Genomic DNA, 47,032 nt, shown 5'->3' with positions numbered 1-47,032 from the left:
AGCGTTGCTCCATACCAGTTCTCCTGCATCGTCAAAGTCTTTATCGTTGTTGTAGTCAATCCAAACCGCATAGCCTTCAGGGTAAACAGATCCCGTCCATGTTGGCGTTACTGTAATCGTTGTTGAAGTACCTTTGGTAAGATTTGTGGAAATTGATGTGAAATCAGTATACCCTGTACCTCCTGTAGAAGCATTGTTGATGGTTCCGATTTGTACTCTTCCGATAGATTCATCTGCCACACTGTTTCCTTGTGATGTACAATAAACAGCTGTTGCAGCCAATGTAGTTATGTTCACCGTATTACTTGCAGCAGAAACGTTTCCGGCCGCATCTTTTGCTTTTACAGAGAATGTATACGCTGTTGCTGCCGTTAAACCTGTCACGGCATAGGAAGTGGTTGTAACGGTTGCTTTTAATGTTGCTCCCTGATAAACATCGTATCCGGCAACACCAATATTATCCGTTGAAGCTGTCCACGATAAATTTGTTGTAGTTTGCGTAGTTCCGGAAGCCGTTAAATTTGACGGAGCAGACGGAGCAACAGTGTCACCGGAGTCCAAAGTAAGAGAAGTTCTCCAAACACCTCTTCCGTAGGTAGCCGCCGTAATATTATTATCGACATAATTTATCTCCAAATCCGTTACCGGTACATTGGGCAAATTGGTGTCGAAAGGCTCCCAGGCCGACATGCTATCGTCTTTGTAATACATACCCAAATACGTTCCCAAGTATAATGGGTTTAAGGCATTTTGCCCCTGATGAACAATTACATTTTTAGCAATTGCAGGCAATCCGTTATTTATGCTTGTGAAAGTTGCTCCGGCATCTGTTGAGCGGTATACCAGTCCGGCTGTCCCGGAAGTAACGGCATAAATAATATTACTGTTTGTGGAATGTACGCGGATATCTTTTACCGTTGTTGGGAAAGTATATGCTAAAACGAAGTTCACGCCTTTGTCGGTACTCTTGTACAATTTTGCGCCATCTGACGCATACATTTTGTTGTCGTTAGACGGGTCAATCACAAGATTTTCCACGTCGGTGGCAAATGATGTTGTACTCGCTACCCAAGAAGTCCCGTTTAACCGGTAAACTTTCGCATAACCACCAAATACCTCGCCTAATGAATTAATCGCTAAAGGTGTTACCCAATTGCCGGTTTCGGGTCCGGTAATTGTACTGGATAAGTTATCACCGGCCGTAGTACTTACATAGAGATTAGTTCCTTCCTGAATGAATCCGTAAAATTTATTTTGGTTAGTCGGATCCACTCCCGTGTCCATACCGTCAGCACCATAGTAGTTTTTCCATTGACTGTTGCTGTATGCATGACCTCCATTGTCCTGAAGTCCGCCTACCATTTTACTTGAAGTTTGCTTCGAAACCGATATCTTATAAAATTGGCTGATTTGCAATCCTGTCGTTAAGCTTGCAAAGGAAGTTCCCGCATTTGACGACACGTAGATTCCTCCATCGCTGCCACAATATAACTTATTGCCATAATAACGTAAAAAATGAATATCAGCGTGGGTGTAGGTAGCTGCTGCAGGTGAGCTCCAATTGTTTACTTTGGTGAAAGAAGTTCCTCCATTAGTACTTTTCCATATGTTCAAACATCCAGTAAAAACCACATTCGCATCTGTGGATGAAACCGCCAAAGCCAAATCATACCAGGCTTGGGTCGACTCAAATATATTTGTTGTACTTGCCGTTTTGGCAAAGGTGGTTCCGCTGTCAGTAGAACGGTACAGTCCCTGAAAGCCATTCGCCGTAGTAGAACTCAACACATATACATAGGCCGAATTGGCTGGGGTTACATCAATAACCAAACGTCCGGAAGACGCCGGTAATCCGCTGGTGACAGTCGTAAAAGTTGTTCCCCCATTGGTGGATTTATGGAATGAGCTTGGCTTTACTGCGTAAATTGTGTTGGGATCTCCCGGTTTCAACTTAATATCCTTAATATTTCCGGTTAACACATTGGTCCAACTAACACCGGCATTGGTAGTTTTATAAAGTCCTGCACTAGTGGCCACCCAAAGTGTGTTGGCATCTGTTGGGTGCATGTAAATATCCGAAGCCGTTGTAAAAGTATTGGTAAAAGACAGACCGGTGGTATTCCAGGTTAACCCGCCATCAGTGGATTTGAGAACTCCAACAGAATAAGTGTCAGTGGCATCCCTGTCTCCCGTGGCAATATAAATAACATTTGAGTTGTTGTGGGCTACCACAATTCCCGACACCCCAATCTGAGGTAAATTATCAGATAGAGGTGTCCAGTTCACCCCTGCATCTGTTGACTTCCAGATACCACCAGCCGGTGCGCCGACATAGATGGTATTAGCGTTGTTGGGATCCACATATACCACATTCACGCGTCCCTGACCCGAAGACCACGAACCGGTATTCGTATGGCTGAATGGACCAACCGGTAACCAATTACTGGTTTTCGCAACCGATGCGGAAGACTTTGATTTTGTTTTTCGGGCGTTAATTTTTGCCTGCCACGCTGACCAAAGTTCTCCGGGCGTTACCAGCACTCCATTTCGGTGTGTATTATTGCTCCATTGGTATTCCCAGCGTTTAAAAGGCTTATAACCGGAACCTTTTTTGCTTTTATCGTTTTGATCCCAATAGGCATTAAAGGACGTGACCATTTCCGCCATGGTTTGTGGCTGATCATTTGCGTTTTTTTGCGTTTTCTGCATCCATGGTGCATCTTCGTTAAATTGCGCAAACCCAGCAAATGAAAATAGCATAAAAAGAACCGCTAAAGCAATCTTTCGTTGTAGTTTGTTGTTCATTAGATAAAATTTTTTTGGTTGTTGTTTAATCAATCTGTTAAAACAGAGCAATATTAACAAAATAATAAATCCGCATTTAACAAAAAAGCAACCATAAGTTAACCTTAAAATCCTAAAAACAAAAAAGCAGCCCAAAAGGCTGCTTTTTGAATTATCTTACAATGTTTTGTCTAATCAATATTCATTTCCGGAATATCACCGTCAATAATTAATTCGGCTTCAGTGGCTTTAATAATCTCCTCCACAGAAACGCCCGGCGCTCTTTCCAGAAGTTTGAATCCTTTCGGTGTGATTTCCATAACCGCCAATTCGGTTACGACTTTCTTCACACAGCCCACACCGGTTAACGGAAGCGTGCATTTTTTAAGGATTTTCGATTCCCCTGCTTTGTTCACGTGCATCATCGCTACGATAATATTTTCTGCGGAAGCGACCAAATCCATGGCACCACCCATACCTTTTACCATTTTACCCGGAATTTTCCAGTTGGCAATATCACCGTTCTCCGAAACTTCCATCGCACCTAAAATCGTTAAATCGACTTTTTGCGCACGGATCATTCCGAAACTGAACGCCGAATCAAAAAAACTCGCGCCCGGTAAAGTGGTGATGGTTTGTTTTCCAGCGTTAATGATATCGGCATCTTCTTCCCCTTCAAAAGGAAAAGGCCCCATACCTAACACCCCGTTTTCACTCTGAAATTCCACTTCAATATCGTGACGAACATAATTGGCTACCAACGTTGGAATACCGATTCCTAAATTTACGAAATAACGGTCTTTCACTTCCTGTGCGATTCTTTTCGCTATCTGATTTTTATCTAAAGCCATGATTAGTCTCTTTTACGGGTTGTACGTTGCTCAATTCTCTTTTCGAATTTCTCGCCCTGGAAAATACGTTGTACCATAATTCCCGGAATGTGTATCTGATTCGGATCCAGTGTACCTGCTGGCACTAATTCCTCTACCTCAGCAATCGTGATTTTCGCTGCTCCGGCCATGCAGCCGTTAAAATTTCTTGCGGTCCCTTTGAAGATTAAGTTTCCGGCTTCATCGCCTTTCCATGCTTTTACTATGGAAAAATCGGCTTTGTAGGCCAATTCCATGACGTGCATTTTTCCGTTGAATTCACGTGTCTCTTTTCCTTCCGCCACTTCTGTCCCGTAGCCTGCCGGAGTAAAGAATGCAGGAATTCCGGCTTGCGCCGCACGGCATTTTTCGGCTAAAGTTCCCTGCGGGGTTAATTCCACATCCAATTCGCCGCTTAACATCTGACGCTCGAATTCGGCATTCTCACCTACATACGAAGAAATCATTTTTTTGATTTGACGTTTTTGTAACAACAATCCCAATCCGAAATCATCAACTCCGGCATTATTGGAAATACAGGTCAATTCTTTTACGTCTTTTTTTACCAGCTCGGCAATACTGTTTTCCGGGATGCCGCAAAGTCCGAAACCACCCAACATGATGGTTTGGCCGTCTTTTATATCGTGTAATGCTTCCTGAACATTACCAACTTTTTTGTTAATCATATGGTTGTTTGTGTTTGTTTAATTTTGGCCTAAAAGTATAAAAAAAACGCCTTTTTTGAAAGGCGTTTTGTATTTAGAAATCGAATTCTTCGGTTTGTGTGTCTTCTTCCACGGCCAGACTGTCAACCACCGCTTTTTTAGGAACCCAACAATCTACTTTAACCGAATAATTCTCGGGTTTTTCAAAAGGCTTCTGAGAAACATTCAGATTGTCATCTTCGTAACATTTTCGCATGAATATTCCCCAAATAGGCAACGCCATCGTGGCACCTTGTCCCATGTTGGTTTGTTCAAAATGCGCGGAGCGGTCTTCATTCCCTACCCAGATACCGGCAGCCAAATTGGGTACCATACCGATAAACCATCCGTCGGAATTGTTTTGAGACGTTCCTGTTTTCCCGGCTATCGGGTTTCTTAAATTATACGGAACTCCGGTAACTCTTGCGGATTCCGGTGCGCTGCCCCAACGTAAACGGGATCCCGTACCGTATTCGGTAACCCCTTCCATCAGTTTGATCATCGTGTAAGCCACGTCTTTACTCATAACGTCTCTCGATTCCGGAACCGGTTCGTATAAAAGCACCCCGTTTTTATCGACTATTTTTACGATTACCTGAGGTTTCATATAAACTCCCTGATTAGCGAACGTACTGAAAGCCGCTACCATTTGTTCCACCGTAATGTCTACTGCCCCTAAAGCGATGGAAGGCTGAACAGGAATCTCTGAACTAACACCCAGCTTTTTAGTCATATCCACCACCGCTTCAGGACCTACTTTATCAATCAGTTTTGCAGAAACCGTATTAATGGAATTCGCCAAGGCAGATTTCAGATTAACCATTCCGCGATAATTCCCGGTGGAGTTTTTGGGACTCCAATCGGCATCAATACCATAACGCCCTTTCGGCATGGTAAACGGGGAATCGTAGATGGAATCACACGGCGACATCTTTAACTGCTCTATTGCCGTCGCATACAAAAACGGTTTGAAAGTGGAACCCACCTGTCTCGCGCCTTGTCCTACGTGATCGTATTGGAAATGTTTGTAATTGATTCCGCCCACCCAAGCCTTCACATGACCGGTTTGTGGCTCCATGGCCATCATTCCGGTTTGCAGGAAATGCTTGTAATATAAAATGGAATCGCGCGGTGTCATCAGGGTATCTTTCTCTCCTTTCCAAGTGAAAATTTTCATTTTGGTCGGAACTTCGAATGATTTTACGATTTTATCCTCCTCAAATCCTTTCTCGTTCATGATACGCCAACGCTCGGAATTTTTCATGGAACGCTGCATAATCAATTTGGTTTCTGCAGGTGTAATGCCGATAAAAGGAGCATTTGGATTGTCTTTTTGTCTTTTGTTGAATTCGCCCTGCAGATTCGCCAAGTGTTCTGAAGCTGCTTCTTCAGCATATTGCTGCATTCGGGAATCGATAGTCGTGTAGATTTTCAATCCGTCACGGTAGATGTCGTATTCGCCGTCGCCGTCTTTTTTCGGATTTTCTTTCACCCACTTCTTCATGAAATCACGAAGGTATTCCCTGAAATAGGTCGCACTTCCTTCAATATGACTTTCCGGAGTGAACTTCAGAACAATTGGTTTGGCCTGGAAAAACTCTTTTCGTTCTTTGGTTAGGAACTTGTTTTTTTCCATTTGGTGTAACACCACATTACGTCGGTCGGTAACTTTTTGCAAACGGCGTACCGGATTGAAAAGCGAGGGGTTTTTAAGCATTCCGACAAACATCGCCGCTTCATCCACCGTTAAATCTTTCGGCTCTTTTCCGAAATATACTTTGGATGCCGAACGGATTCCCACGGCGGTATTTACGAAATCGACCGTATTTAAATAGTGGGCAATAATTTCTTTTTTGGTATACTGTCGTTCCAGTTTGGTGGCGATAATCCACTCTTTTGCTTTTTGGATGATACGGAACGGCAGGAATTTTGATCCTTCGCCGTGAAAAAGGTTTTTCGCCAACTGTTGGGTTAACGTACTTGCTCCTCCGCTGCTTCCCAGGCTTAATGCCGCACGCAACGTACCTTTGGTATCGATTCCGGAATGCTCGTAAAAACGTTCGTCTTCGGTAGCGACTAATGCCTTCACCAAATGATCGGGCAACTCGGCGAATTTCACCGGGGTTCTGTTTTCAAGGTAGAACTTACCAATGGTTACCCCATCGGAAGAAATGATTTCCGTAGCCACATTGGAATTCGGATTCTCCAATTCGTCAAACGACGGCATAGATCCGAAAAGCCCCCACGAGGCAAAAAGGAAAAATAAAATCACACCGCCAAAACAGTAAAAAAACAGTTTCCAGAATTTCTTTACGTAAGGAGAAAAATCTTCTTTTTTATTATTGATTTGCGCCATTTTAATTCGTTTTTTCTATTCTGAATCCTACTTCCGAAATTCCCTGCAGCTGTTCCACGCCCGGCACTTTTCCGCTTTCGCGAACAGCCTGTTGCACAGTTACTGTATATTTTCCTGCTTTTGGGAATTTTACGTTTTCCTTATACCAGAGCTTACTTTCTTTAACATCCGAAAACCCTTCACCCATAAGACTTCCGTCCGGATGGGCCATCTGATATTCCAAGGTATCCACTTTGGTAACACCGTCGGGCTGCAACATGGAAACAATCAAAAACAGATTGTTGTATGGATAATCGTTGTTATTCCGGATGTTTACAAACATATTATAATCCTGGATGGTATCGTTCTGTTCAAACGTGAAGGCCACCTTTTGCTTTTTGTGCCAGGAACCGTCAATTGCCTGATACTCATCAAAGACCCTTTGTTTGTCACATGACAAAAACAATAGTGACAAGACAAATCCAAAAATTAAAAATTTATTGTTTTGAATCATTTTTATCGTTCGATGGTTTGTTTCTATTTGGTTTCGGTCTTCGGTTGTTACGGTTTTGTCCTTCCGCAGCGGGTTTCTTCTGTCCGCCTTGTCCTTCCGGTGTAATTTTGTTTTGTCGTTCCGGAGCCGTTTTGTTTTGTCCGCCTTGTCCTTCCGGCGTAATTTTGTTTTGTCGTTCCGGAGCGCCGGCACCTCTTGGCCTTTCGGCATCCGCAGTCGGACGTTTTTTGTTCGGGCGTTTCTTTTTCTTCGGCTGATCGAATCGGGTTAAACTGTCTTGTCCAACGGCATTCTGGAAGTTTTTCTCTTCCTCTACAATGGTTTCGATGGCATAATCTTCGATTGCCGTAATGCGTTTCTTTTCTTTGTTCAACGCCACAATCTCTTTTACCTGATCTACCTTTAAAACGTGCCATTGAGCAAAATTATTGGTATAAGCAAACCACATCAGACCTTTGAAAATATCGATTTTCTGACAAACCGCATCCCCTTTTTCGGAATACAATTTGGTTTCCATATCCGGGAACCCTTTTAAAGCATCCAGATACGTATCCAATTCATAATTCAAACAACATTTCAGTTTACCACATTGTCCGGCCAGTTTTTGCGGGTTCAGCGACAATTGCTGGTAACGGGCTGCCGAAGTATTCACACTTCTGAAATCCGTAAGCCAGGTCGAACAGCACAATTCACGTCCGCAAGAACCAATGCCTCCCAAACGGGCCGCTTCCTGACGGAAACCAACCTGCTTCATCTCGATACGGGTACTGAATTCTTTCGCAAAATCCTTAATCAACTGACGGAAATCGACACGATCATTCGCCGTATAATAGAACGTGGCTTTGGAGCCGTCTCCTTGGAATTCAATATCTGAGATTTTCATTTCCAGTTTTAACGCAATCGCGATTTCACGCGCGCGCACTTTCATCGGATCTTCCTTGTCACGGGCATCACTCCAGATATCGATGTCTTTTTGAGACGCCTTTCTGTAAATTTTCGGCACTTCACCTTCGTGATTTACCGCTTTTTTCTTCATTTGCACTTTCACCAACTCTCCCGTTAAGGTAACAATCCCCACATCGTGACCCGGCGACGCTTCTGTCGCAACGATGTCTCCGATACTTAAGGTAAGTTTTTCGGTATTGCGGTAAAATTCTTTTCGTCCGTTTTTAAAACGTACCTCAACGCAGTCAAAAGGTTCCTGACCACCCGGAAGCGTCATGTTGGAAAGCCAATCGAATACGGTTAATTTGTTGCAGCTATCGGTGCCGCAAGTCCCATTATTTTTACACCCCTTTGGCGCACCGCCATCGGAAGTTGAACAACTGTTACAAGCCATAATATGAATATATATTGATCGTTCGCCTTAGCAAACTACTGTTTCTAAATTGATTTTGTGGGTAAAGATAGTATTTTTTAGTTGCAAAGCCACAATCCGAAAAGTTGTAATATTCCTAATTTTTCCAAAACAAAAAACCTACTGCTTATTTACAACGCAGTAGGTTTAACTTAAGTATCTTACTTTCAATTATTTTTGATGCCTCTAGGTTTCTTTTACCGAAATGATATTTACCGGACAGGCTTTTACCGCTTGTTCACAAGCTTCCATAATGCTGTAATCGTGTGATTTTAACGTATGAAATCCTTTGGTGTTTACCGATTTCAGCAGCACCGTTTTGCCGTCTTTTTTAGACATCTGAAATTGTGCCGGAGCCATTTCGACGCAATAATTACACCCGATGCATTTCTCCCGTTGTAACGTAACCACCACCATTAGGCTTCCACAATTTTATAGAGTTTGTCCGACAAACGGATTCGGAACGGTAATTTGAACGTACAACTGTCGCCTTTGGTGGCTTTCTCCGCTATTTTTTCGTTTACGTACATTTCGTCAATCACCATTTCCTGCGCGCCGGTACTTGGTCCTGTGATTAAAATTTTATCGCCTTGTTTGATATCGTAGGCTTCGATTTTGAATTCGCCTACGCTGGCTTTCTGAAAGAAATGAACACCTTTGCCCACATAGACTTTTTTCTGCGTGGCACTCGATCCCGGATTGTCGCTCCACTCTCCCAGTTTTTGCCCGAGATAGTACCCACTCCAAAATCCGCGATTGTAGACCGTAGCCAACGTTTCCATCCAAATATTGATTTTTTCTTTGGTAAACGTTCCTTCATAATATGCATCAATAGCTTCACGATACGTTTTAACCACCGTTGCTACATAATCAGCCGCTCTTCCACGTCCTTCGATTTTCAGCACTTTGATGCCCGAATCGATCACCTGATCCAGAAAATCGAGCGTACACAAATCTTTGGGAGACATCATGTATTCGTTGTCGATTTCGATTTCAAATCCGCTTTCCTGATCGATTACCGTATATTTTTTTCGGCAATTCTGTTTACAGGCGCCGCGATTGGCCGAAGAATTATGCGAGTGCAGACTCAGGTAGCATTTTCCCGAAACCGCCATACATAAAGCGCCGTGTCCGAAGATTTCGATTTCCACCAAATTCCCGCTTGGGCCTTTGATTTGCTCTTTCTCGATTTCATCGGTAATTTTCTTTACCTGACGCAAACTCAGTTCTCGGGACAATACGATAGTATCGGCAAACAGACTGTAGAATTTTACCGTTTCAATATTCGTCACATTCAATTGGGTGGAAATATGGACTTCGATTCCCATCGTTTTGGCTGTCATGATTACCGCCTGATCCGAAGCGATCACCGCCGTAATTCCGGCTTCTTTGGCTTTGGTTAGCAAGGTTTTCACCACCGACAAATCGTGGTCGTATATAATAGTGTTTAACGTTAAATACGTTCTGACATTTTTTTCGTTACAGCGGCGTACAATTTCCGGCAAATCGTCCATTACGAAATTTACTGTCGCACGCGCACGCATGTTCAATTGTTCCACGCCGAAATAAATCGAATCGCAACCGTTGTCCAAAGCCGCCTGCATGGATTCGAAATTCCCTGCCGGAGCCATAAGCTCAATTCTTCCTGAAGTGGTCATTAGCAGATAATTTTAAATAATTTATCGGATAATCGCACGCGGAACGGCACAGCAAAAGTGACTTTATCGCCCGGTTTTGCCTGAGTTCCTTCCGTACCGTTGACGAACATTTTTTCCAAAATCAGTTCTTCATTCCCGGTTGTCGGTCCAGAAATCAGAATCTTATCGCCAAGATGTAATTCCTGATTTTCGATGATGAAAAGTCCGACCTGAGCTTTCACATAATAATGTTCGGCTTTGCCCAACAACACCTTTTTGATTTTTATTTTCTGACGGATGGTTTTCGGTTTGTCGGCTACCGCCAAAGGAATATCTGTTAATGCTCCCGATCTTTTAAACAACAACGATTCGGATTTCCCTTTTCGGAAGACTTTGTTTCCAACCTGAGCTCCTCTTCTTAATTTCACTTGCTCCACTAATGGCAAACGGGTGATGTCCAGACATTCGGAAGAACAACAGTTGTCCATCGCCTCCTTGCATTCGTCGCACTGGATGAACAGCAAATGACAGGCGTCGTTTTCGCAATTCGTATGATTGTCGCACGGTTTTCCGCATTGGTGGCACTGAGAAACGATATCGTCAGTGATACGCTCGCCCAAACGGTGGTCGAACACGAAGTTCTTTCCGATGAATTTGCTTTCCAGACCTTCTTCCTTGATTTGTTTGGCGTACTGAATAATGCCGCCTTCCAGTTGGTATACATTTTTGAAGCCCTGATGTTTGAAATACGCCGATGCTTTTTCACAACGGATACCTCCGGTGCAATACATTACCAGGTTTTTATCTTCTTTGAAATCTTTTAGTTGCTCATTAATAATAGGTAGCGATTCGCGGAAGGTTTCCACATCCGGAGTAATCGCTCCTTTGAAATGCCCGATTTCACTTTCGTAATGGTTTCTGAAATCCACCACAATCGTGTTTGGGTCATCTAATATCGCGTTGAATTCTTTCGCTTTTAAGTGAATTCCTTTATTGGTTACATCAAACGTTTCGTCGTTTAGACCATCGGCCACGATTTTGTGACGTACTTTCACGGTTAATTTTAAGAACGAATGATCGTCGTGCTCCACAGCCACATTCAAACGGATGCCTTTCATGAAATCATAGGCTTCCAACGTATCGCGAAACGCTTCGAAATTTTCGGCCGGTACCGACATCTGTGCGTTGATGCCTTCGGTCGCCACATAGGTACGGCCCAGAGCATCCAGCTTGTTCCATGCTATAAATAAATCGTCTCTGAATTTTTTAGGATCTTCAATGTGCGCATAGGCGTAGAAAGACAACGTCAGTCGCTGTTTTCCGGCTTGATCGATCAGCTCGGCTCTTTCTTCTGCGCTTAAGGTGTTATACAGTTGCATGCTATAAACGTTAAGTGAGAAATAGGTTATGAATTCTAAATGGAAGAATTCCGGTGCAAAAATAAACATTTTAAAACAAATTCAAAACGAATTGATTTTCAATATGTTAAAAGAAAATTAAAAAGAAAATCATCTGTTGATAAGATTGTATTTGAAACTTAAAAAAAAGCATTATTTTTACGCAAAATAGATAGTCATGAGTTCAGAAAAAGAAGCCAAATTAAAAGCCCTTCAATTAACATTAGACAAACTGGATAAAACCTACGGAAAAGGAACCGTAATGAAACTAGGCGATACTGCCGTGGAAGAGGTAGAAGCCATTCCATCCGGATCATTAGGTATCGATTTAGCCTTGGGAGTAAACGGATACCCCCGCGGAAGAATCATTGAGATTTACGGTCCGGAGTCTTCGGGTAAAACCACGTTAACTTTACACGCCATTGCTGAAGCTCAAAAAGCCGGAGGTATTGCTGCCTTTATTGATGCGGAACACGCTTTCGACCGTTTTTATGCGCAGAAATTAGGGGTTGATATCGACAACCTTATCATTTCTCAACCGGACAACGGTGAACAGGCCTTGGAAATTGCCGAAAACCTGATCCGTTCGGGAGCGATTGACATTGTGGTTATCGACTCGGTCGCCGCGTTAACGCCGAAAAGTGAAATTGAAGGCGAAATGGGAGATTCCAAAATGGGATTACACGCCCGTTTGATGTCACAAGCCTTGAGAAAATTAACCGGAACCATCAGCAAAACCCATTGTACGGTTTTCTTCATCAACCAGTTGCGTGAGAAAATCGGGGTGATGTTCGGAAATCCGGAGACCACTACAGGAGGTAATGCTCTCAAATTTTATGCGTCGGTTCGTTTGGACATTCGTAAATCAACGCAAATTAAAGACGGCGAAACCGTTTTAGGAAACCGTACGAAAGTAAAAGTGGTGAAAAACAAAGTAGCACCGCCGTTCCGTACCGCCGAATTCGATATCATGTACGGTGAAGGGATTTCGAAAACCGGCGAAGTTTTAGACTTGGCGGTAGAATTTGAAATCATCAAAAAAAGCGGTTCCTGGTTCAGTTACGGGGACACTAAATTGGGACAAGGTCGCGATGCGGTAAAAGCGTTAATCAAAGACAATCCGGAATTAATGGACGAATTGGAACAAAAAATTAAAGAGTTGATAAAAATAAACAACAATTAAGTCTAAAATCCCGAAAAATTTCGGGATTTTTTTGTTTATATACGCAACCTTTTCCTTTTTTTGCATCTTATGTATACTAACAAGATGTAAAATGAAAAAAATTTTATTATTGATTTTAATCCCTTTTCTTTACCTGTCATGCAGTAAAGAACCGGAAACAGAAGATGTTACTTTGGAATTATTACCCGTTAGTGAGGTAGAATTACCTGCCAATTTCGGAGTTAATAAAGAGAACATTATAAAGGTGAAATTTGTTCGTCCAACGGATTGTTATGCGTTTAATCAGTTTTATTATGAAATAGAAGGCACAATCAGTACTATTGCGGTTGAATCTACTGTATTTCACAATAATGGAGGTTGCCCGTCTTTACAAAGTAACAATGTGGCTACTCAGATTTTAAAATTCAGACCGGAGCAAACCGGGGAATACACGCTGAAATTTTGGAATGGAAAAGACACAAACGGAGACGATGTATTTTTAACCTATAACATTCTGGTCCAACAATAAATTTGCAACTGTTTTGGGGTTAGATCAAATAATACATAATTGTCAGAAGAATGATACAGCCGCACAAGAGCAGCTGTACAAACTCCTTGCCCCAAAATTGTTCGGCGTCAGTTTAAAATATTCCCGAAATTATGCGGAAGCCGAAGACAATTTACAAGATGGTTTTATCTTAATTTTTGAAAAAATAAACAAATTCGAATTCAAAGGTTCTTTTGAAGGCTGGGCAAAAAGAGTGGTCATCAACAATATTCTGCAACGATACCGAACGGAAGGTGTTTTCGAAATTATTCACGAAAACATACCCGACACTCCCGATGTGGAAGTAGAGGAAGATTCGGTTTCGATGGATTTTCTGGTTTCCATTATTCAGCAGTTGCCCGATCGCTACCGGTTAGTTTTCAACCTTTATGTGATAGATGATTATTCGCACAAAGAAATTGCTGAAATGTTAAAAATTACCATTGGCACATCAAAATCAAATCTGGCCCGTGCCCGTATGATTCTGAAAGACAAAATCGAATCACAACAAACAAATAAAAAAAAAATTCACATCGGCTAAATGAGTGAAAAAAATAACATAGACAGACTTTTTCAGGAAAAATTCAAGGACTTTGAGGTTGCTCCTTCCGATAAGGTATGGGAAAACATTCAGTTAAAAATGAATACCAAAGAAAAGAAAACCAATCTTCTGCCATTCTGGTTAAGGTTGTGTAGCTTCGCTGCCGTATTTTTAATTGGATTTTCTGTTGCCACTACTTTTATCGCGGGTCCTTTTGGATTTAAAAATCCTTTTGATTCCAAAGAAAGTACAACGGATATCAATTCGAAACAAAACAATGTTGTGGTTACCGATTCTTTCGAAATCAACAATAAAGAGAACAACACCAATACCGTTGTTGTCACTGAAAACGGAAAAGAAGGGTCCGATTTTAATGCTGCTCCTGCACACGGTAAAATCAATTCCGAGAGAAGCGCGCTTTCCGCTTCCGAAGGCACTCGTTCCAGTGTGGGTGCGCCAAATACTGTTCTTTCAGGAACGACTAAATCCGGCGCAACTTCCAACAGCCATACGCCAGCGATTGTGAAATCATCTTCGCGAAACATTAAAACGCACAAACCGGAGTATGAAAACCAAAAAGAAAACACGGTAGTGTCGAACACTTCCAAAAAGAGAAACAGTTTGGCAATTTCCGAAAAGAACAACGTTATCTCAAGCACGGATGTTTTAAATGAAATCAAGAAAATACATTCCTCAGCAATAACCGCTTCGGAAACAGTTTCCGCAACGAGTGTTTCCGTAGAATTCACTGCTGACAAAACCCTGAAAGCTGCTGAAGAAACCGATGCCGTGAGTGAAAATTCGAAAATCAAAAATTCGGATGCCGATTTCGAATACAACGTAACCAATTCAAAAGTTGCCTACGAATCCGGAAACAAATACATTCCAAGAAAAAAAGAAATCAAAACGGTTTCCAATTCTTCTGATGCAGAAAAAACAGACGTTACAAACAACGTTGCCACTACAATTGCCAGTAAGGAAAAATCAAAAGATGCGATGGCGAAATCCGCAGGAAACAATCTTGTTGCCGTTGCTGTTATCGCCGATTCTTTAGCGGAAAACGAAAAAGAAGTTGCTGAAAAAACGGCAGAGGAAAAAGTAACAGAGGAAAAAGACAGTAAAGACAAGAAAGACAAAAAAACCAAATGGATTGTCAGTACGACTTTTTCTCCGGTATACATGAATTTAAACGGTTCCGGATCTACTTTAGACTCGAAATTTGCCGAAAATTCAAAAAGTTATCAGACCAGCATGAGTTATGGCGTTGGGTTAAAATATGCCTTAAACAACAAATGGACAGTAAGAACCGGAGTAAATGCGCTGAATTTCGAATACAACACAAATGATATTACATTTTACAATTCCAACAACGGAGCCGGTTTAGAATATGTTAACGAAAACGGAGCCGGAACCGGAATGGTGATTGAAAATCCGAATCCAAAAGGAATCGCGTATAATGATGATGGTGTTGTTACAACCCGTTACAAAGGGAATATCAACCAACGAATAAACTATATTGAGGTTCCTTTAGAACTTTCCTATAAAATTTTAAACAAAAAAATCGGAATCGATGTTATCGGAGGAGTTAGCTCCATGTTCCTGAACGACAACCGAGTTTCTGTGGTTACTTCAGAGTCCAGCACGAATATCGGCGAAGCAAATAACCTGAACAAATTGCACTTCAGTACGAATGTCGGTTTGGGATTGCGTTATAGTTTCATGAAAACCTTTCAGGCAAATCTGGAGCCCATGTTTAAATATCAAATCAACACCTATAGTGGAGACGCTGGAAACTTTAAACCTTATTTCATAGGGGTTTACAGCGGAATAAGTTTTAGTTTTTAAGTTAGTTAAGTTTTAGTTAAGTCAGTTGCTTTCTGTGGTGGAAAGTAACGTAAAAAGCACTCTTTTGGGTTAGAGTGCTTTTTTATTTCTATTATTTTGCGTTTTCAAATGCTGTAAGTTGCTCCCAAATAACCTCCCGAACTTTATCTTTTATCACTTTTTTGTCTTCAAGCGTTTTTCCTTTTGTTTCAACCGGCGGATGAATCTTGATTCTCATTTTACCGGGACTGCCACTAAAGAAAGTAAAAGAAAATCGTTTTTTCACATCGCCGAAGGTCAAAGGTAAAATGGGCAATTGGTGCTCGATAGCAATACGGAAAGCACCATCCTTAAATTCATCCAACAAAATGCTTTCGTCTTCCGGCACACCGCCTTCGGGAAAAATACAGATACTCAATCCCTGATTAATTCGTTTTTGGGCACGTTCGAAAACCTCGAAACGGCTTTTGGAACTGTTTCGGTCCACCAAAATACAGGTACGCTTATAGAAAAAGCCAAAAAGAGGAATCTTAACCAATTCTTTTTTACCGACAAACACAAACGGATGGTCTTTTACTATAAGCAACATCAGCATCACGTCCATCATCGAAGTGTGGTTGGCCACCAGCATGTAGCTTTTTCCTTTTTCCAATTCATAGTCCTTTTCTATCGTATAATAAAACCCCATTCCGTATAGAATAATTCGGGCCCAAAGCCGTGCTAAAACAAAAAACTGCGGATAGGTTCTTTCAGAAAGAATAGAAAGCACCAGAAACGGGAACAGTACGATAATGGGCACCGTGACCAACACATAAAACCAAATGCGCCAAAGCGTCCAAAAAAGAATCTTGAAAATTTTCATATAAGTGAAATTATTTATCACAGGTCATATAGGGTATCACCTTTATTTATTGGTGTTTGCTTGTGCAAACCTGTTGTTGGTTGCGATTTCATTGTACCAAAAATAACAATTCAACGCTTACATTTTCGTAAAACCTTTACCTTTGCGTAAATTATTTTCATAATGGCAAAAATATTAACTGGGGTTCAAAGTACAGGAACGCCACACTTAGGAAATCTTTTGGGTGCAATTTTACCGGCCATCGAAATGGCAAACCAACCCGAAAACGAATCGTTTCTTTTCATTGCCGATTTGCATTCGGTAACACAAATTAAGAACGGAAACACATTGCGAGAAAACACCTATAGTGTTGCGGCCACTTGGCTTGCCTGCGGTTTGGATATTAACAAAGTTGTCTTCTACCGCCAAAGTGATGTGCCGCAAACCGCGGAATTGTCTTGGTATTTGAGCTGTTTCTTCCCGTTTCAGCGTTTAACATTGGCGCATTCTTTCAAGGACAAGGCCGATCGTCTGGACGATGTGAATGCCGGATTGTTTTCGTATCCGATGCTAATGGCGGCCGACATTTTACTGTATGATGCCAATATAGTACCTGTAGGAAAAGACCAGCTGCAGCATTTGGAAATTACCCGAGATGTGGCTTCGCGTTTTAACCATCAGATGGGGGAAACGTTTGTCTTACCGGAAGCAAAAATTCAGGAAGACAGCATGATCATTCCCGGAACCGATGGCGAAAAAATGAGCAAGTCCCGTAACAATTTCATCAATATCTTTTTAGACGATAAAACCTTACGCAAGCAAATCATGTCGATTGAAACCGACAGTACGTCCTTGGAAGCTCCCAAAAATCCGGACACCTGCAATGCTTTTGCCTTATACCGTTTGTTGGCTTCGCCGGAACAAATTGAAATCATGCGCAACAATTACCTTGGTGGCAATTACGGGTACGGGCATGCAAAACAGGCCTTATTCGAATTGATTGTAGAAAAATTCCAAACGGAAAGGGAAAAATACAATCACTATATGAGTCATCTTGAAGAAGTGGACCGTCTGCTGAAAATCGGAGCCGAAAAAGCGCACAAAGTGGCGGATGGTGTTTTGGCAAGAGTCAGAGAAAAATTGGGATTTGAATAAATAATTTAAGGACTCAAAATCACAATTACAACAACTTTAAATTTTTCACAACCGCAGATTCGCTGATTATGAATAAAATCTGTGAATCTGCGGTTTTGTTTTTCTCTTTTCATATCGCTTCAAACAACTTTCCGGGCAAAGGACGAATCAAGCCTTTCAATTCCATGTTTAAAAGCAGGGACGAAATTTTGAAAATCGGAAATTCGCATTCGAGTGCAATGCTATCGAGCAATTCCTTCCCGTTCTTTTGCAGGAAGTCGTAAATTTTCTGTTCTTCCTGATCCAGTGAAACAAACAACTGCTTTTGAATGGGTTTTGGATTTTTTTCTTCCAATTCCCAATTGAGTATGTACACAATATCCGCAGCGGAAGAGAGTAAATTGGCCCGTTGTGTTTTGATCAGATTGTTGCAGCCCTGACTGTATTTGTCGGAACTCCTACCTGGAACCGCAAACACGTCGCGATTATAATCGTTGGCGATGTTAGCGGTAATTAACGAACCGCCTTTTTCGGCACTTTCAATTACGATAGTGGCTTCCGTCATGCCGGCAACGATGCGATTGCGTTTAATGAAATTCTCCCGTTCCGGACTGGAGGAACTCCAAAATTCGGTTAGAAAGCCGCCGTTTTGTTCCATCTTCGCAATGTATCTTTTATGTATTTTGGGATAGATCTGATTGAGTCCGTGCGCGAGAACACCAATGGTTTGCAGACCGCAATCAATTGCTGCCTGATGGGCAAGAATGTCCACACCATACGCAAATCCGCTAACAATGACCGGGTTTAATGGTGCCAAATCTTCAATTAACTTGCGGCAAAAATCGGAGCCATAACTGGTGACTTGACGCGTACCCACAATACTAATCAGTTTACGATGCTGTAAATCAATCGCACCCGACTGAAACAAAACCACCGGACCGTCGATGCAATGCTTGAGGCGTTCGGGATAGTTTTCGTCCTGGTAAAACGAAAAGTCAATGTTTTCCTTTTCGATGAAATCCAATTCCGATTTTGCTAAGTCGAATACGGAAGCGTCCTGAAGATTTCTAAAGAGCATTTCCCCTACGCCATCTATGGCAAAGAGCTGCTTTTTTTTAGCGGAGAAAACATTTTCAGCAGAACCACAATGATGAATGAGTTTTTTGGCAACGATGTCGCCTACTCCTTCCACTTTTAAAAGCGCAAGCGTGTAATATAAATCGGATGTTGTCATGGCGTATAAATAAAGTTCAAAGTAAATCAATTTTTCTTAATTTTGAAATAAAAAGACTACAGAAAATAAAAAGGATTCCTCCCTAGCCCTGATAGAACGGAAATCCTGTTAGTGTGAGCTTGCCGCGCAAGCTCACACTAACAGATTGGAGAGAAAGCAGGAAAACGGACCGCAAAAACACCCAAGCCATTCGCTTCCAATTCCTTACCTCAAAAACTCCGATTGTTAATAAAATTTGTTGATAATTTTTGGTTGTGGCTGTTGAATAATTAAATTTGTAGGTATGAAGATTGAAAACTACATCTCGGCTTTACTCTATCGTTACCAGTGTGTTACTGTTCCCGGTTTCGGCGCGTTTCTTACTGAAATCCAGTCGGCGCAACTCAACGGGAGCACCAATACGTTTTACCCGCCCAAAAAGGTGGTTTCGTTCAACCCGCATTTGAAAAACAATGACGGTCTGTTGGCGAATCACGTTTCGTTGCAGGAAAAAATTTCCTATGACGATGCGGTGCTTGCGGTGCAAAATCAGGTTGCGGTTTGGACGGAGCAATTGCAGCGAAGAGAACTACTGGTGTTGAAAAACATTGGTGAAATTTCGATGAATTCGGAATGGAACTGGGTTTTTGAACCGGTTGCTTCGGTAAATTATCTGGCCGATGCTTTCGGATTGAGCGCGGTGGTTTCCCCTGCGGTGCAGCGTGAGGTTTTAAAAGCACAAGTGGAAGCGTTGGAAGAAAAAGCACCGATTGTTTTCACTCCGGAAAGAAAGAAAAATTACTCGTTCCTTAAATATGCTGCCGCTATCGTGATGACCCTTGGCGCTGGAGGAGCAGCCTACAAATACCAATACGACCAACAGTTTGCCAATGACAATCTGATGGTGGAAAAAGCGGTACAGGAAAAAGTACAAAGCAAAATTCAGGAAGCGACCTTCTTTATTGAAAATCCGTTACCGGCGGTTACTTTGAATGTGGCGGAAAATGCAAAAAAACCGTATCACATTGTAGCGGGTTCTTTCCGAAACGAAACCAATGCGGATAAAATTTTCAACGAATTGAAAGCGTTGGGTTTCGAGCCTATCCGTTTGGAGCAGAACCAGTTTGGTTTGTTTCCGGTTTTGTACGGCAGTTTTACAAGCTATACGGAAGCGCAAACCAAAATGAAGGAAATTCATAAATCACACAACAAAGAAGCCTGGCTACTGATTAAAGAGCTATAAAATTATCAAATCCTCAGTTTCTGAGGATTTTTTTATGTTTTTATTGCTAACTTTGCAAAAACACACAACCGATGCAAGAGAAATTCCCTTTAGATTCCCTGACCGTGTTAACCGATTTGGTTTTACCGGGCGAAACCAATCCGCTGAACAATCTTTTTGGCGGTGAATTGCTGGCGCGTATTGACCGTGCGGCGAGTATTACGGCTAGAAGACATTCCCGAAGAATTTGTGTGACGGCTTCGGTGAACCATGTGGCTTTTAACCGTGCGATTCCTTTAGGAGCCGTGGTAACCATTGAAGCTAAAGTTTCCAGAACGTTTACGAGTTCGATGGAAATCGTAATCGATGTTTGGACAGAAGACCGCGAATCCGGAATAAAAAACAGTGCCGGACAGGCGATATACACCTTTGTGGCGGTAGACGATACAGGAAATCCCGTTCCCGTTCCACCGGTGGTACCGCAAACCGATGAAGATAAAAAACGTTTTGAAGCGGCGTTGCGAAGAAAACAGCTGAGTCTGATTCTGGCCGGAAAAATGAAACCTGCCGATGCTACCGAATTGAAAGCCTTGTTTGCCGGAGAATAAAAACAGATAACAGGCTGCAGATAGCAGTTTGTAGGATTAAAAAAGCTGTCAAAATATTTGACAGCTTTTTTGTTGTTACATATTACTGATCCAACTCTGCGGATTCAGCGTAGTGGTGTTTTGCAACACCAAGAATTTCATGACTGATTTTCCGGTCGAATTGGTGTGGATTCTACCGATATTCTGTTTCGCAGAAACCTTATCCCCTTTCCCGACGGACACACTCGACAAGTTAAGATACACCGTAATGTAATCCCCGTGCTGGATGTACACTGCTTTATTGTTAGCGTTAATCACCTGCACCTGTAACACTTCACCAGCAAAAACCGCTCGGGCATTGGAACCGCTTTCGGTGGTAATCTCCACTCCGCTGTTATGCACGGTCAAATCCGGATAGGCAGGATGGGGCTGATCGCCGTAGCCTAAGGAAACGTAGCCCTTAACAACCGGCCAAGGCAACCTTCCGCGACTGGCTTTGAAATTGTCGGCTAATTCTTTTCCTTCGGTGGTTAACACGAACTTGGCTGGATCGGCCGCACCGGAGGTCGATTTGACAATCGTTTTTCCGGAAGCATTGGCTTTTTTATTGGCCGCTGCAATCGCCTCACGAATCATTTTCTGGATTTGTTTGTCGATTTTTCTTGTCTCTGCCTGCATTTTCTTGATTTCGGCAGCGTATTTTTTCTTGTCTTTCTGAACGATTTTGGCTAAACGCTGTTGTTCTGCTTTGTCCTTCTCATATTCTCTTTTTTCTTTCTCGCTTTCTGCCAATACTTTTTCTTTTGCCTTTTTCTTCTCTTCCAAAACGGTAGTGGCCTGTGAAAGCTGATTTGATTTTACCTTGATTTCATCGCCCTGCATTTTTCTAAAACTGGCATACTGTTTCATGTACTGCATACGCTTATAGGCTTGAAGGAAATTTTGCGACGAAAGTATAAACATGTAGCGGCTTTGTTCCGAACGGCTTTTGTACGATTTGACAATCATATTGGAATAGTCTGTTTTCAGGTCCTTCAGTTCGCGGTTAAGCTTGTTGATTTCCAATTGTTTCAGGTATATGTCATCCGACAGCAAGCGTTTTTGTCTGGCCGTAGTATTAATCAGTTTTTGACTCAATTGAATTTTTCGATTCTGTTGGGCAATCTGACCTAAAATGTTTTTCTCTTTTTTCTTTTCTTCCTGAAGACGCGATTGCACTTCCTGAATTTCTTTCTGGAGTTGTGATTTTCGCTCTTCGAGTTTACGCTGCTTGTCCTCATTAGGTTGCGACCAGGCAACCGTAGCTAAACAAAAGAAAAATATGGAGAGCAGTACTTTATGCATCGTAATTAATTTTGGCAAATTTAATCAATAAAAATTTGTTCGTAGCCTTCCGGCACATCATAAGAAAAAGATAATCCTTCGTCGAAAGCTACCGAATTGTAACCGATTTGAATAGATACTTTTTCTTTTTGAAATGCCTGAATGAAAATATCAAACGGCATAATCCCTTTTGGCGATTCTTTGTGCGAAAGATAATTGATTTCCAGCGTGCGATCTTCTTTTTTTTGTGTAAGAATTTCTTTTTTCAGCAGGAAATTAGCGCCTTCAAAGAGAAACTCTTTTTCGATCGCGCCGTTATTTTTGCTTTTCAGTTTGTGCAGGTTATTTTCCACAGACTCCTCATATTTTCCCTTGGTCAGATCATCCAAAGCAAGTCCGAGGAACAGATTCTGTACTTTCTGATAATCAAGATCCGTCCCCAGCCAATTGCTTAACAACGAATAATTTCCTTCGAAATACTTACCGTTTATCTTTTCGTAATAGCTCACTTTCTCCGGTGTAATCATGGCTTTGGCCATAGTGATTCCGAAAAAGCGAACGATTACCAGTATTTTCTCGTCTTTTTTAATACGAATTTCCGCGGTTACATTTTGCGTTTGCTTGTCGTCTTCATAACGCGCATTGGCTTTAATGTGCACCGTTTCAAAATTCTTACTGTTAGCATAATGTCCGGATATGATTTTGGACACCGCCACATTTTCAGCCGCGCCCTTTTCCGCCACCAACTGTTTTGGTTTACAGGAAACCAGAAATATAAGTCCGAAGACCGCAAGCCACTTTTGCATTATTTTTTTTGTTTTAACAATTGCTCCGCCTTATTGAAATGGGTGTATTTCTTGGTTTGATCTCCTAATCCGTTGTAGGCTTCCCCCAATTGGATATTGAAATTAATTTCCAAATCAATATCATCCACTACAAAATCCATTCCTGAATTTAAAAGGGCAATCGCTTTTTTATAATTTTTTAATTGATTTTGGGCTAAACCGGCATAAAAATACAATCGGGCATGGGTAGGATACAATTCCAGAAAACCCTCTGCTTTCCGGCTTACCTTGTCAAACTGATTGTTGTCGGCATAGGCTTCCAATAATAACTCTATAACGAGTATGTCGTCTTTTTGTTTCAACAAGCTCTTTTCGAAAAAGTGAATCGCTTTGTCGGTTTTTTTCTTATTGCGAAAAAATATCCCGATTTCTTTCGCTACATTTACCGAAGTATCGTAACCAAAATAATCAACCGCTTTGTCGAGTTCTTTGTCGAAAGCATTGGTGTTGTTTACAAAAATTAAAAACTCGTTTAAAATACGGTGTTTGATTTTTGGTTCAATTTTAGAGCTGTTCAACGCGATGTGCATGGCCTGGGCCGCTTTCTCCCCGTTGCCGTTATTCAGATGGAATTTAAACAGACTTACCTGAGCCCAATCCGAATTCGGAATGTTCTGTTCTAATTTCTTGGCCACTTCCAGCGCTTTTTCCTCCTGATTGCTTTCGGAATACAAATAAATCAGCTGAATGTAGTTTTCCTCGACCTGCGGGTACTTTACGATAGCCGCCTCCAATTGTTCTTTTTGCGGTTTTCGCGACTGACTTTCACTCAGGATCTGGAGTTTGTAGGTTTCCATCATTTGTGAGATGTTGGAAGTGCGCTCCATTTCCTCAATCAATGCCAATGCCTTATCGAACTGTCGGGTGTACATGTACAACGAAACCAAGTCGTCCTGAAAATTTTTATCAAACCCGATGAGTTTTTGTACTACCGTAATCGATTGTTGGTAATCCTTCGTTTCATAAAAAACATCATACAATCCGTTCCAGTACCAACGCTCTTTCGGGTTCAGGTCGACCGCTTTCTGAAAAGCACGTTGGGCTTCGGGGTACTTTTTTAACGCCAGGAAATTTTTTCCCAATTCATGATGCAATACCGGATTATTAGGCTGTGAGACGAGGCATTTTTCAATCTCAACTATGGCCTTGTCGTAATTTTCAATGCCCTTTTGCTTCAGCGCTTCAAAAAAGTGATCTTCAAATTCGTTCTTTGCCAAGGCGATGGAGTCCGGTTCGGTTTGGGCAAAAGAAACCGCCGAGAATAGCAAAATTCCCAGAACAAGTGCTCTTTTCATCCAAACGTTTTCTCTCATAAACTATTCTAAAACGGAGTAATCTCCGATACTGATACTTTTAAAATTGCCGTCGAACGTGGCGTGGTTACCAATCATTGCATTGTCAAGATTGGCATTTTTTATGTGCGCGTGCGTCTGTACCAAACTGTTTTTGATTTTCGAATTCGTAACATGGGTCGCATGGCCTAAAGATACGTTCGGACCGACTATGGTGTTGATTAAAACCACATCTTCCCCAATAAAACAAGGTGGAATAATGGTTGAATTTTCGATGCGTACGGTATCCGAAACCAAATTCGAACCGTCCTTGTGAAGGAAATTCAGCATTCTGGAATTGGTGTCGACCGTTACGTCTTTATTTCCGCAGTCCATCCATTCGTCTACCTTGCCCGGAACGAATTTCAGTCCTTTCTGTTTCATGTTTTCCAAACCGTCGGTCAATTGGTATTCGCCTCCTTTAACAACATTATTATCCAATAAATATTGCAATTCGGCACGTAAAGTTTCACCGCTTTTGAAATAATAAATTCCGATGATGGCCAAATCCGACACAAACTCCTTCGGTTTTTCCACAAAATCCACAATCTGATTGTTCTCGTTTAACTGCACTACGCCAAAAGCGCTCGGGTCTTCCACCTGTTTTACCCAGATTACGCTGTCTGCCGAAGTGTCCAACGTAAAATCGGCGCGGAAAAGCGTATCGGCATACGCCACCACAATGGGCCCGCTCATACTTTCTTTGGCACACATGATGGCATGGGCCGTTCCTAAAGCTTCATTCTGATAATAAATCGTTCCTTTGGAGCCTAATTTTTCGGCAATCGCTATCAAATCGGTCTCCACCTGTTTCCCGAAACTTTCGTGTATGATGAAAGCGATTTCATCAATTTCCTGATTGATTACACTGGCAATGTCTTCCACCAAACGGTGTACGATGGGTTTTCCTGCAATAGGAATTAAGGGTTTTGGTATTGTTAAAGTGTGTGGACGAAGACGCGAACCACGTCCGGCCATTGGTACTATAATTTTCATGTGTTATCTTTATTTAAACCGCAAAGCTCGCTAAGTTTTCGCAAAGTGCGCAAAGCAGTATTTTATATTTATTTTATGTTCGTCTAAACTGTCACCTGAATGCTGCGACTGCCGACTTACTTTACTCCCGTACTTCCGAATCCGCCATCTCCGCGTGATGTTTCGGTAAGCTCAACGGTTTCCTGCCATTCGGCACGTTCGTGTTTTGCGATGATTAATTGTGCGATACGTTCGCCGTTTTCGATTACAAAAGGTTCGTTGGATAAATTTACCAAAATCACTCCGATTTCACCGCGATAATCCGCATCCACCGTTCCGGGGGAATTCAAAACCGTAATGCCTTTTTTGAATGCCAGTCCGCTTCTCGGACGCACCTGCGCTTCGTAACCAATTGGCAATTCGATAAAAAGTCCGGTCTTTACCAACGCTCTTTCCAAAGGATGTAACGTGATTGGGTCGGTTATGTTTGCTCTCAAATCCATTCCCGCAGAAGCATGGGTTTCATAGTTGGGTAACGGATGTTGGGATTTATTAATGATTTTGATTGTCATTTTTGGAAATAATTAAAATAATGAAAGTCTAAAAGTAAAAAAATTAAACCACTTTGCGTTTGATAATGCGCAGTAAAGTTTCCTTTTCGTTGTGATAAATAAAATAGGTGAAAAGTAATATGGCGGCAATTCCGAAAACATAGCTTTCGCGGAACATCGGGACGTAGAACGAAAGTCCGGCCAAAAGGGTGGAAACTGCCAAATATCCGAAAATACGCTTCTTGTCATACGGAATCGGATACTGTTTGTTTCCCAAATAATAGGATATCGCCATCATGGAACCATAGGCGGCCAAAGTAGCAATGGCCGAGCCCATGTAACTGAATTTCGGAATCAGTAAAAAATTCAGCAACAGCGTTATAATAGCACCGAAAATCGAGATATAGGCGCCGATTTTAGTCTTGTCAATCAGCTTGTACCATACCGAAAGATTCGTGTAAATGCCCAAAAAGAAATTGGCTAAAATAATTAACGGAACGACTTTCATCGCCTCCCAGTATTCGGGATTTCCAATCAGAATCACTTTCAGCACATCGGCAAAAACCACTACACACAACAAGATCAGTGAACCGAAAATCACGAAATATTTGGTTACCGTGGCGTAGGTTTGCGGGGCGTTTTCGTTTCCGGCATGACTGAAGAAAAAAGGTTCGATACCAAGCGTATAGGCCGTTCGGAACAAGACCATGAACAATCCCAGTTTATAACAGGCGGAATAGGCTCCGACTTCGGATAATGCAATGTTTGGCGGCAGTAATTTTTCCAATAGAATCTTGTCGAAATGTTCGTTAATCCCGAAAGCCAAACCTGCAAACAGAATGGGCCAGCCATAGTGCATCATGTTTTTCCAAAGCGGAATGCTGAACTGCCATTTCAGGAAAAGATAATCCGGAAGAAAAACCAGTAAGGTTACCAAACTGGCAATTAAATTGGCAATGAAAATATAGCCCACCTGAAAATCCTGCATGTAAATGGTGTTCCAAAACGATTCCGGATTGGATTGGGCTAATTTTGGTAAAATCAATAAGAAAAAAATGTTGAGTCCTAAATTCAAAACCACATTTCCGATTTTGATTACGGCATATTTCATGGGCTTTTGCAGGGCGCGTAACTTTGAAAAAGGGATAATCGTCAGGGCATCAAAAACCAAAATCCAAATCGCATAGGTTACATATTGAATTTCCACGCCGGCCCAATCGGCAAGGGTATTTCGAAACAATAAAGCGATGGACAGAAACGATATTGAGGTCCAAAAAATGGAAATTGTGGCGGTTTCAATGACACTTTTTTTATTTTCCTCTTTCGAATAAAACCTGAAAAAAGCGGTTTCCATTCCGTAAGACAAAATCACATTGAAAAACACCATCCAGGACAGCACTATGGTCACTTCACCATATTCGCTTGTGGGCATTAAATCGGTATATAAACGGACAAGCAGGAAACTCAACATTCGCGGAAGCACCGTGGCGATTCCGTAAATGAAGGTTTGCTTGAAAAGATTTTTGTATAAACTCAATGTATATTATTTTGACTACTGACTGACAAAAGTAACCATTATCTTGGTTTGTTCATAGAAGGATAGGCCAGCATTTCTTTTTCTTTGACATCTTCCACCGTGTAAATTTCCGATTTCCCCTTGACCTTAAAGTATAAAACGGCTTTGTTACTTTCCGGCAAAGGTTCGTTGATTTCTTCTTCGCCTTCAATTACAGGCCCTCCTCCTTTTTTAGTAATGATATAGGCTGTATAATGCAAGCCGTCTTCGGATGTAAAAACAGCTTCTTTTCCCTTAAAAACGACTTTCTCGAGTTGGATTTCAGCAGCAAGCGGTGTTCTGAAAATCACATGAAAATTGATTCCTGCGCCTCCGCCACGCACTCCGGATACCCAACCTTCGAAATACGTTTCCACAAGAGATTCCGTCATCCTTTCGGTGGCTTTTTTTTGCGATTCACAGGAAACAAAAAAAAGAACCGTTATTAATAAAAACAAGTGTTTCATAGTTTGATTTTTAGGTGAGTCCGTTTTCGTCTAGAATTTTCACAAAGTGGAAACCCTTTGGGCCATATCCCTGATTGTAATAAAAACGATGGGCGGCAAAATTTGTTGTAAATGCATCCAGAACAATATTGGTACAGCCCAATTGTAAAGCTTTCTGTTCTATAAAATCGGTGAGCATTTTACCGATGCCCTGTGAACGATGTGCCTCATGAACCACAAAATTGTCGATTTCAAGATATTTTCCGCTCCATAATTTTGTTGAAAACCAGCAACCGGTAATGCCAATGCATTTTTCATTTTCAAAAACAGCTACCTGTGTGTACTTGTGTGGAATCATTTCGTTTAAGAATGAACGGTATTTTTCCAACGTCATTTTAGGATACAACTGTTGGATGAGTTCCAATTGATCTGTCATTTCGGTGACTGTCGTAAGTTCTTTGATTTCCACTTTTAGTATTTTAGCCCTAAATGTAGCCATTTTAATAAAATTGTAAAAATCAATAATCTATATTTGTTGTGATATTTCAGTTCCCCCTTAAAATGAAAAAAATTACTGTTTTTTATTGTCTGCTTTTTACTGTTTTCGTTTTTTCACAAAGTACGATGACAACCAAAAAAAATCCGTCCCCATTTACCAAACACGGCATTACGCTAATTGATGATTATGCCTGGCTGGAAAACACAAAATCAGAAGATGTGGTAAATTGGGTTGACACTCAGAATAAAAACACAAAAGCACACCTGGAAGAAATCAATCTGGCAAAATCGATTGCCGTCAAGATCAGGGAATACGACCGATTAACGGCCGCGACCTTACCGGATAAGAAAGGGAAGTACTTTTATAAAATGTACCGTAAAGACAATACGACCCCTGCTTATCTGACGTACAGAAAGTCCCTCAATGACTTTCCGACAGAGATTGTCAATTCCTATAAAATATACAACGATCCTACTGTTTTCATAAATGGCTATTATCCTTCCAAAAACTCCAAATATCTGGCTACCAAATTCAACATTAACGGCAGCGACAAAAATGAGGTGCGTTTCTACAACCTTACTACCGGCACCAATCCGTTGGACATTCTTAAAAACATAAAATATTCCAATGTGGAATGGAATGAGGATGATGGCGTATTTTACAAAAAAAACAGCAATACGGAAGTCTTTGCCAAGGATTCCACCTATCAGTTGTATTATCACAAAATGGGAGAAAGTCAGGATAAAGACGTTTTGGTTTTTGACACCTCGAAAAGCGAAACAACGTTTTCCTTTTTCACTTCACGGGGACGGCTTTTCGTTGTGGAAAAGAATAAAGAAGAGACTTTAAAAAAATACTATTCCGCTTCTTTGAAAGTGTTCCCGTTTAAACTTGAAAAATTTATCGAAGACAAAAGCCAGAATTTCGAATTCATCAGTTACCGCAACAACAGGGTCTATTTTTCTTCCGGGAAATACGATTGGGGTGAAATACGGTCTATGGACATTAACAACCCCAAAGACGAAACCGTTGTTATCCCTCAGATTTACAACCATTTGTTGGTTGGTCATTATTTTCTTGACGATTACATCGTATGCAAATACAAAACGCTAGGAAAGAATTACCTGATTGTTTATGAAAATTCAGGCGCTTTTTTGAAGCGAATTGAGGTTCCAGGCGGAGTTGATTTCCGATTCAAATTTTATGATCCGGAAACCAAAAACCTGTACGTTTCTTTTTTTTCGCGAACACTTCCGAACCAGAATTACACCATCAATTTGCTTACGGGAGAAGCCAATCCGTTTTATAATGATTTCATAAAACCCAAGCCCACCATTTTTCCGTTAAATTATTTTGAGACAAAATCGCTTACTTTTAAAAGCAGGGACGGAAAAGACGTGCCCATTTCTATCGTATATAAAAAAGGAATTCCTTTAGACAGCAATAACCCGACACTGCTCGAAGCTTATGGAGGTTTTGGAAATATCAGTTCGCCTGATTTTGAATCCGGGCTGCTCTATTTTTTGGGAAAAGGGGGAATCTATGCTTTTGCGGAAATTCGCGGAGGCGGTGAAAAAGGGATCAACTGGCACAAGGATGGAAAAGGAATTAAGAAAATAAACGGGTTTAATGATTTTATCGATGCGGCAGAATTTCTGATCCGGGAAAAGTACACATCGCCCAATAAACTGGGTATTTCCGGAGGCTCTCACGGCGGACTCGTTGTTGGTGTGGCCATGACCCAACGACCGGATTTGTTTAAAGTGGCAATTCCTGTTGCAGGTGTTTTTGATATGGCCAAGTATAACTTATTCACTACGGGACAGTACCATTTGGACGAATTCGGAAATCCGGATAACAAGCCCGAATACGAGGCATTACTAACCTATTCCCCTTATCACAACATTAAGGAAGATGTAAATTATCCGACAACACTCATACTCGCGGGTGAAAATGATGACAGGGTGACTCCGTTCCAATCGTATAAATTCGCGGCAAAACTTCAAAACAGGGCAACTCAGAAAAATCCGGTTTACATTAATGTCCTTAAAAAAGCAGGGCACAACGGAAGGGGGCAGACCTACGACGGACGCATCGAATCACAATCGGAATATTTCAGTTTCCTGTTGTATCATTTAAACAAATAATGTGTACCCTTGAAAAAGGGATTATAAGACAAAACACTTCCTTCACTCCGGATAAAAATCCGGTTCCTGTTCTTTAACATTTGGAATCAGATGCCAAAATACTTCCCCATTGTTAACATACTCCAATAGGGCCTGATCGTCTTTAATGGGAGACGTGGAAGGAATTGCATTAGCAACAACCCGAAAGGTGTCATAATCCATTGGAATACCCTCTCCGGAATTGATTTCGCCAGAAAGTCTTGCCACAAAAAGCAATTCGGTTAGGGGGAAAACGGCTGCTTTAGTATCTCTGAAAAGCACATTTTTCAAAAAAACTCCTTTTGGAAGGGGTTCACCCAATTCGATGAAAAAATCCATGCCGGACCCACCGCCCTGAACACCTGAAATCCAACCTTCGAAGTAGGCGCTTTTAATTGTTACCGGAAATTCGTTCAGCAGTTTACCGTTTTCGGCCTCCCTGTTGCCCGGCTCGATTTCTTGTTTTGTGCAACCTTGGAAAAAAAACAGAATCGTCATAAATAATAGAATTGCTTTCATTTCTTTCTTTTAAAGTGAATTACTCCAAATCAAGAATTATAACAAAAACCTGGGGATTATTCTTGAATACCATAAGGATGAAGGTGCTATTTATATTCTAAATAAGCATCCTAACGCATTTGCCAGCAAAAACAAAAGTTAAACTTTATTTTTGTAATTCACTAACAATCAATATCTTATGTAAAGTTAATAAAAAAAGGACCAACTAGCGTTGGTCCTTTTATATATTTCAAAAAAATTATTCTTAATTGTTCAACGCTTCCGCACCACCCACAATCTCAAGAATTTCATTGGTAATGGCAGCCTGACGGGCTTTATTGTACGTTAATTTTAATTGATTTCTCAATTCGGTAGCATTATCGGTAGCCTTATGCATCGCTGTCATACGCGCACCGTGTTCCGCTGCGAAAGAATCTCTTACCGCTTTGTACAATTGTGTTTTCAACGACTTTGGAATTAAAGTCAATACGATTTCTTCTTTCGAAGGTTCAAAGATATAATCGGAAGTGGTAACCGCTTTACTTTCAATTGGTGCCAAAGGTAAGAATTGCTCGGTAACTACAATTTGCGTAGCGGCATTTTTAAACTGGTTGTACACCAATTCAATTTTATCGTATTCGCCGGCCACAAATAAATGGGTTAACGATTCTGCGATATGTGCAGCGTTATCAAATGTTAAGTCATCAAAAATATCGCTACGGTTGGCTACCACGTAATTCGTTTTAACCAAAGCATCGTGTGCTTTTTTACCGATAGCAAAAACACCTACCTGTTTTCCTGCATAAGTGGTTTCGGAAAGATTTCTAACCTGTTTCAGTATGTTTGCGTTGAAAGCACCACACAAACCTCTGTTTGATGTCACTACAACCAATAATACTTTTTTTACCTCGCGTTGGTCTGTATATTGTCCGGCGAAATCACCTTCCAAAGAAGCACTAAGGTTCTGAATCAATTCGGTTAGTTTTTCGGCATAAGGGCGCATCGCTGTAATCGCATCCTGTGCTTTTTTCAGCTTTGCTGCAGATACCATTTTCATCGCCGACGTAATCTGCATCGTGGATGAAACGGAAGTAATCCTGTTACGTATTTCCTTTAAGTTTGCCATTGTTATTCTAGTAATTAGGAATTAGGAGTCAGGAGTTAGTGATTTAGACTAATTACTAACCACTAACTCCTATTCCCTTAATTATTAATATTTTGCAGAAATCTCTTTTGCCGCTTTCTCTAATACATCCGTGATATTATCGTCGAATTTACCGGCTTTTAAAGCGTCCAACACATCTCTGTGTTTCGCGTTCATATATTCCAAGAAATCTTTTTCAAATTCTTTTACTTTGTTTACAGGAACGTTTCTTAGTAAGTTTTTCGTTCCTGCATAGATAATCGCAACCTGCTCTTCCACTGTAAACGGAGTATTTACCGCTTGTTTTAGGATTTCAACGTTACGTTTACCTTTTTCGATTACATTTAAAGTAACCGCATCCAAATCAGAACCGAATTTAGCAAACGCTTCCAATTCACGGAATTGCGCCTGGTCTAATTTCAAGGTACCTGATACTTTTTTCATGGATTTGATTTGAGCATTACCTCCAACACGCGATACCGAAATACCTACGTTAATTGCCGGACGCACCCCAGAGTTGAATAAATCACCATCCAGGAAGATCTGACCGTCTGTAATCGAAATTACGTTGGTTGGGATATAAGCAGAAACGTCACCCGCTTGTGTTTCGATGATTGGTAACGCTGTTAACGAACCACCACCTTTAACAATTGGTCTTAACGAATCCGGTAAGTCATTCATGTTTTTAGCGATACTGTCATCCGCAATTACTTTCGCTGCACGCTCTAATAAACGAGAGTGAAGGTAGAATACGTCTCCAGGATATGCCTCACGTCCCGGTGGTCTTCTTAACAACAAAGACACCTCACGATACGCCACCGCTTGTTTTGATAAATCATCATAGATAATCAAAGCCGGACGACCGGTATCACGGAAGTACTCTCCGATAGCTGCACCAGCGAATGGAGCATATACCTGCATTGGAGCAGGGTCAGAAGCGTTAGCTGCTACGATAACCGTATACGCCATGGCGCCTTTTTCTTCTAATGTTTTTGCAATACCTGCTACTGTAGACGCTTTTTGTCCTACGGCAACATAGATACAGAATACTGGTTTACCAGCATCGTAAAATTCTTTTTGATTCAAAATGGTATCGATACATACTGTAGTTTTACCAGTCTGACGGTCACCAATAACCAACTCACGTTGTCCACGACCTACAGGAATCATCGCATCAATCGATTTGATACCCGTTTGTAATGGTTCTGTTACCGGCTGACGGAAGATAACTCCAGGAGCTTTTCTTTCCAATGGCATTTCGTAAAGGTCACCACCGATTGGCCCTTTACCGTCGATTGGGTTACCCAATGTATCCACAACACGACCAACCATTTGCTCACCAACTTTTAAAGAAGCGATACGCTGAGTTCTTTTTACTGTTGAACCTTCTCTGATTCCGGTAGATGGCCCTAATAATACCACCCCTACGTTGTCTTCCTCAAGATTCAATACAATAGCTTCCAACCCGTTGTCGAATTGTACTAACTCACCGTATTGTGCATTAGACAACCCGTAAACACGAGCGATACCGTCTCCTACCTGAAGAACTGTTCCCACTTCTTCTAAAGTAGCACCTGATTCAAAACCAGATAATTGTTTCTTTAATATTGCTGAAATTTCAGCAGCTTTAATTTCTGCCATTATGATTTATAATTTAAACACCTTTCAGTGTGGTAAATACTAATTTAAAAGTTCTCTTTTTAATGTTTGCAAACTGTTTGCCACAGAAGCGTTGTACTGCTTGTCGCCGATTCTTAAAATAAATCCTCCGATGATTGACTCATCTACAATATTATTAATTGTAACCGACTTATTTGAAAATTCTTTGATTTTCGCCAATACTTTTGCTTCCAATTCCGGAGTGATGGGAAAAGCAGTAGTCACTTTTGCCACTTCCACACCGTTTAACTCGTCAAACAACAGATTGTACTGAGACGCTACGGCAGGTAAAATCTCAAATCTTTTGTTTTCCAATAACAATCGGAACAAACTTTTTGTTTCGTTTTGAACAGAAGCAAATACTTCTGATAATGCCGCCACTTTTACGTCACCCTTTACTGTTGGGTTCGATAAAAACTCCTTTAACTCCGCACTTTCCACAACAGCCGTAACGATAGACTTCATGTCTTCGTTAACGTTGGTTGCTTTCCCGTTAGAGTTGGCAATATCTAAAATTGCTTTTGCATATCTAATCGCTGCTCTTGACATATACGATTAATTTAATTTAACTTCACCTAACATTTTCTCAACCAAAGCCGATTGGGATTCTTTGTTAGAAAGTTCTGCTTTTAATAATTTTTCAGCAATCTCTACAGAAAGACCCGATACCTGACTTTTCAATTCAGCCAAAGCAGCGTTTTTCTCGCTTTCGATAGACGCTTTTGCCTGCTCAATCATTTTAGCTCCCTGAACCTGAGCTTCCGATTTTGCATCAGCAATCATTTTTTCTTTGATTTCGCGCGCTTCCTTAATCATGGTGTCCCTTTCTGCACGAGCCTGATCCAATAACTTTTGGTTATCTGCCTTAAGGTTCATCATTTCTTTCTTAGCATTCTCAGCTGAAAGCAACGCCTCCTTAATTCCTTCTTCTCTTTCGTTAACCGCATCAAGAATTGGTTTCCAAGCAAATTTCTTAAGTAAAAGAATTAATCCTACGAAAAGCAAAAATTGCCAAAAAAACAAACCGAGCGAAAATTGTTCTAGTAACTTTTCCATTATATAAAAATTCTAATTTAGAATACTTTTAATTTTTTAAAAACAACAGTTGTAACCAACCGTCACAACTGTTGTCTGCATTTTTTGATTAAGCTGCGAATAACGCTGCGAAACCAATACCTTCAATAAGTGCAGCTGCGATAAGCATGGCTGTTTGGATTTTTCCTGAAGCTTCTGGCTGACGAGCAATAGCGTCCATTGCTGAACCACCAATTTTACCGATACCTAAACCTGCTCCGATTACGATTAAACCAGCACCTACAATAGTTGGAATTTGCATAATGTATATATATTTAATTAAACATTCAATTTATTAATGATGATCATCATGGTGATGTTCCTCATTGGCCGCACCGAAATAAAGCGCAGATAACATGGTGAAAATATAAGCCTGTAAAGCGGCTACCAAAATTTCCAACAAAGATAAAGCAAAAGCCAGGAAGAAAGACAAGCTGCTTCCCAACCAGTTTTTGAAAATAAACATCAATCCGATGATACTCATCAATACCACGTGTCCCGCCACCATATTGGCATAAAGACGAATCATTAAAGAGAAGGGTTTGATAATGGTACCCAACAATTCAATTGGAGCCAAAATGATTTTCATTGGTGTCGGAACGCCCGGCATCCAGAAAATATGCCCCCAGTAATTTTTATTGGCCGTAAAGGTTGTAATCAAATATGTAAGGATAGCCAAACAAGCGGTTATAGCGATATTTCCTGTAACATTGATTCCCAGCGGCGTCAATCCGAAAATATTCAGGAACCAGATAAAGAAAAAGATGGTCAATAAATAACTCATGTATTTTTTATAGTTCTTTCCGATGTTAGGAATAGCAATGTCATCACGGATATAAAGGATGATCGGTTCGAAGATACGACCGGCACCTGAAGCGATTCCGCCGTTTTTGGCATACGATTTCGCCAAATTGGTAAACAGGAAGAACATGATTAACCCAACCACAAAAATCATGAAGACGTTTTTGGTGATTGAAAAGTCCAATGGTTTGGCATTTGTCGCATGATGGTGCTCATCCATGGCAACCTGCTCTTCAGCATTGGCCACCTTGTAAATTTTTCCGTGGTGTAATCGGTAATAGTTTCCGTTGCTTTCTGCAGCATGCTCACCGTGATGAAATTCTGAAGAAAGGAAAACCTGAAGTCCGTTATCAATTAAAATTACCGGCAACGGGAAACCAATGTGTTGTTCCGCACCCGCATCATCTTTATAGGAAAACAAATGAAAATCATAAGAATCCATTAAGTGATGGTTGATAAACTCTTTAATTTCCGTTTTCAAGTCTTTCGGAGCTTCTTCCGTGTGATGCTGACCTTCTGAAACAGCAGCTGCCTCAACATGAACCGCAGTGGTATCCGTTGTTGGATTTGCAAAGTTTACCAACGGTAAAAGTGCTACTAAAGCTGCAACTATAAAGTGGAGTGGTTTTTTTGAAATCACCATAACTATTACTAACTTAATTTTAAGGATTCTTAAATTTGGTGCAAAGGTAAATATTTTATTAATATCGGAAGGCTATTAGAAATATTTTTTAGTGGAATTTATGTTTTGTTTATCCAATCCGTTTCCTTTATTTAATAATCGTATGGTTATGACGGTTTCTATTGCCAAAAAAAGAATAAAAATCACAAAAAAATTTATTTTTTCAACCAGGTTTGGGTTTGTCCCCGACACTATGCCCCGTCCTATAAAAAAAGACAGCCCCATTTTCACGGAAGTGATTAATAAAAAAGTCATGCCTACATAGTCAAGATTTTTATCTTTCACTTTTAAAAGAATCGCAAGGATAACGATGGTAAAGGCAAAAAAAACGAGGTATAAGCTTTCCAGCGAATAACGAAAATCATTATACGACTGGAGCAGTTCCGGCAACAAAGAAATGCCCTTGTTGACACTATATGCCGTTATGGCAATCGAAAATGCCGCTAAAAAAGTTTGCAGTCGTTCTTTATTCATTTTTATTCATTTCGTTTACTTGTCGGATGACATTGTACAGTGCTAAAAAAACACCCACGACAATTAAAACCTTATTGTAGTAGATTTTTGGATTGGGATGGTTTTCATCCAGCCACGTTCCTATCCAGGCAAAGATAAAAATAATGGCCCCCATTTGTATGGGAATATTTATTAGTGCCAGCCATCTGTTAGGCGCTTTTTTCTTCGGATCCTCCATGAGAATTGCTGTTTTTAATGGTATTTCGCATTACGCAGGAAGCGCTGAAATCGGCTCCGGGTTCCACAGAAAGTTTTCCCACCGTGGCTTCTCCTTTTATGGACGCTTTGGAACGGATATTCAAAATGTCGGTAACGTCGATTTTTCCGTTAAACTTCCCTTCGATATCCGCCGTTTTACAGATGACATCACCGGTAACGCTTCCGGCCGGACCAATAACCAAACGTCCGGTGGAGGTGAAATTTCCGACTAAGTGTCCGTCCAAACGAAAATCGGCCTGAGAACTAATATTACCTTCAATGGTGGTACCTTCCACAATTCGGTTGGTTTTACCCAACAGGTCGGTGTATGATTTTTGCGGTTTGTCGAACATAGTTTTATTTTATTGTTGCCAGATACTCCGGTAGATTCTTTTTAATCTGAATCACTTTGTAATCTTCATTCGAAATCACAAAAGCCGCGTCCTGAATTTTATAGCCTTTGAAGTCTTTCAACACCGAAATGGTCGACAACGCCCCTTCCTTACTACTGAAGCCATGAACAATCAAAAAACTCTTATCGGCTCTGTAAACATCATTCGACAAGGTGATTTTTTCGCTGTTTCGGTCTTTGATGTATTTCTGCAGCTTTTCGTTCAGCACTTTTACTTTGGTATCGCTGGCGTTTGGATACGGAATCTGGTACACGATTTTCCAGCTAGCCGGCGTGCCTTTTCCTAATTCCAGCGCTTCCAGTTTCGGGATGTCATTTTTCACCAATGCATCGGCCTGTTTTCCTTCATCAATCGTAGGATAGTTTTGTGCGATGGCCGTAAGGGCTTTTTTGTATTCTGAAACCCCTTCCAATCGGGCGATAATTCGTGCGCGTAACAATTCGAATTTCGGTGCCATTTCGTCTCCCGCAAAATTCTGAAGCATCAGCTCGGTTTGCTTTAGGGTTTCCTGATAATCCCCTTTTTCGTATTGTTTGAATAAAGTACCGTAAACCATTGCCGGACTGTCGGTAATCTGGACTGCGCTGTTCTGCAGAATCTGCGCATAATGACTGTTCGGGTAACCTGAAATTATTTCCTGTTTCATCGCCTCGGCTTTCAAGGGATGAATGATTTCGTATATTTTATACAGATTGTATTTCGTCGGCAAGATTAATCGCTCCTCCGGTTTTTGAGCCAAAAGCGTTTCCAGTTTTGAAGCGGCCAATTCGTATTCCTTGAACTTCTCCTTGTAGATGTTCCCCAACTGGAAATACGCAAAATTTCTGTCTCGTGCCAAACTGTCGATTACTTTTTGTTCGGTTGGCAGTTGGCTCAGATAAAAATCGGCAGAATATTCCGGTTTTTCGGTTTTAACCAATGGATTCTCATCCACTTTCACCACTTCATCGGCAATGACTTCCTCGGTATTGTCCTGATTGTCATTGGAGGTATCCGACATTGAAGTCCAACGCCAGTCCTCTTTTAGTTTACGGTTACCCCATTTCTTTCTGAACTCGCTTTTTCCATAAGCAACCGTGGTTGGATTGTAAAAATAGAAATTGGATTGTCCGTCGCTGCCTCGGGTTTGTAGCGTGGGCGAAACCATGGATGGCGGCTCCATACTGACAGGGTCTCCGGATGGCGGCATCATTTTCCCTCCTTTAACTCCCTGAGGATCATTTGTGCCGGGTTTCATGATTTGGGTATCGCCCGGGTTTTGTTGTTGTTGCAGGGTTTCCTTTTCCGCTTTTTTAGCGGCTTCAAGCGCTTTTCTTTCGTCTTCGATTTTTAGCTTCGAAATGTGGGCTTCATAAAAATTTCTTCTGTCGTTGTCATTCATGGCCACCACTTTCAGAATACTGTCGTTTAAATGAATGATATCCTCATATTTTATGACGTCATCCAGATTTTCACGTTTCTTTTTAATGGCAAAATATTCGCGTGATTTCATGTCCAGTTTCGTCATCGTACTGTCATAATATTTCCCGGCCGATTTGTATTTCGCATCTTCAAAATAAATCGCCGCCAGGTTACGGTAATTGGTGGCCATCAGATAATTGTCCTGTGAAACGGAGCGAAGGGATTTATTGTAGTATTTTTTTGCGTCGCTTTTCTTATCCAACTTATCATAAAACAATCCTTTCTGATGGTTGATCACATCGAGATAAGGACGATTTTCCCTGTCTTTTAAAAGTTTGTCATATTTCTCGGAAAACGCAAGCGTGTCCCCGTTTTTATAATCAAATTGTTGCGCCTGTTTTGCGTGTGCCCAAATGACATAACGACGCGGTGATTTTCGTTTCATGTCAATCACTTCCTGAAATGCCGCATAGGCACTGTCCGGGTAATTCAGGCTTTCATACAACTGACCCAATATGAAACTGTAGCGTGCTTGCTCTTCCTTTTGTTCGGTAAGCTCGCGGGCGATTTTCAGTTTGGCAATTGCAGTATCCTTGATATTGGTATTCAGGTACGCTTGTGCTAAAATGGCATTGGCATCGGCATGTACCTGCCCTTTTAATCTCTTATCCTTAAGCAACATCTTCAGGTTTTTGATGGCCTGCGCATCATTCTCCAAACGGATGTTGGTTTTTTCTCGCCAAATCTTGGCCTCGTATATTTTATCGCTGGTGGGATATTTGTACAGTATGTAATTGAACGCTTCCAAGGCCGGAAGAAAACGATTGTCATAGTAACGGGCTTTTCCTAACAGGAGGTGTGCTTCGTCCATTTGCGGATTCTTTTCGCCCCCGTCTATATTCATGGAGTGTTTCTGAATGGCTTTGGTTGCCTTGGTTTCCGCACGTTCAAAATTGGCATTTTTGGTTTGGCCCGGAAGAATGGCTTCTGTTTTTTCCTGCATGCGTTCTACCGGCAGTATGTCCCAGAAATTATCCTTGTAGGTTACTTTCAGATCTTCTACGCCTTTATCAAAAGCGATTTGACCATTATACAGTACGTTGAATTCCGTAGTTACCGAATGATAGGCCCTACGAGTGAATGAGTTTTTTTTGGTGGAACAGGCAATTAAAAGCGCCGAAAAGCCAACAACCAACAAATATTTTAATATCGTGTTTTTCAAGGTAAACCGTTTTATTCCTTTAACTTTCAAAATCTTTTTTTAGTATAAATACGGGTAAAAATACGTTTCTTTTTAATATGTGTAAAATTTGTAAGGAAAAATCGGCCGAAAGGGAAAGAAAGTCTTTGAAAACAACTATCACATACAGCGAGAAAACCATTTAAAACTTTCTTTTCACATCCCTGCCTAAAACTCCTGAACAATTAATTTCTGCTTTTTATCATATTTAAAAATTTCAGATTAGTTATTTTTGCCTTTTAAACAAATTATATCATGTCAACATTTTATAAACTACTCATAAAAGAAGTACGACGCGAAACACCACAAGCCGTTTCCGTCGCTTTTAATGTTCCGGAAGAATTAAAATCACAATATGCTTTTACTGCAGGACAATATGTTAATTTAAAACTGACACTGGACGGAAAGGAAATCCGAAGAGCGTATTCGTTATGCTCGGCTCCTGATAGTGGTGAATTCCGTATTGCCATTAAAGCCGTTTCCAATGGCGTTTTTTCACAGTTTGCCAATACTACTCTGAAACAGGGCGACCTGATTGAAGTAGGGGTTCCCGAAGGCCGTTTTACGTTTGAACCCAAAGCGGAGAACCAGAGAAATTATGCGGCTTTTGCAGCAGGAAGCGGAATCACGCCAATCATGTCGATTATCCAATCGGTTTTGCATAACGAACCCAAAAGTACTTTTGTTTTGCTTTTCGGTAATAAATCTCCGGAAGAAACCATTTTTTACAAACAACTGCATGATTTACAATTAAAATATGTGGGACGCTTCTTTGTTCATTTTACTTTCACCCAGGTAAATGTTGACGAGGCTTTGTTTGGAAGAATTGATAAATCAGCCGTCAATTTTGTATTAAAAAACAAACACGCGGAAAAGGAATTTGCCAAATATTATTTGTGCGGACCGGAAGACATGATTTCTACCGTTAGTACGGTTCTTAAAGAACACAATGTTCCGGAAAAAGACATCAAATTTGAATTGTTCGCAACTTCGCCAAACGAAACCAGCTCCGAAAACACTTTAGGCGGACATACCAAAATTACCGTGATGGTAGATGACGAGGAAGTGAGTTTTGAAATGGCGCAAAAACAGACCATTCTGGAAGCCGCTTTAAAACAAGGCATTGACGCTCCCTATTCTTGTCAGGGCGGAATTTGCAGCAGCTGTTTGGCCCGAGTTACCAAGGGCGCTGCCGAAATGAAAAAGAATGCCATCCTAACCGATAAAGAAATTGCCGACGGTTTAATCTTAACCTGTCAGGCCCACCCAACCACAGAAGAGATTTATGTGGATTATGACGACGTATAAATCCTCTGTAAAACAACCAATTATAAAAAAATCGGCTAATTTTGTAATTAGTCGATTTTTTTTGTTTTTCATCGATATTATATAACATAATCGGCTTAACATGTGGGTTTTTTATAGTTTCGCTAAAATTTTAATAAAAATTTAACCGAAAACTAACATCAAACCACAATGAAAACTTTTTACAAGTTTGCAATCTGTATCCTGTCAATTACCCTTAGCGTAAACGTGTATTCACAGGTTGGAATCGGAACAACCACCCCTCGGGCAGCCTTAGAAATCAACTCCTCAACCACCGGTTTTTTATTGCCCAGAGTGGCATTGACCGCTACCAATGTGGCCGCACCGGTTATCAACCCACAAGGCGGTGCCCTAGTTGCAGGAACATCCGTTTGGAATACGGCTACCACGGCAGGAACCTATTCGGTTGTGCCGGGTGTTTATTTCTGGGATGGCACTTCCTGGATTTCCCAATTCCAAAGAAAATACAATGTATCGTTCGTTCAAAATGCGAATTTAGCCTGCGCTACTACAGCCTCAACCTATACCAACATTCCGAATTTAAATGCAAAGAGTTTTGTGGCACCTTACAATGGCACCTACCAAATCATACTGCATGGGTATTTGGGTGCAACCACTGTTGATGATACCGATGCAAAACTTGGTTTTGTGGAAGGTAATTTCCGTTTGACGGTAAATGGTGTAAATACGGATTCTTACACCTACTCCACCAGTTTCTTTAAAGACGGCGGGATGTGGGGCGGTAATACCGATATTTATGAATTGTTCAACCAGACAACCATTATCTATACCGTACAACTTACAGTGGGGCAGACCTGTAACTTAAACGCCTCTTATTGGGGGATTGCCGATGACAATTTGACTTCGGCTTCACCTCATGTTATCGGAAAAACAACCGCAATGGGCAATCTCTGCCGAATTGAGGTCACCTATCTGGGACAATAAATAAAATAAGGAGCTTATTCAAGCTCCTTTTTTATTTTAGTTACAACCGTTTCCGGTAAAATCGTGCGCATGACATCCCCATACCCATCCACTTTTTTGTTCCCGTAAACGGATGTTGGTAATAACGGATATTCATTTCTGTCGGCCGTAATGCAAAAATCATCCGGTTGGTGAAACGGTTTGAATCCGGCGAAAGGGTGCGTGGCGCCCCAAAGCGTAATCACTTTTACGCCCAACATAGCCGCAAGGTGTGCATTCCCGGAATCCATACTGAGCATTACATCCAGATTGGAAATCACTTCAAGTTCCTGTTGGAGTTTCAGTTTACCGGCTAATACAACAACATTGGAATGGCTGTTCCGCAACTGGTTTAACAATTGGATTTCTTTTTCCCCGCCTCCAAAAAGCAACACTTTAAGACTTGGGTCGGAAGCCAATGCATCAATTACTTTCTTCATTAAATCGAAAGGATACACTTTACTCTCGTATTGTGCAAAAGGCGCAATGCCAATCCATTTCTCCGATTTGGTTCCGGTAACGGTAATGATTTTTTCAGACAAGTTCGCTCTTTTCGGAAATTTCGGATTTGTCAAATCAATGGTAAAACCCAACTCGGCAAATGTTGCACAATGCCGTTCAACCATCGGTTTTACCGGAGCAAAAATTTTATTTTCGAATCTGGTAAGGGCTTTTTTGGCTTCTCTTCCCTTATCGGTGGCACTCACTTTTTTTCCGCTTAACGCGAATAAATTCCGAACCACTTTAGAGCGCAGTACATTATGCAAATCAGCTACAGCGTCAACATTTAGCTTTCGCAAATCGGCATACAATCGGAGCAAGCCCGCAAATCCTTTATGACGTTTATTCAAATCGACCGCGAAAAAATCCACATTCGGAATACCGTTGAAAAAAGGTTTGAAAAAAGGTCGGGAAACCACGGTAAGTTGCACTTCGGGGTGCTGCAAAACTAAGGCTCTCAGTACAGGAACCGTCATTGCGACATCACCCATGGCTGAGAGCCTTATTACAGCAATATGTATTGGTTTAGGCATCGTTGCGATGACTATTTTTTGTTTTGATACAATACCGGATTCAATTCCTCGTCGTTGTACATTTTCATTTGTTTGTACACTTTCATGTACTTATCACCGTTCTCGATATCTTCGATTAACTGACCGATTGAAATGAACATGTCGTTTTTCTGATCCAACAATACGTTTAATTTTTCCTGGCATTTGGCACGGTGTTCCGGAGTCGCTTCTGCGCGGTTCGCTTCTTCGCTCATGTGGTAAATTTTCAAGGCCAAAATTGACAAACGATCCATTGCCCAAGCCGGACTTTCGGTATTGATTTTTGCATTCGGTTTTACCTGAACATCTTTGTATTTCTGAAGAAAATAACTGTCGATATATTCCACCATATCGGTACGCACTTGATTGGAAGCATCGATTTTACGTTTCAGATCCAAAGCGGCTACCGGATCAATATTCGGGTCACGAACGATGTCTTCATAATGCCACTGCACGGTATCCACCCAGTTTTTGGCATACAATAAATATTCTATGGAACCTTTTTCATACGGATTCAAAACGGGTTGGTACACATCGTCGATTACATGATAATCTCGGATGCTTTGCTCAAAAATAGGAAAGGCGAATTCAGCGAACATAGTTTTAAATTTTATTTACAAATATAGTTTTTATACTTTTATAGTCCGAAAAATAAATTCAATTCCCATGCACATTCATTATATCTCCGAAAAAAACAGCATTCTGAACCACTTTTTAACGCAACTTCGCGACGTTACAATTCAGAAAGACAGTATGCGTTTTCGTAAAAACATCGAACGTATCGGAGAAATCATGGCCTATGAACTGAGTAAAACATTAGAATATAAAGACATTTCCGTTCAGACTCCTCTAGGAATTAAACACACGACAACCATTGCCGACAATGTGGTTTTGTGTTCTATCTTACGTGCCGGTTTGGCCTTACACCAAGGTTTTATGAATTTTTTTGACGATGCGGAAAACGGATTTGTATCGGCCTACCGCCATCATTATGACAATGATGACAAGTTTGAAATTTTAGTGGAGTATCAGGCAGCGCCTTCTTTTCAGGATAAAAATCTGATTTTAATCGACCCGATGTTGGCAACCGGACAATCCTTAGTAGCGGTTTTACACAAATTACACCTGGAACAGAAACCAAAGGAAATTCATATCGCGGTGGTCATTGCTGCTCCCGAAGGGATTGCATTTCTGAAAAAAAATCTTCCGGAAAACTGCCATTTGTGGGTAGCCGCGTTGGATGAAAAACTGAATGAGAAAAACTACATTGTTCCCGGGTTGGGTGATGCCGGTGATTTGGCTTACGGTAGCAAACTATAATTGTCCGAAAAAGATAATGAGGGTTATCACTACCAAGCCTCCCAAAACACTTTCTTTCAGCCATTTGTTGTCCAAGCCTTCCAGAAAATTGGTTCCCAAAACCGATAACGGAAAAAAGGTAACTATCAGGAAACTGTTGTTTTTACTGGCCGACAACACATACACCGCAACCCCTAAAAGAAAGGTGAAAAGGATTTTTTTATAGGACGACTGCATGTTCAACGGTCGGTTCTGAAGTGCCAGAACCTGAGTGGTGAAAAACAATACCGCTACCGAAGAAAAAAACGCCAAGGCAATATTCTGGAATACGTTTTCAAAATAGGTGAAGTCGAAACTGATTTGCATTTTTCCGGCCACATACGCCAAAAGGTCGCTGTCTAAAATAAGTACGGCCAACATGAACAGAATTAAAACCGAGAAAAAAGCAATGAACGGAATCAACCAGTTCCGGTAATCTCTCGATACGTGGAAAACAATCGAAATGAAAACCAAAATCAGAAAGAGAATACACCAAAAGTGAAATAAAGAGGCTACGAAAATCCAAAACGAAGCATCAAAAATCTTTTCTTTCGGGGTGACCAACGATTGCATTGAAACCAGGCGTCTCAAAGCCAAAAGCAGGAAGAAATTGGCCAGAATAATATTGGTATTGACCAAAGTCGTCGGGAAAAGAATCAGAAAAATGACAAACAGAAAAGCCGCATAACTGTTGTCTTTACTCAGTCCGTTGCGTTTGGTGATGAAGCGAACCAAAAATAAAGACGCGATTAAAATGAATAACAATCCAATTTTCTGAACGATGGTGAAATAATAATCCGTCCATGAAAAGTCCTTTGTTAAGTACAAAAAATAAAAAACAACCAGCAATAAACTGATTAAAACGTAATTAATTGGTCGGGATTTATTAAAAAGACTTGCTATCATGCAGATATTTTATATTTTTGTGACTGTAAAGATAACATTTGTACAAAAAAGAGACTAACAAGACCAAAGAAGTTTTACTTTCTTTCCCTGTGAGTTCCAAATAAACTAAAAACATAACGCATTATGAAAGCTTTTTTTGAAGGAATAGCCTATTTATTCGAAGAAATCCTTTTCGCTCCAATGGATTGGATGAGAGAAATGGAATTAACCAACTGGTGGACTGCCAACACAATCAACTGGATTTTCATCATTATCTGTTGTGCGGCCAACTGGTATTGGATCAAACAATTAAAATTATTCAAAGACAAAGGAGAAGACGAGCAGGATACTACCGCGCATTCTTTCTTAAAATAAGAATAAAAAAAAATCCCGATTTTCATCGGGATTTTTTTTGCTATAAATCGAAACCAATATCTTTTCGATAGTACATGTTGTCAAATGTAATCTTTCCGATGTTTTCATAAGATTTGGCAATCGCTTCCTTAAAATCGTTGCCATACGACGTTACGGCAATTACCCGGCCACCGTTGCTAACCACCTGACCGTCTTTTAAGGCCGTACCCGCATGAAAAGCGATCGACCCTTCCACCTTATCCAAACCGGAAATCACTTTTCCTTTTTCATAGTCTTCCGGATAACCGCCAGACACTACCATAATGGTCGTAGCGCTTCTCGGATCGATTTCCAAAGCTACCTGATCTAAAGTCTGATTGGCAACCGCTTGGAACAATGCCACCAAATCACTTTGTATTCTTGGCATGACCACTTCCGTTTCCGGATCGCCCATGCGTACATTGTATTCGATTACAATCGGCTCGCCTTTCACATTGATCAAACCGATGAAAACAAATCCTTTGTATTCTATATTGTCTTTTTGCAGTCCCAGAACCGTTGGTTTTACAATACGCTCTTCGATTTTTTCCATCAAAACGGCGTCCGCGAACGGAACCGGAGAAACCGCTCCCATTCCACCGGTGTTCAATCCGGTATCGCCTTCACCAATGCGTTTGTAATCTTTTGCCGTGGGTAATATTTTATAATTTTTCCCGTCGGTTAAAACGAAACAGCTCAATTCGATACCGTCCAAAAACTCCTCGATAACCACTTTGGAAGACGCATCGCCGAATTTCGCATCCACCAACATATTTCTTAATTCCTGCTGGGCTTCGGCCAAATCATTCAGAATCAAAACCCCTTTTCCTGCCGCCAAACCATCTGCTTTTAAAACGTACGGCGGTTGCAGTGTGGTTAGGAATTCACAGCCTTTTTCAACCGTGTCTTTGGTAAAACTATCATACGCAGCCGTTGGAATGTTATGTCTTACCAAAAATTCTTTGGCAAATTCCTTACTGCCTTCCAATTGCGCGCCTTGTTTTGAAGGTCCGATAACCGGAATACCTTTCAGATCGGCATCGTTCTTAAAGAAATCGAAGACACCGTTAACCAAAGGATCTTCGGGGCCTACC

46 protein-coding genes (1 of these 46 only partly in view) are annotated in these 47,032 nt (G+C 41.0%); 12 read left to right on the top strand and 34 right to left on the bottom strand.

The features are described from left to right. The 9 genes from BLQ05_RS11545 to trhO form a co-directional block, all read right to left on the bottom strand. Window positions 1–2,805: fibronectin type III domain-containing protein (locus BLQ05_RS11545; RefSeq protein WP_238321140.1), on the bottom strand; the 2,805-nt coding region annotated here is incomplete at its 3' end. A 170-nt stretch (window positions 2,806–2,975) separates the two neighbouring features. Then, entirely contained in the window at window positions 2,976–3,635 is a 660-nt protein-coding gene (locus tag BLQ05_RS11540; RefSeq protein WP_023576157.1) for a CoA transferase subunit B, read from the bottom strand. Window positions 3,636–3,637: 2 nt separating this feature from the next. After that, window positions 3,638–4,339, bottom strand: a complete 702-nt coding sequence (locus BLQ05_RS11535; RefSeq protein WP_023576158.1) for a CoA transferase subunit A — start codon at window positions 4,337–4,339, stop codon at window positions 3,638–3,640. A gap of 73 nt (window positions 4,340–4,412) precedes the next feature. Continuing rightward, entirely contained in the window at window positions 4,413–6,713 is a 2,301-nt protein-coding gene (locus BLQ05_RS11530; RefSeq protein ID WP_023576159.1) for a penicillin-binding protein 1A, read from the bottom strand. Window position 6,714: 1 nt separating this feature from the next. Then, the gene (locus BLQ05_RS11525) at window positions 6,715–7,206 is read right to left on the bottom strand and encodes a gliding motility lipoprotein GldH (RefSeq protein WP_035654361.1); all 492 of its coding nucleotides are present in this window, start codon (window positions 7,204–7,206) and stop codon (window positions 6,715–6,717) included. Continuing rightward, window positions 7,190–8,545, bottom strand: coding sequence for a PSP1 domain-containing protein (locus BLQ05_RS11520; RefSeq protein WP_035654362.1), 1,356 nt, complete (start codon window positions 8,543–8,545; stop codon window positions 7,190–7,192). The genes BLQ05_RS11525 and BLQ05_RS11520 overlap by 17 nt, the downstream gene beginning before the upstream one ends. A gap of 204 nt (window positions 8,546–8,749) precedes the next feature. After that, window positions 8,750–8,980, bottom strand: coding sequence for a ferredoxin (locus BLQ05_RS11515; protein WP_035654363.1), 231 nt, complete (start codon window positions 8,978–8,980; stop codon window positions 8,750–8,752). Further along, complete coding sequence (locus BLQ05_RS11510) at window positions 8,980–10,221, bottom strand: peptidase U32 family protein (protein ID WP_035654364.1); 1,242 nt, start codon at window positions 10,219–10,221, stop codon at window positions 8,980–8,982. The genes BLQ05_RS11515 and BLQ05_RS11510 overlap by 1 nt, the downstream gene beginning before the upstream one ends. Beyond that, window positions 10,221–11,579 (bottom strand): oxygen-dependent tRNA uridine(34) hydroxylase TrhO, encoded by a 1,359-nt coding sequence (trhO, locus tag BLQ05_RS11505; protein WP_023576164.1) that lies wholly within the window; start codon window positions 11,577–11,579, stop codon window positions 10,221–10,223. Before trhO ends, BLQ05_RS11510 begins: the two co-directional genes overlap by 1 nt. A gap of 196 nt (window positions 11,580–11,775) precedes the next feature. Here trhO and recA point away from each other — a divergent pair, with 196 nt between their 5' ends. From recA to BLQ05_RS11485, 4 genes are all read left to right on the top strand, one after another. After that, window positions 11,776–12,780 (top strand): recombinase RecA, encoded by a 1,005-nt coding sequence (gene recA, locus BLQ05_RS11500; protein ID WP_023576166.1) that lies wholly within the window; start codon window positions 11,776–11,778, stop codon window positions 12,778–12,780. Window positions 12,781–12,871: 91 nt separating this feature from the next. Further along, window positions 12,872–13,288 (top strand): hypothetical protein, encoded by a 417-nt coding sequence (locus tag BLQ05_RS11495; RefSeq protein ID WP_023576167.1) that lies wholly within the window; start codon window positions 12,872–12,874, stop codon window positions 13,286–13,288. Between the two features lie 13 nt (window positions 13,289–13,301). After that, window positions 13,302–13,847, top strand: a complete 546-nt coding sequence (locus BLQ05_RS11490) for an RNA polymerase sigma factor (RefSeq protein WP_035654366.1) — start codon at window positions 13,302–13,304, stop codon at window positions 13,845–13,847. Next, window positions 13,848–15,692 carry an outer membrane beta-barrel protein gene (locus tag BLQ05_RS11485; protein WP_023576169.1) on the top strand — a complete coding sequence of 615 codons (1,845 nt, stop codon included), beginning with the start codon at window positions 13,848–13,850 and terminating at the stop codon, window positions 15,690–15,692. Window positions 15,693–15,783: 91 nt separating this feature from the next. On the opposite strand, the gene BLQ05_RS11480 is transcribed toward BLQ05_RS11485, so the two are convergent. Continuing rightward, complete coding sequence (locus tag BLQ05_RS11480; protein ID WP_023576170.1) at window positions 15,784–16,533, bottom strand: lysophospholipid acyltransferase family protein; 750 nt, start codon at window positions 16,531–16,533, stop codon at window positions 15,784–15,786. A 162-nt stretch (window positions 16,534–16,695) separates the two neighbouring features. On the opposite strand from BLQ05_RS11480, the gene trpS reads away from it, so the two are divergent. Next, a complete protein-coding gene (gene trpS, locus BLQ05_RS11475) occupies window positions 16,696–17,667 on the top strand; it encodes a tryptophan--tRNA ligase (protein ID WP_023576171.1) in 972 nt (323 codons plus the stop codon). 109 nt (window positions 17,668–17,776) lie between these two features. Here the strand turns inward: trpS and dprA are convergent, their stop codons facing one another. Next, window positions 17,777–18,880 (bottom strand): DNA-processing protein DprA, encoded by a 1,104-nt coding sequence (gene dprA / locus BLQ05_RS11470; protein WP_035654368.1) that lies wholly within the window; start codon window positions 18,878–18,880, stop codon window positions 17,777–17,779. A gap of 283 nt (window positions 18,881–19,163) precedes the next feature. On the opposite strand from dprA, the gene BLQ05_RS11465 reads away from it, so the two are divergent. Together BLQ05_RS11465 and BLQ05_RS11460 are read left to right on the top strand one after the other, a co-directional pair. After that, complete coding sequence (locus tag BLQ05_RS11465) at window positions 19,164–20,102, top strand: HU domain-containing protein (protein ID WP_023576173.1); 939 nt, start codon at window positions 19,164–19,166, stop codon at window positions 20,100–20,102. 71 nt (window positions 20,103–20,173) lie between these two features. After that, on the top strand, window positions 20,174–20,689 hold the full coding sequence (locus BLQ05_RS11460) for an acyl-CoA thioesterase (RefSeq protein ID WP_023576174.1): 516 nt from the start codon (window positions 20,174–20,176) through the stop codon (window positions 20,687–20,689). 75 nt (window positions 20,690–20,764) lie between these two features. On the opposite strand, the gene BLQ05_RS11455 is transcribed toward BLQ05_RS11460, so the two are convergent. From BLQ05_RS11455 to BLQ05_RS11420, 8 genes are all read right to left on the bottom strand, one after another. After that, window positions 20,765–22,012, bottom strand: a complete 1,248-nt coding sequence (locus BLQ05_RS11455) for a murein hydrolase activator EnvC family protein (protein WP_023576175.1) — start codon at window positions 22,010–22,012, stop codon at window positions 20,765–20,767. Between the two features lie 20 nt (window positions 22,013–22,032). After that, window positions 22,033–22,797, bottom strand: a complete 765-nt coding sequence (gene lolB1, locus BLQ05_RS11450; protein WP_035654370.1) for a lipoprotein insertase outer membrane protein LolB1 — start codon at window positions 22,795–22,797, stop codon at window positions 22,033–22,035. After that, entirely contained in the window at window positions 22,797–24,131 is a 1,335-nt protein-coding gene (locus tag BLQ05_RS11445) for a tetratricopeptide repeat protein (protein ID WP_035654372.1), read from the bottom strand. Before BLQ05_RS11445 ends, lolB1 begins: the two co-directional genes overlap by 1 nt. Before the next feature lie 21 nt (window positions 24,132–24,152). Further along, window positions 24,153–25,163: a sugar nucleotidyltransferase gene (locus BLQ05_RS11440; RefSeq protein WP_035654374.1), complete on the bottom strand. Its 1,011-nt coding sequence runs from the start codon at window positions 25,161–25,163 to the stop codon at window positions 24,153–24,155. 116 nt (window positions 25,164–25,279) lie between these two features. After that, on the bottom strand, window positions 25,280–25,714 hold the full coding sequence (gene dut, locus BLQ05_RS11435; RefSeq protein ID WP_023576178.1) for a dUTP diphosphatase: 435 nt from the start codon (window positions 25,712–25,714) through the stop codon (window positions 25,280–25,282). A gap of 43 nt (window positions 25,715–25,757) precedes the next feature. Beyond that, window positions 25,758–27,230 (bottom strand): lipopolysaccharide biosynthesis protein, encoded by a 1,473-nt coding sequence (locus BLQ05_RS11430; protein WP_023576179.1) that lies wholly within the window; start codon window positions 27,228–27,230, stop codon window positions 25,758–25,760. 38 nt (window positions 27,231–27,268) lie between these two features. Continuing rightward, complete coding sequence (locus tag BLQ05_RS11425) at window positions 27,269–27,640, bottom strand: hypothetical protein (RefSeq protein ID WP_143000948.1); 372 nt, start codon at window positions 27,638–27,640, stop codon at window positions 27,269–27,271. A gap of 85 nt (window positions 27,641–27,725) precedes the next feature. Continuing rightward, window positions 27,726–28,193: a GNAT family N-acetyltransferase gene (locus BLQ05_RS11420; protein ID WP_023576181.1), complete on the bottom strand. Its 468-nt coding sequence runs from the start codon at window positions 28,191–28,193 to the stop codon at window positions 27,726–27,728. 62 nt (window positions 28,194–28,255) lie between these two features. Here BLQ05_RS11420 and BLQ05_RS11415 point away from each other — a divergent pair, with 62 nt between their 5' ends. Next, window positions 28,256–30,340: a prolyl oligopeptidase family serine peptidase gene (locus BLQ05_RS11415; protein WP_023576182.1), complete on the top strand. Its 2,085-nt coding sequence runs from the start codon at window positions 28,256–28,258 to the stop codon at window positions 30,338–30,340. Between the two features lie 42 nt (window positions 30,341–30,382). Here BLQ05_RS11415 and BLQ05_RS11410 read toward each other — a convergent pair whose 3' ends face one another. From BLQ05_RS11410 to porW, 11 genes are all read right to left on the bottom strand, one after another. After that, complete coding sequence (locus BLQ05_RS11410) at window positions 30,383–30,877, bottom strand: hypothetical protein (protein ID WP_023576183.1); 495 nt, start codon at window positions 30,875–30,877, stop codon at window positions 30,383–30,385. Between the two features lie 244 nt (window positions 30,878–31,121). Then, entirely contained in the window at window positions 31,122–31,982 is an 861-nt protein-coding gene (gene atpG / locus BLQ05_RS11405) for an ATP synthase F1 subunit gamma (RefSeq protein WP_035654376.1), read from the bottom strand. Between the two features lie 84 nt (window positions 31,983–32,066). After that, the gene (atpA, locus tag BLQ05_RS11400) at window positions 32,067–33,641 is read right to left on the bottom strand and encodes a F0F1 ATP synthase subunit alpha (protein WP_023576185.1); all 1,575 of its coding nucleotides are present in this window, start codon (window positions 33,639–33,641) and stop codon (window positions 32,067–32,069) included. A gap of 39 nt (window positions 33,642–33,680) precedes the next feature. Beyond that, window positions 33,681–34,208 carry an ATP synthase F1 subunit delta gene (gene atpH, locus BLQ05_RS11395; protein ID WP_023576186.1) on the bottom strand — a complete coding sequence of 176 codons (528 nt, stop codon included), beginning with the start codon at window positions 34,206–34,208 and terminating at the stop codon, window positions 33,681–33,683. Window positions 34,209–34,214: 6 nt separating this feature from the next. Further along, window positions 34,215–34,715, bottom strand: coding sequence for a F0F1 ATP synthase subunit B (locus BLQ05_RS11390; protein ID WP_023576187.1), 501 nt, complete (start codon window positions 34,713–34,715; stop codon window positions 34,215–34,217). Between the two features lie 88 nt (window positions 34,716–34,803). Beyond that, on the bottom strand, window positions 34,804–34,995 hold the full coding sequence (atpE, locus tag BLQ05_RS11385; protein WP_008255642.1) for an ATP synthase F0 subunit C: 192 nt from the start codon (window positions 34,993–34,995) through the stop codon (window positions 34,804–34,806). Window positions 34,996–35,028: 33 nt separating this feature from the next. Beyond that, window positions 35,029–36,177, bottom strand: a complete 1,149-nt coding sequence (atpB, locus tag BLQ05_RS11380) for a F0F1 ATP synthase subunit A (protein WP_023576188.1) — start codon at window positions 36,175–36,177, stop codon at window positions 35,029–35,031. A 75-nt stretch (window positions 36,178–36,252) separates the two neighbouring features. After that, window positions 36,253–36,690 carry a hypothetical protein gene (locus BLQ05_RS11375; protein WP_023576189.1) on the bottom strand — a complete coding sequence of 146 codons (438 nt, stop codon included), beginning with the start codon at window positions 36,688–36,690 and terminating at the stop codon, window positions 36,253–36,255. Beyond that, window positions 36,683–36,907, bottom strand: a complete 225-nt coding sequence (locus BLQ05_RS11370) for an AtpZ/AtpI family protein (RefSeq protein ID WP_035654379.1) — start codon at window positions 36,905–36,907, stop codon at window positions 36,683–36,685. Before BLQ05_RS11370 ends, BLQ05_RS11375 begins: the two co-directional genes overlap by 8 nt. Beyond that, window positions 36,879–37,280 (bottom strand): bactofilin family protein, encoded by a 402-nt coding sequence (locus BLQ05_RS11365; RefSeq protein WP_023576190.1) that lies wholly within the window; start codon window positions 37,278–37,280, stop codon window positions 36,879–36,881. The genes BLQ05_RS11370 and BLQ05_RS11365 overlap by 29 nt, the downstream gene beginning before the upstream one ends. 4 nt (window positions 37,281–37,284) lie before the next feature. Then, on the bottom strand, window positions 37,285–39,963 hold the full coding sequence (porW, locus tag BLQ05_RS11360) for a type IX secretion system periplasmic lipoprotein PorW/SprE (protein ID WP_035654413.1): 2,679 nt from the start codon (window positions 39,961–39,963) through the stop codon (window positions 37,285–37,287). Between the two features lie 273 nt (window positions 39,964–40,236). Here porW and BLQ05_RS11355 point away from each other — a divergent pair, with 273 nt between their 5' ends. After that, window positions 40,237–41,289 (top strand): ferredoxin--NADP reductase, encoded by a 1,053-nt coding sequence (locus BLQ05_RS11355; RefSeq protein ID WP_023576192.1) that lies wholly within the window; start codon window positions 40,237–40,239, stop codon window positions 41,287–41,289. 168 nt (window positions 41,290–41,457) lie between these two features. Further along, entirely contained in the window at window positions 41,458–42,252 is a 795-nt protein-coding gene (locus BLQ05_RS11350) for a hypothetical protein (protein ID WP_023576193.1), read from the top strand. A 14-nt stretch (window positions 42,253–42,266) separates the two neighbouring features. Here the strand turns inward: BLQ05_RS11350 and BLQ05_RS11345 are convergent, their stop codons facing one another. Further along, window positions 42,267–43,304, bottom strand: a complete 1,038-nt coding sequence (locus BLQ05_RS11345) for a glycosyltransferase family 9 protein (protein ID WP_035654380.1) — start codon at window positions 43,302–43,304, stop codon at window positions 42,267–42,269. Window positions 43,305–43,315: 11 nt separating this feature from the next. Further along, the gene (locus tag BLQ05_RS11340) at window positions 43,316–43,921 is read right to left on the bottom strand and encodes a DUF4254 domain-containing protein (RefSeq protein ID WP_023576195.1); all 606 of its coding nucleotides are present in this window, start codon (window positions 43,919–43,921) and stop codon (window positions 43,316–43,318) included. Between the two features lie 67 nt (window positions 43,922–43,988). On the opposite strand from BLQ05_RS11340, the gene upp reads away from it, so the two are divergent. Further along, the gene (gene upp, locus BLQ05_RS11335) at window positions 43,989–44,642 is read left to right on the top strand and encodes a uracil phosphoribosyltransferase (RefSeq protein ID WP_023576196.1); all 654 of its coding nucleotides are present in this window, start codon (window positions 43,989–43,991) and stop codon (window positions 44,640–44,642) included. Here upp and BLQ05_RS11330 read toward each other — a convergent pair. Then, on the bottom strand, window positions 44,637–45,566 hold the full coding sequence (locus tag BLQ05_RS11330) for a DUF6427 family protein (RefSeq protein ID WP_023576197.1): 930 nt from the start codon (window positions 45,564–45,566) through the stop codon (window positions 44,637–44,639). The two genes, upp and BLQ05_RS11330, sit on opposite strands and share 6 nt — an antisense overlap. Window positions 45,567–45,689: 123 nt before the next feature. On the opposite strand from BLQ05_RS11330, the gene BLQ05_RS11325 reads away from it, so the two are divergent. Beyond that, the gene (locus tag BLQ05_RS11325) at window positions 45,690–45,920 is read left to right on the top strand and encodes a DUF6341 family protein (RefSeq protein WP_023576198.1); all 231 of its coding nucleotides are present in this window, start codon (window positions 45,690–45,692) and stop codon (window positions 45,918–45,920) included. Between the two features lie 40 nt (window positions 45,921–45,960). Here BLQ05_RS11325 and purD read toward each other — a convergent pair whose 3' ends face one another. After that, window positions 45,961–47,032, bottom strand: partial view of a phosphoribosylamine--glycine ligase gene (gene purD, locus BLQ05_RS11320; RefSeq protein ID WP_023576199.1) — the 3' portion only. 200 nt of this gene lie beyond the right edge of the window; 1,072 of the gene's 1,272 nt are visible here — the last part of the coding sequence; its start codon lies off the right edge, out of view; it ends in the stop codon at window positions 45,961–45,963.

The organism is Flavobacterium saliperosum, from assembly GCF_900100625.1.
Lineage (GTDB): Bacteria > Bacteroidota > Bacteroidia > Flavobacteriales > Flavobacteriaceae > Flavobacterium > Flavobacterium saliperosum.
This window is presented reverse-complemented; position numbering and strand designations above follow the sequence as displayed.

Excerpts from the sequence above, each read along its gene's own strand:
- BLQ05_RS11540 (WP_023576157.1), bottom strand. The coding sequence starts at position 3,635 with ATGGCTTTAGATAAAAATCAGATAGCGAAAAGAATCGCACAGGAAGTG.
- BLQ05_RS11535 (WP_023576158.1), bottom strand. The coding sequence starts at position 4,339 with ATGATTAACAAAAAAGTTGGTAATGTTCAGGAAGCATTACACGATATA.
- BLQ05_RS11530 (WP_023576159.1), bottom strand. The coding sequence starts at position 6,713 with ATGGCGCAAATCAATAATAAAAAAGAAGATTTTTCTCCTTACGTAAAG.
- BLQ05_RS11525 (WP_035654361.1), bottom strand. The coding sequence starts at position 7,206 with ATGATTCAAAACAATAAATTTTTAATTTTTGGATTTGTCTTGTCACTA.
- BLQ05_RS11520 (WP_035654362.1), bottom strand. The coding sequence starts at position 8,545 with ATGGCTTGTAACAGTTGTTCAACTTCCGATGGCGGTGCGCCAAAGGGG.
- BLQ05_RS11515 (WP_035654363.1), bottom strand. The coding sequence starts at position 8,980 with ATGGTGGTGGTTACGTTACAACGGGAGAAATGCATCGGGTGTAATTAT.
- BLQ05_RS11510 (WP_035654364.1), bottom strand. The coding sequence starts at position 10,221 with ATGACCACTTCAGGAAGAATTGAGCTTATGGCTCCGGCAGGGAATTTC.
- trhO (WP_023576164.1), bottom strand. The coding sequence starts at position 11,579 with ATGCAACTGTATAACACCTTAAGCGCAGAAGAAAGAGCCGAGCTGATC.
- recA (WP_023576166.1), top strand. The coding sequence starts at position 11,776 with ATGAGTTCAGAAAAAGAAGCCAAATTAAAAGCCCTTCAATTAACATTA.
- BLQ05_RS11495 (WP_023576167.1), top strand. The coding sequence starts at position 12,872 with ATGAAAAAAATTTTATTATTGATTTTAATCCCTTTTCTTTACCTGTCA.
- BLQ05_RS11485 (WP_023576169.1), top strand. The coding sequence starts at position 13,848 with ATGAGTGAAAAAAATAACATAGACAGACTTTTTCAGGAAAAATTCAAG.
- BLQ05_RS11480 (WP_023576170.1), bottom strand. The coding sequence starts at position 16,533 with ATGAAAATTTTCAAGATTCTTTTTTGGACGCTTTGGCGCATTTGGTTT.
- trpS (WP_023576171.1), top strand. The coding sequence starts at position 16,696 with ATGGCAAAAATATTAACTGGGGTTCAAAGTACAGGAACGCCACACTTA.
- dprA (WP_035654368.1), bottom strand. The coding sequence starts at position 18,880 with ATGACAACATCCGATTTATATTACACGCTTGCGCTTTTAAAAGTGGAA.
- BLQ05_RS11465 (WP_023576173.1), top strand. The coding sequence starts at position 19,164 with ATGAAGATTGAAAACTACATCTCGGCTTTACTCTATCGTTACCAGTGT.
- BLQ05_RS11460 (WP_023576174.1), top strand. The coding sequence starts at position 20,174 with ATGCAAGAGAAATTCCCTTTAGATTCCCTGACCGTGTTAACCGATTTG.
- BLQ05_RS11455 (WP_023576175.1), bottom strand. The coding sequence starts at position 22,012 with ATGCATAAAGTACTGCTCTCCATATTTTTCTTTTGTTTAGCTACGGTT.
- lolB1 (WP_035654370.1), bottom strand. The coding sequence starts at position 22,797 with ATGCAAAAGTGGCTTGCGGTCTTCGGACTTATATTTCTGGTTTCCTGT.
- BLQ05_RS11445 (WP_035654372.1), bottom strand. The coding sequence starts at position 24,131 with ATGAAAAGAGCACTTGTTCTGGGAATTTTGCTATTCTCGGCGGTTTCT.
- BLQ05_RS11440 (WP_035654374.1), bottom strand. The coding sequence starts at position 25,163 with ATGAAAATTATAGTACCAATGGCCGGACGTGGTTCGCGTCTTCGTCCA.
- dut (WP_023576178.1), bottom strand. The coding sequence starts at position 25,714 with ATGACAATCAAAATCATTAATAAATCCCAACATCCGTTACCCAACTAT.
- BLQ05_RS11425 (WP_143000948.1), bottom strand. The coding sequence starts at position 27,640 with ATGACGGAATCTCTTGTGGAAACGTATTTCGAAGGTTGGGTATCCGGA.
- BLQ05_RS11420 (WP_023576181.1), bottom strand. The coding sequence starts at position 28,193 with ATGGCTACATTTAGGGCTAAAATACTAAAAGTGGAAATCAAAGAACTT.
- BLQ05_RS11415 (WP_023576182.1), top strand. The coding sequence starts at position 28,256 with ATGAAAAAAATTACTGTTTTTTATTGTCTGCTTTTTACTGTTTTCGTT.
- BLQ05_RS11410 (WP_023576183.1), bottom strand. The coding sequence starts at position 30,877 with ATGAAAGCAATTCTATTATTTATGACGATTCTGTTTTTTTTCCAAGGT.
- atpG (WP_035654376.1), bottom strand. The coding sequence starts at position 31,982 with ATGGCAAACTTAAAGGAAATACGTAACAGGATTACTTCCGTTTCATCC.
- atpA (WP_023576185.1), bottom strand. The coding sequence starts at position 33,641 with ATGGCAGAAATTAAAGCTGCTGAAATTTCAGCAATATTAAAGAAACAA.
- atpH (WP_023576186.1), bottom strand. The coding sequence starts at position 34,208 with ATGTCAAGAGCAGCGATTAGATATGCAAAAGCAATTTTAGATATTGCC.
- BLQ05_RS11390 (WP_023576187.1), bottom strand. The coding sequence starts at position 34,715 with ATGGAAAAGTTACTAGAACAATTTTCGCTCGGTTTGTTTTTTTGGCAA.
- atpE (WP_008255642.1), bottom strand. The coding sequence starts at position 34,995 with ATGCAAATTCCAACTATTGTAGGTGCTGGTTTAATCGTAATCGGAGCA.
- atpB (WP_023576188.1), bottom strand. The coding sequence starts at position 36,177 with ATGGTGATTTCAAAAAAACCACTCCACTTTATAGTTGCAGCTTTAGTA.
- BLQ05_RS11375 (WP_023576189.1), bottom strand. The coding sequence starts at position 36,690 with ATGAATAAAGAACGACTGCAAACTTTTTTAGCGGCATTTTCGATTGCC.
- BLQ05_RS11370 (WP_035654379.1), bottom strand. The coding sequence starts at position 36,907 with ATGGAGGATCCGAAGAAAAAAGCGCCTAACAGATGGCTGGCACTAATA.
- BLQ05_RS11365 (WP_023576190.1), bottom strand. The coding sequence starts at position 37,280 with ATGTTCGACAAACCGCAAAAATCATACACCGACCTGTTGGGTAAAACC.
- BLQ05_RS11355 (WP_023576192.1), top strand. The coding sequence starts at position 40,237 with ATGTCAACATTTTATAAACTACTCATAAAAGAAGTACGACGCGAAACA.
- BLQ05_RS11350 (WP_023576193.1), top strand. The coding sequence starts at position 41,458 with ATGAAAACTTTTTACAAGTTTGCAATCTGTATCCTGTCAATTACCCTT.
- BLQ05_RS11345 (WP_035654380.1), bottom strand. The coding sequence starts at position 43,304 with ATGCCTAAACCAATACATATTGCTGTAATAAGGCTCTCAGCCATGGGT.
- BLQ05_RS11340 (WP_023576195.1), bottom strand. The coding sequence starts at position 43,921 with ATGTTCGCTGAATTCGCCTTTCCTATTTTTGAGCAAAGCATCCGAGAT.
- upp (WP_023576196.1), top strand. The coding sequence starts at position 43,989 with ATGCACATTCATTATATCTCCGAAAAAAACAGCATTCTGAACCACTTT.
- BLQ05_RS11330 (WP_023576197.1), bottom strand. The coding sequence starts at position 45,566 with ATGATAGCAAGTCTTTTTAATAAATCCCGACCAATTAATTACGTTTTA.
- BLQ05_RS11325 (WP_023576198.1), top strand. The coding sequence starts at position 45,690 with ATGAAAGCTTTTTTTGAAGGAATAGCCTATTTATTCGAAGAAATCCTT.